The sequence below is a fragment of the Nonomuraea sp. MG754425 genome, from assembly GCF_021699195.1.
In the GTDB taxonomy this organism is placed as follows: Bacteria; Actinomycetota; Actinomycetes; order Streptosporangiales; family Streptosporangiaceae; genus Nonomuraea.
Genome location: NZ_SSXE01000070.1, coordinates 1 through 55,415, shown reverse-complemented (window position 1 = coordinate 55,415; position 55,415 = coordinate 1). Strand labels below are relative to the sequence as shown.

General features: G+C 73.4%; 57 protein-coding genes (1 of these 57 running past the window's edge). 23 read left to right on the top strand and 34 right to left on the bottom strand.

The features are described 5' to 3' along the window. Nucleotides 1-253 carry the 3' end of a DeoR/GlpR family DNA-binding transcription regulator gene (locus tag FAF44_RS24200; protein WP_237105526.1) on the top strand. 506 nt of this gene lie to the left of the window's left edge, so 253 of the gene's 759 nt are visible here — the last part of the coding sequence; its start codon lies off the left edge, out of view; it ends in the stop codon at nt 251-253. Nucleotides 254-263: 10 nt separating this feature from the next. Then, nucleotides 264-1,604 carry a 6-phospho-beta-glucosidase gene (locus tag FAF44_RS24195; protein ID WP_237105525.1) on the top strand — a complete coding sequence of 447 codons (1,341 nt, stop codon included), beginning with the start codon at nt 264-266 and terminating at the stop codon, nt 1,602-1,604. 22 nt (nt 1,605-1,626) lie between these two features. Here the strand turns inward: FAF44_RS24195 and FAF44_RS24190 are convergent, their stop codons facing one another. Further along, a complete protein-coding gene (locus FAF44_RS24190) occupies nt 1,627-2,391 on the bottom strand; it encodes an SDR family oxidoreductase (protein WP_237105524.1) in 765 nt (254 codons plus the stop codon). Further along, nucleotides 2,388-2,891, bottom strand: a complete 504-nt coding sequence (locus tag FAF44_RS24185) for a MarR family winged helix-turn-helix transcriptional regulator (protein ID WP_237105523.1) — start codon at nt 2,889-2,891, stop codon at nt 2,388-2,390. The genes FAF44_RS24190 and FAF44_RS24185 overlap by 4 nt, the downstream gene beginning before the upstream one ends. A gap of 62 nt (nt 2,892-2,953) precedes the next feature. Between FAF44_RS24185 and FAF44_RS24180 the strand changes: the two genes are divergently transcribed. Continuing rightward, entirely contained in the window at nt 2,954-4,009 is a 1,056-nt protein-coding gene (locus FAF44_RS24180) for a hypothetical protein (RefSeq protein ID WP_237105522.1), read from the top strand. A gap of 203 nt (nt 4,010-4,212) precedes the next feature. Here the strand turns inward: FAF44_RS24180 and FAF44_RS24175 are convergent, their stop codons facing one another. After that, the gene (locus FAF44_RS24175; RefSeq protein ID WP_237105521.1) at nt 4,213-4,638 is read right to left on the bottom strand and encodes a type II toxin-antitoxin system PemK/MazF family toxin; all 426 of its coding nucleotides are present in this window, start codon (nt 4,636-4,638) and stop codon (nt 4,213-4,215) included. 99 nt (nt 4,639-4,737) lie between these two features. On the opposite strand from FAF44_RS24175, the gene FAF44_RS24170 reads away from it, so the two are divergent. Beyond that, on the top strand, nt 4,738-5,520 hold the full coding sequence (locus FAF44_RS24170) for an acyl-CoA thioesterase domain-containing protein (RefSeq protein ID WP_237105520.1): 783 nt from the start codon (nt 4,738-4,740) through the stop codon (nt 5,518-5,520). A gap of 10 nt (nt 5,521-5,530) precedes the next feature. Here the strand turns inward: FAF44_RS24170 and gndA are convergent, their stop codons facing one another. Together gndA and FAF44_RS24160 are read right to left on the bottom strand one after the other, a co-directional pair. Next, complete coding sequence (gene gndA, locus FAF44_RS24165) at nt 5,531-6,955, bottom strand: NADP-dependent phosphogluconate dehydrogenase (RefSeq protein WP_237105519.1); 1,425 nt, start codon at nt 6,953-6,955, stop codon at nt 5,531-5,533. 62 nt (nt 6,956-7,017) lie between these two features. Beyond that, nucleotides 7,018-7,710, bottom strand: a complete 693-nt coding sequence (locus FAF44_RS24160) for an HAD family hydrolase (protein ID WP_237105518.1) — start codon at nt 7,708-7,710, stop codon at nt 7,018-7,020. 23 nt (nt 7,711-7,733) lie between these two features. Here FAF44_RS24160 and FAF44_RS24155 point away from each other — a divergent pair, with 23 nt between their 5' ends. After that, nucleotides 7,734-8,375, top strand: a complete 642-nt coding sequence (locus FAF44_RS24155; protein WP_237105517.1) for an NAD(P)H-binding protein — start codon at nt 7,734-7,736, stop codon at nt 8,373-8,375. Nucleotides 8,376-8,465: 90 nt separating this feature from the next. After that, nucleotides 8,466-10,961: an ATP-dependent Clp protease ATP-binding subunit gene (locus tag FAF44_RS24150; RefSeq protein WP_237105516.1), complete on the top strand. Its 2,496-nt coding sequence runs from the start codon at nt 8,466-8,468 to the stop codon at nt 10,959-10,961. A gap of 212 nt (nt 10,962-11,173) precedes the next feature. Here the strand turns inward: FAF44_RS24150 and FAF44_RS24145 are convergent, their stop codons facing one another. From FAF44_RS24145 to FAF44_RS24105, 9 genes are read right to left on the bottom strand one after another with little or no spacing between them, the layout of a single operon-like run. Further along, a complete protein-coding gene (locus tag FAF44_RS24145; RefSeq protein ID WP_237105531.1) occupies nt 11,174-11,482 on the bottom strand; it encodes a putative PEP-binding protein in 309 nt (102 codons plus the stop codon). Then, entirely contained in the window at nt 11,395-12,675 is a 1,281-nt protein-coding gene (locus FAF44_RS24140; RefSeq protein ID WP_237105515.1) for a putative PEP-binding protein, read from the bottom strand. The genes FAF44_RS24145 and FAF44_RS24140 overlap by 88 nt, the downstream gene beginning before the upstream one ends. Further along, nucleotides 12,668-12,949, bottom strand: a complete 282-nt coding sequence (locus FAF44_RS24135) for an HPr family phosphocarrier protein (RefSeq protein ID WP_237105514.1) — start codon at nt 12,947-12,949, stop codon at nt 12,668-12,670. The genes FAF44_RS24140 and FAF44_RS24135 overlap by 8 nt, the downstream gene beginning before the upstream one ends. Before the next feature lie 12 nt (nt 12,950-12,961). Continuing rightward, entirely contained in the window at nt 12,962-13,966 is a 1,005-nt protein-coding gene (locus FAF44_RS24130) for a zinc-dependent dehydrogenase (protein WP_237105513.1), read from the bottom strand. Beyond that, nucleotides 13,963-14,391 (bottom strand): PTS sugar transporter subunit IIA, encoded by a 429-nt coding sequence (locus tag FAF44_RS24125; RefSeq protein WP_237105512.1) that lies wholly within the window; start codon nt 14,389-14,391, stop codon nt 13,963-13,965. Before FAF44_RS24125 ends, FAF44_RS24130 begins: the two co-directional genes overlap by 4 nt. Continuing rightward, entirely contained in the window at nt 14,384-14,692 is a 309-nt protein-coding gene (locus tag FAF44_RS24120; RefSeq protein ID WP_237105511.1) for a PTS lactose transporter subunit IIB, read from the bottom strand. The genes FAF44_RS24125 and FAF44_RS24120 overlap by 8 nt, the downstream gene beginning before the upstream one ends. Before the next feature lie 4 nt (nt 14,693-14,696). Beyond that, nucleotides 14,697-15,797 carry a PTS mannitol transporter subunit IICB gene (mtlA, locus tag FAF44_RS24115; protein WP_237105510.1) on the bottom strand — a complete coding sequence of 367 codons (1,101 nt, stop codon included), beginning with the start codon at nt 15,795-15,797 and terminating at the stop codon, nt 14,697-14,699. Between the two features lie 41 nt (nt 15,798-15,838). After that, the gene (pfkB, locus tag FAF44_RS24110) at nt 15,839-16,801 is read right to left on the bottom strand and encodes a 1-phosphofructokinase (RefSeq protein ID WP_237105509.1); all 963 of its coding nucleotides are present in this window, start codon (nt 16,799-16,801) and stop codon (nt 15,839-15,841) included. Continuing rightward, on the bottom strand, nt 16,798-17,559 hold the full coding sequence (locus FAF44_RS24105) for a DeoR/GlpR family DNA-binding transcription regulator (RefSeq protein ID WP_237105508.1): 762 nt from the start codon (nt 17,557-17,559) through the stop codon (nt 16,798-16,800). The genes pfkB and FAF44_RS24105 overlap by 4 nt, the downstream gene beginning before the upstream one ends. Nucleotides 17,560-17,661: 102 nt before the next feature. On the opposite strand from FAF44_RS24105, the gene FAF44_RS24100 reads away from it, so the two are divergent. After that, on the top strand, nt 17,662-18,528 hold the full coding sequence (locus tag FAF44_RS24100) for a hypothetical protein (protein WP_237105507.1): 867 nt from the start codon (nt 17,662-17,664) through the stop codon (nt 18,526-18,528). A 73-nt stretch (nt 18,529-18,601) separates the two neighbouring features. Here the strand turns inward: FAF44_RS24100 and FAF44_RS24095 are convergent, their stop codons facing one another. Continuing rightward, on the bottom strand, nt 18,602-18,946 hold the full coding sequence (locus tag FAF44_RS24095) for an MmcQ/YjbR family DNA-binding protein (RefSeq protein ID WP_237105506.1): 345 nt from the start codon (nt 18,944-18,946) through the stop codon (nt 18,602-18,604). A gap of 13 nt (nt 18,947-18,959) precedes the next feature. Then, nucleotides 18,960-19,376, bottom strand: coding sequence for a CBS domain-containing protein (locus tag FAF44_RS24090; RefSeq protein ID WP_237105505.1), 417 nt, complete (start codon nt 19,374-19,376; stop codon nt 18,960-18,962). Between the two features lie 175 nt (nt 19,377-19,551). Here FAF44_RS24090 and FAF44_RS24085 point away from each other — a divergent pair, with 175 nt between their 5' ends. Continuing rightward, on the top strand, nt 19,552-19,974 hold the full coding sequence (locus tag FAF44_RS24085; RefSeq protein WP_237105504.1) for a PPOX class F420-dependent oxidoreductase: 423 nt from the start codon (nt 19,552-19,554) through the stop codon (nt 19,972-19,974). Between the two features lie 3 nt (nt 19,975-19,977). On the opposite strand, the gene FAF44_RS24080 is transcribed toward FAF44_RS24085, so the two are convergent. From FAF44_RS24080 to def, 3 genes are read right to left on the bottom strand one after another with little or no spacing between them, the layout of a single operon-like run. Further along, complete coding sequence (locus tag FAF44_RS24080; RefSeq protein ID WP_237105503.1) at nt 19,978-21,381, bottom strand: aminotransferase class V-fold PLP-dependent enzyme; 1,404 nt, start codon at nt 21,379-21,381, stop codon at nt 19,978-19,980. Next, the gene (locus tag FAF44_RS24075; RefSeq protein WP_237105502.1) at nt 21,374-21,994 is read right to left on the bottom strand and encodes a helix-turn-helix domain-containing protein; all 621 of its coding nucleotides are present in this window, start codon (nt 21,992-21,994) and stop codon (nt 21,374-21,376) included. The genes FAF44_RS24080 and FAF44_RS24075 overlap by 8 nt, the downstream gene beginning before the upstream one ends. Before the next feature lie 7 nt (nt 21,995-22,001). Next, entirely contained in the window at nt 22,002-22,535 is a 534-nt protein-coding gene (gene def, locus FAF44_RS24070; RefSeq protein ID WP_237105501.1) for a peptide deformylase, read from the bottom strand. Nucleotides 22,536-22,680: 145 nt separating this feature from the next. On the opposite strand from def, the gene FAF44_RS24065 reads away from it, so the two are divergent. Then, nucleotides 22,681-23,493: a methyltransferase domain-containing protein gene (locus FAF44_RS24065; protein WP_237105500.1), complete on the top strand. Its 813-nt coding sequence runs from the start codon at nt 22,681-22,683 to the stop codon at nt 23,491-23,493. A gap of 24 nt (nt 23,494-23,517) precedes the next feature. On the opposite strand, the gene FAF44_RS24060 is transcribed toward FAF44_RS24065, so the two are convergent. From FAF44_RS24060 to FAF44_RS24050, 3 genes are all read right to left on the bottom strand, one after another. Beyond that, nucleotides 23,518-24,033 (bottom strand): hypothetical protein, encoded by a 516-nt coding sequence (locus FAF44_RS24060; protein ID WP_237105499.1) that lies wholly within the window; start codon nt 24,031-24,033, stop codon nt 23,518-23,520. A gap of 58 nt (nt 24,034-24,091) precedes the next feature. Next, nucleotides 24,092-25,018 carry a hypothetical protein gene (locus FAF44_RS24055; RefSeq protein ID WP_237105498.1) on the bottom strand — a complete coding sequence of 309 codons (927 nt, stop codon included), beginning with the start codon at nt 25,016-25,018 and terminating at the stop codon, nt 24,092-24,094. Between the two features lie 116 nt (nt 25,019-25,134). Beyond that, nucleotides 25,135-25,785, bottom strand: a complete 651-nt coding sequence (locus FAF44_RS24050) for a nucleotidyltransferase domain-containing protein (protein ID WP_237105497.1) — start codon at nt 25,783-25,785, stop codon at nt 25,135-25,137. 45 nt (nt 25,786-25,830) lie between these two features. Between FAF44_RS24050 and FAF44_RS24045 the strand changes: the two genes are divergently transcribed. The 5 genes from FAF44_RS24045 (at nt 25,831) to FAF44_RS24025 (ending at nt 33,642) form a co-directional block, all read left to right on the top strand. Further along, nucleotides 25,831-27,696: a propionyl-CoA synthetase gene (locus tag FAF44_RS24045; protein ID WP_237105496.1), complete on the top strand. Its 1,866-nt coding sequence runs from the start codon at nt 25,831-25,833 to the stop codon at nt 27,694-27,696. Nucleotides 27,697-27,794: 98 nt separating this feature from the next. Next, complete coding sequence (locus FAF44_RS24040; RefSeq protein ID WP_237105495.1) at nt 27,795-30,626, top strand: NACHT domain-containing NTPase; 2,832 nt, start codon at nt 27,795-27,797, stop codon at nt 30,624-30,626. A gap of 280 nt (nt 30,627-30,906) precedes the next feature. Next, nucleotides 30,907-31,794: a hypothetical protein gene (locus FAF44_RS24035; protein WP_237105494.1), complete on the top strand. Its 888-nt coding sequence runs from the start codon at nt 30,907-30,909 to the stop codon at nt 31,792-31,794. A 33-nt stretch (nt 31,795-31,827) separates the two neighbouring features. Next, nucleotides 31,828-32,736, top strand: a complete 909-nt coding sequence (locus FAF44_RS24030) for a hypothetical protein (RefSeq protein ID WP_237105493.1) — start codon at nt 31,828-31,830, stop codon at nt 32,734-32,736. A gap of 21 nt (nt 32,737-32,757) precedes the next feature. Continuing rightward, entirely contained in the window at nt 32,758-33,642 is an 885-nt protein-coding gene (locus tag FAF44_RS24025; RefSeq protein ID WP_237105492.1) for a hypothetical protein, read from the top strand. 51 nt (nt 33,643-33,693) lie between these two features. Here the strand turns inward: FAF44_RS24025 and FAF44_RS24020 are convergent, their stop codons facing one another. Beyond that, a complete protein-coding gene (locus FAF44_RS24020; protein WP_237105491.1) occupies nt 33,694-34,824 on the bottom strand; it encodes a glycosyltransferase in 1,131 nt (376 codons plus the stop codon). 4 nt (nt 34,825-34,828) lie between these two features. Further along, nucleotides 34,829-35,761, bottom strand: a complete 933-nt coding sequence (locus FAF44_RS24015; protein WP_308193366.1) for a formylglycine-generating enzyme family protein — start codon at nt 35,759-35,761, stop codon at nt 34,829-34,831. Nucleotides 35,762-35,797: 36 nt separating this feature from the next. Between FAF44_RS24015 and FAF44_RS24010 the strand changes: the two genes are divergently transcribed. From FAF44_RS24010 to FAF44_RS24000, 3 genes are all read left to right on the top strand, one after another. Then, the gene (locus FAF44_RS24010) at nt 35,798-37,030 is read left to right on the top strand and encodes a cytochrome P450 (protein WP_237105490.1); all 1,233 of its coding nucleotides are present in this window, start codon (nt 35,798-35,800) and stop codon (nt 37,028-37,030) included. Between the two features lie 9 nt (nt 37,031-37,039). Beyond that, nucleotides 37,040-37,993: a Ppx/GppA phosphatase family protein gene (locus FAF44_RS24005; RefSeq protein WP_237105489.1), complete on the top strand. Its 954-nt coding sequence runs from the start codon at nt 37,040-37,042 to the stop codon at nt 37,991-37,993. A gap of 77 nt (nt 37,994-38,070) precedes the next feature. Then, the gene (locus tag FAF44_RS24000) at nt 38,071-38,475 is read left to right on the top strand and encodes a hypothetical protein (protein ID WP_237105488.1); all 405 of its coding nucleotides are present in this window, start codon (nt 38,071-38,073) and stop codon (nt 38,473-38,475) included. Nucleotides 38,476-38,496: 21 nt separating this feature from the next. On the opposite strand, the gene FAF44_RS23995 is transcribed toward FAF44_RS24000, so the two are convergent. Both FAF44_RS23995 and FAF44_RS23990 read right to left on the bottom strand, forming a co-directional pair. Continuing rightward, complete coding sequence (locus FAF44_RS23995) at nt 38,497-38,931, bottom strand: ATP-binding protein (RefSeq protein ID WP_237105487.1); 435 nt, start codon at nt 38,929-38,931, stop codon at nt 38,497-38,499. An 89-nt stretch (nt 38,932-39,020) separates the two neighbouring features. After that, on the bottom strand, nt 39,021-39,566 hold the full coding sequence (locus tag FAF44_RS23990; RefSeq protein ID WP_237105486.1) for a TetR/AcrR family transcriptional regulator: 546 nt from the start codon (nt 39,564-39,566) through the stop codon (nt 39,021-39,023). 98 nt (nt 39,567-39,664) lie between these two features. Between FAF44_RS23990 and FAF44_RS23985 the strand changes: the two genes are divergently transcribed. Then, nucleotides 39,665-41,242 (top strand): MDR family MFS transporter, encoded by a 1,578-nt coding sequence (locus FAF44_RS23985; RefSeq protein ID WP_237105485.1) that lies wholly within the window; start codon nt 39,665-39,667, stop codon nt 41,240-41,242. A gap of 45 nt (nt 41,243-41,287) precedes the next feature. Further along, the gene (locus FAF44_RS23980; RefSeq protein ID WP_237105484.1) at nt 41,288-42,217 is read left to right on the top strand and encodes a GNAT family N-acetyltransferase; all 930 of its coding nucleotides are present in this window, start codon (nt 41,288-41,290) and stop codon (nt 42,215-42,217) included. A gap of 46 nt (nt 42,218-42,263) precedes the next feature. Here the strand turns inward: FAF44_RS23980 and FAF44_RS23975 are convergent, their stop codons facing one another. From FAF44_RS23975 to FAF44_RS23940, 8 genes are all read right to left on the bottom strand, one after another. Next, nucleotides 42,264-43,565 (bottom strand): AAA family ATPase, encoded by a 1,302-nt coding sequence (locus FAF44_RS23975; protein ID WP_237105483.1) that lies wholly within the window; start codon nt 43,563-43,565, stop codon nt 42,264-42,266. Continuing rightward, on the bottom strand, nt 43,556-44,983 hold the full coding sequence (locus tag FAF44_RS23970) for a hypothetical protein (RefSeq protein ID WP_237105482.1): 1,428 nt from the start codon (nt 44,981-44,983) through the stop codon (nt 43,556-43,558). Before FAF44_RS23970 ends, FAF44_RS23975 begins: the two co-directional genes overlap by 10 nt. Nucleotides 44,984-45,073: 90 nt before the next feature. Further along, nucleotides 45,074-46,204: a hypothetical protein gene (locus FAF44_RS23965; protein ID WP_237105481.1), complete on the bottom strand. Its 1,131-nt coding sequence runs from the start codon at nt 46,202-46,204 to the stop codon at nt 45,074-45,076. Next, nucleotides 46,201-47,007: a hypothetical protein gene (locus FAF44_RS23960; RefSeq protein ID WP_237105480.1), complete on the bottom strand. Its 807-nt coding sequence runs from the start codon at nt 47,005-47,007 to the stop codon at nt 46,201-46,203. Before FAF44_RS23960 ends, FAF44_RS23965 begins: the two co-directional genes overlap by 4 nt. 112 nt (nt 47,008-47,119) lie before the next feature. After that, nucleotides 47,120-47,797, bottom strand: coding sequence for a bifunctional 2-polyprenyl-6-hydroxyphenol methylase/3-demethylubiquinol 3-O-methyltransferase UbiG (locus tag FAF44_RS23955; protein WP_237105479.1), 678 nt, complete (start codon nt 47,795-47,797; stop codon nt 47,120-47,122). A 39-nt stretch (nt 47,798-47,836) separates the two neighbouring features. Then, the gene (locus tag FAF44_RS23950; protein WP_237105478.1) at nt 47,837-48,298 is read right to left on the bottom strand and encodes an ATP-binding protein; all 462 of its coding nucleotides are present in this window, start codon (nt 48,296-48,298) and stop codon (nt 47,837-47,839) included. A 75-nt stretch (nt 48,299-48,373) separates the two neighbouring features. Beyond that, nucleotides 48,374-50,065, bottom strand: a complete 1,692-nt coding sequence (locus FAF44_RS23945) for an NAD-dependent malic enzyme (RefSeq protein WP_237105477.1) — start codon at nt 50,063-50,065, stop codon at nt 48,374-48,376. A gap of 48 nt (nt 50,066-50,113) precedes the next feature. Beyond that, the gene (locus FAF44_RS23940; RefSeq protein WP_237105476.1) at nt 50,114-51,250 is read right to left on the bottom strand and encodes an ROK family transcriptional regulator; all 1,137 of its coding nucleotides are present in this window, start codon (nt 51,248-51,250) and stop codon (nt 50,114-50,116) included. Nucleotides 51,251-51,456: 206 nt separating this feature from the next. On the opposite strand from FAF44_RS23940, the gene FAF44_RS23935 reads away from it, so the two are divergent. The 4 genes from FAF44_RS23935 to FAF44_RS23920 all read left to right on the top strand — a co-directional run. Then, nucleotides 51,457-52,776, top strand: coding sequence for a sugar ABC transporter substrate-binding protein (locus FAF44_RS23935; protein ID WP_237105475.1), 1,320 nt, complete (start codon nt 51,457-51,459; stop codon nt 52,774-52,776). Beyond that, nucleotides 52,773-53,687: a carbohydrate ABC transporter permease gene (locus FAF44_RS23930; protein WP_237105474.1), complete on the top strand. Its 915-nt coding sequence runs from the start codon at nt 52,773-52,775 to the stop codon at nt 53,685-53,687. Before FAF44_RS23935 ends, FAF44_RS23930 begins: the two co-directional genes overlap by 4 nt. Beyond that, on the top strand, nt 53,684-54,535 hold the full coding sequence (locus tag FAF44_RS23925) for a carbohydrate ABC transporter permease (protein ID WP_237105473.1): 852 nt from the start codon (nt 53,684-53,686) through the stop codon (nt 54,533-54,535). The genes FAF44_RS23930 and FAF44_RS23925 overlap by 4 nt, the downstream gene beginning before the upstream one ends. 48 nt (nt 54,536-54,583) lie before the next feature. After that, on the top strand, nt 54,584-55,415 hold an 832-nt coding region (locus FAF44_RS23920), incomplete at its 3' end, for a glycoside hydrolase family 36 N-terminal domain-containing protein (RefSeq protein ID WP_272894935.1).

The following is a 55,415-nucleotide window of genomic DNA, read 5'->3' as shown; positions in this document are numbered from 1 at the left end:
CCTCGGGGCCAGCGGGATCCGGCCGGACGGGCAACTCGTGGACACCACGCTGGCCGAGGTGCCGCTCAAGCGCGCCATGATGGCCGCGGCCGGGCAGGTGGTGCTGCTGGTGGACCGGCACAAGTTTCCCGGTACGGGCGCGCTGCGGGTGTGCGGGCCCGAGGAGATCGACGTGGTCGTCACGAACGACGGCGCCGACCAGGCCACGCTGCGCGCCTGCGCGGCGGCCGGCGCCGAGGTCCTGCTGACGTGAAGGGGTGCGGATGAGGCTGGCCGTTCTCGGGGGCGGAGGGTTCCGGGTCCCGCTGGTGTACGGGGCGCTGCTGCGCGACACCGCGAAACCGCGGGTGGAGGAGGTGGTGCTGTACGACGTCTCGCCCCAGCGGCTGGAGGTCGTCGCCCACGTGCTGCGCGGGCTGGCCGCAGGCTACGACGACCCGCCACGGGTCCGCACCACGACCGATCTCGACACCGCGCTGCGCGACGCCTCGTTCGTCTTCTCCGCCGTCCGGGTGGGCGGACTGGCCGGCCGCACCGCCGACGAGCGTGTGGCGCTGGAGCTGGGCCTGATCGGGCAGGAGACGACCGGGCCGGGGGGCGTCGCGTTCGGGCTGCGCACGGTGCCGGTCGCGGTGCGGGTGGCGGAGCGGATCGCCGCGCTCGCCCCGCGCGCGTGGGTCATCAACTTCACCAACCCCGCCGGGATGATCACCGAGGCCATGCGGCGCGTGCTCGGCGAGCGCGTGATCGGCATCTGCGACTCGCCGATCGGGCTGGTCCGGCGGGCCGCCGCCGCGCTCGGGCTGGACCCCGCCCGCGTGTCGCCCGGCTACGCGGGCCTCAACCACCTCGGCTGGCTGTACGGCCTGGAGCACGAGGGCCGCGACGTGCTGCCCCGGCTGCTCGCCGACGACGCGGCGCTGGCGCAGGTGGAGGAGGCGCGGCTGCTCGGCCCCGACTGGGTGCGCGGCCTGGGGGCGGTGCCCAACGAGTACCTGTACTACTACTACTTCACGCGGGAGGCCGTGGCCGCCGGCTCGGGGCGTACGCGCGGGGAGTCGCTGCTGGAACAGCAGGACCGTTTCTACGCCGGCGTGCGCGAGCGGCCAGGGGACGCGCTGGCGCAGTGGACGCGGGCGCGCCGGGAGCGGGACACGTCCTACATGGCGGAGGCGCGCGAGGTCACCGGCGCGGGCGACCGCTCCGCCGCCGATCTGGAGGCGGGCGGGTACGAGGGGATCGCGCTGGCCCTCATGGCCGCCATCGCCAGGGGCGAGCCCACCACCATGATCCTCAACGTCCGCAACGGCACCGCCCTGCCGGGCCTGCCCGCGGACGCCGTCGTGGAGGTGCCGTGCGCCGTGGACGCCTCCGGCGCGCGGCCCCTGGCCACCCGCGCCCTGCCCGGCGCCTTCCTGGGGCTGGCGCAGCAGGTCAAGGCGGTGGAGCAGACGGTCATCGAGGCGGCGCTGACGGGGTCGGAGCACCTGGCGGTCACGGCGTTCGCGCTGCACCCGCTGGTGGACTCGGTCTCCACGGCCCGCCGACTGCTCGACGGCTACCGCGCCCGCATCCCCGAACTGGCCGCCGTCTTCCCCGGCTGAGGCCGCCTGCCGGGGGAGGGGGTCAGGGCGTGAAGGGGTCGCGGTGGGTGAAGCGGGCGCTCGCGAAGCGCCAGGCGATCTTGCCCGGTGTCAGCCACCGCACCCGCGCCCCGTTGCGTGCCCGGCTGACCACGCGGTCGGCCAGCCACGGCGCCACCGTCTCGACCCGGTCGGCCAGGATCGACAACACCCGCGAGGCCCGCCGCCGCTCCTCCTCCGAGTACCCGTGGGTGAGCAGGTCGGTGACCACCATGCCGGGGCTGAGCAGCCCCACGCCCACCCCGTCGGGCACCTCCTTGGCCAGCGCGCCGGTGAGGTAGCCGACGGCCCGTTTCGTGGCCCCGTACACGCCGAGCCCCGGCACCGTCCGCCCGTCGGTGCCGAGCCCCTCCATGTTCCACACGTGGCCGCCGCCGCCCTGGGCCGCCATGGCGGCGATCGCGACCGCGCAGCCGTTGAGCACCCCGACGAGGTTGACGTCCACGACGTGGCGGGCCTGGCCGGCGGGCAGCCGCCAGGCGGGCTCGCGGGTGTGCGAGACGCCCGCGTTGTTGATCCACACGTCCACCCGGCCGTACGTGCCGGCGGCCCGCTCCCACAGGCTCTGGAGCTGGTCGCGATCGGTGACGTCGGCCACCTCCGCGACCAGGCCGGGAAGGTCGCCGGTCGCTCGCACCCGCTCGGGGTCGGTCCCGCACACCACCACCTGGTGCCCCCGCTCCACGAGGGCCCGGGCCAGGCCGAGCCCGAGGCCGCGGGTGCCTCCGGTGACCACGATCGTGCTCATGCGCCCTCCTCGGCGTCGCCTGCCTCAGGACCGTTCGTCTCGGCTCGGGCCGCCGCCGTGGCCTTGATGCCGCTGTCCAGGAACCGCCCGATGACCTGCCGCTCCTCGGGCGTGAACGCCGCGATCGCCGCCGACAGGTGCCGTCCCAGCGGGGCGAAGAAGCGGCGGGCCAGCCGGGCGGCCTGCTCGTTCAGCACGACCTCGATCTTGCGCCGGTCGGTGGCGCTGCGCCGCCGCTCGACGTGCCCGGCCTGCTCCAGCCGGTCGATCAGCGCGGTGGTGGCGGGCGGGCTCAGGTTGAGCGCCGCGCCCAGCCCGCCCGGCGTGAGCGGGGTTCCGGCGCGGCCGGCGTCGAGGATCGCGACGAGGGCGTTGAGGTCGGTGCGGTGCAGCCGGTGCAGCGCGGCGAACCGTTCGGCGAACCGGTCGCTCTCCACGTTCAGCGCCCGCATCATCACCATCAGCGCGAACGCGTCAGGGACGGCCGGGTTTGCGGTCATACCGCTCATCATTCCATAATCGAAACATTCCATGATGGAAAGACTTTCGATCGGAGCCTCCCATGACGGCGCTGAGAAACGTCAGCGCGGGCCGTGCCCTCCTCATCGGCGTGGCGGCCAGCGCTGCCATGACCGGGCTGATCTGGCTGCTCGGCGGGCGGCTGCAGGGCATCGAACTGCTGCCCGACCAGGGGGCGTCCTGGTACTACTGGAAACTCCCCGAGCCCACGTTCTGGACCAGGCTGACGGCCTGGGGCGGGTACGCGGCCCACCAGATCGCGTTCTGGTGGCTGATCTACCACGCCCAGACCAGGGTCCGCCGCTACACCAGCGGCCTGCACCCGGTCAACGTCGCCGCCCTGGCCGTCAACACCGCCTTCATCGCCCTGCACGTGCTGCAGACCCACCTGTTCTACGACGGGCTGGCGCAGGACGTCTCGATCTTCAGCTCACAGGGCTCGGTGGTCCTGCTGCTGGTGCTGGTGCTGCTCATGGAGAACCGGCGGCGCGGCCTGTTCCTGGGCAAGCCCGTCCCCCTCGGCCGGGCCGTGGTCGACTTCGCCCGCCGCTACCACGGCTACCTGTTCGCCTGGGCGGCGGTCTACACGTTCTGGTACCACCCCGCCGAGGCCACCTCGGGCCACCTGATCGGCTTCTTCTACATGTTCCTGCTGCTCCTGCAGGGCTCGCTCTTCCTCACCAGGGCGCACACCAACCGCTGGTGGACCTTCACGCTGGAGGCCACGGTCGCCGTGCACGGCACGCTGGTGGCCGTCATGACCTCCGGGCCCGACGGGGCGTGGCCGATGTTCCTGTTCGGGTTCCTGGGGGTGTTCGTCATCACCCAGATGCACGGGCTGGGCCTGCCGGCCGCCGTCCGGTGGGGACTGGCCGCCTGCTACGTGGCCGCCGCCATGATCGTGTACGGCCTGCGCGGCGACCTCGTCGGCGCGGCGAGTGAGTCGGTGCGGATCCCGGCCATCGAGTACCTCCTGGTCGGGGTGCTCGCCCTGCTCATCTGGCTGGGCCTGCGCATCGCCGCCCTGGTGCGCGGCAAGCCCGGACCCCCCGCCCCGGACACCCCACCGGCGACCCCGACGGGCGCCCGGCGATCATGAGCCCCCGCCTTCCCCGGCGAGCCGGGGAAGGCGGGATGAGCGGGTCCGGCTGGACGCGGCCGGGCTCGCGCACGGTCGCCACGGCGGCGTCCACCGCGTGCCGGGCCGGCCAGGCGGCGCCGGGCTCGCGCTCGCGCGCGAACGCCTCCGGCGCCTCGATCACGTACGGGCGGCCCGCGATGAGCGGGTCACGACAGGGGACGTCACACGCCCCAGCCGTGCGTCTTCATCAGCCGGGCCGCCACCCGGGCGAACCGCTCGGCGTCGAGCACCGCGCCCTCGCGCCTGATGTCGTCCTCGTCCAGCACGAACACCCGGTCCAGCCGCAGGTACGACACCCGGTCGTCGCGCCCCCAGGCGCCCAGCTCCAGCCAGTCGGGCCCGTCGTCGCCCTTGCTGGACAACATCATGGCCAGCAGCCTGCGGCCGGTGCGGCCGACGATCAGCAGCGGCCGGTCCTTGCCCCGGGACGGGTCCTCCTCGTACGGCACCCACGCCCAGACGATCTCCCCGGGGTCGCCCAGGCCGTCGAGGTCGGGGGAGTAGGCCAGGGAGACCGCGTCCCGGAGGGAATGGATCTCGCGTACCGCGCCCCGGTCCGGCCGGGGGTCCTCACCTTGATCGTGCATTCACCGGAGCATACGGACCCGTCCGAGCGCGGGCCAACCCCGGGCGGGGCCACCGCGTGCTCTCGGCTGCCGGCCGATCTCCGTCTAGAATCTCATTCTGTGACGTCAGCCTTCTTCACCCGCAAGAGGGACGAGCTCGTCCCCGCCCCGCACGCCCGCGGCCCCTGGTCGCCCGACATGCTGCACGGCCGCCTGCTCGGCGGGCTGGCGGCCCGAGCCCTGGAGGAGCGGCACGCCGAGCCCGGCCTGCGCTTCGCCCGGCTGACCGTCGACCTGTTCCGCAACAGCCCGCTGCTGCCCGTCACCGTCGAGACCACGCTCGTCAGGGACGGCCGCCGGATCCGGGTCGCCGACGCGGTGATCTCCACCGACCAGGGCGTGATCGCGCGGGCCGGCGCGGTCCTGCTCCGCGAGGGCGAGCAGCCCGGCGGCGAGCGCTCGCACGTCACGCCCGCCTGGGACGAGCCGCCGCCCTCCGGGCCGCCGGTGACGGGCGGCGGCGGCTGGCGTCCGCCGTTCGACCTGTGGTGGACCGCCCCCTCCGCCGCACCCTTTGCCGGGCCCGCCCGCGCCTGGCTGCGGGAAACCCACCCGCTGGTGGACGACGAGCCGCTGACGCCCCTCGTACGCGCCGCGCTGGCCGCCGACTTCGCCAGCCCGCTCGCCAACGCCCAGCCCGACGGGCTGCGCTTCATCAACGCCGACTACACCATGACGCTGGCCAGACTCCCCGAAGGGGAGCTGATCGGCCAGGAGTCGGCCGGGCACGCCAGCGCCGACGGCATCGCGACGGGCAAGGTGGCCATGCACGACACCGCCGGCCCCTTCGGGTTCTGCGTGGTGACCGCGATCGCCAACGCCGTGCCGCTGGGCAGGAGCTGAGGGCCCCGGGTCAGGCCGGGTGCTCGGCGCGGTCGCCGGACCAGTCGGTGTGGAAGGAGCCCTCCTTGTCCACCCGCCGGTAGGTGTGCGCGCCGAAGTAGTCGCGCAGCCCCTGCACCAGTGCCGCGGGAAGGCGGTCGCGGCGCAGCCCGTCGTAGTAGGCCAGCGCCGAGGAGAAGCCGGGCGTCGGCACGCCGATCTGGACCGCCGTGGTGACCACGCGCCGCCACGACTCCTGGGCGGTGTCCAGCGCGGCCGAGAACGCCGGGTCGGCCAGCAGCGTGGGCAGGTTCGGGTCGGCGTCGTAGGCGGCCCGGATGCGGTCGAGGAACTTGGCCCTGATGATGCAGCCGCCCCGCCAGATCGTGGCCATGGCCCCGAGGTCGAGGTCCCAGCCGTACTCCTTGGAGGCCGCCGCCATCTGGTCGAAGCCCTGGGCGTAGGCCACGATCTTGGACGCGTACAGCGCGTGCCGCACGTCGTCGACCAGCTCGCGCCCGCCGACCCCGGACAGCTCGGGACCGCGCAGCGACCGGGCCGCGGCCCGCTGCTCCGGGTGCCCCGACAGCGCCCGCGCGAACGTGGCCTCCGCGATGCCCGTCACCGGGACGCCCAGGTCGAGGGCGCTCTGCACGGTCCAGCGGCCGGTGCCCTTCTGCTCGGCCTGGTCCACCACGACGTCCACGAACGGCTTGCCGGTCTCGGCGTCCACCTGGTCGAGCACCTCGGCGGTGATCTCGATCAGGTACGAGTCGAGCTCCCCGCGGTTCCACTCCCTGAACACCTCGGCCAGCTCGGCCGGCGTCGCGCCCAGCGCCTGCCGCAGCAGGTCGTACGACTCGGCGATGAGCTGCATGTCGGAGTACTCGATGCCGTTGTGCACCATCTTCACGAAGTGCCCGGCGCCGTCGGGGCCCACGTGCACCGAACACGGCACCCCGTCCACCTTGGCCGAGATGTCCTGCAGGATCGGGCCGAGCGCCTCCCACGACTCCGTCGAGCCGCCCGGCATGATGCTCGGGCCGTTCAGCGCGCCCTCCTCGCCGCCGGAGATGCCGGTGCCGACGAAGTGCAGGCCGCGCTCGCGCAGCGCCGCCTCGCGCCGGCGGGTGTCCTCGAAGTGCGCGTTGCCCCCGTCGACGATCATGTCGCCCGGCTCCATCAGCTCGGCGAGCTGGTCGATCACCGCGTCGGTGCCGGCGCCCGCCTTCACCATGATGATCGCGCGCCGCGGGCGCTTGAGCGAGGCCACGAAACCGGCCAGCTCCTCGGACGGCACGAACGTGCCCTCCCCGCCGAACTCCTTCACCAACTGCTGGGTACGGCCGGACGAGCGGTTGTGCACGGCCACCGCGTACCCGTGCCTGGCCAGGTTGCGTGCCAGGTTGCGCCCCATGGTCGCCAGACCGGTGACGCCGATGTCTGCCAAGTCCATCTCAGCTCCTCTTCGGGGGATACGCATGATCAAGCTTGGGGGTTCGCAGGGATATTCCCACCTCAGTCACTCTGCCGGACACCCAGCTCGTCGAGCCGGTCCAGCATGTCCGCCGGGTCGGCGTACACCCTGAACGCGCCCGCCCGCTCCAGTTCGTCCCTGCCGTAACCGCCTGACAGCAGCCCGATGCCCAGGGCGCCGGCCCGGCGGGCGGCGAGCAGGTCCCAGACGCTGTCGCCCACCACCATGGCATGCGCCGGATCCACCCGGGCCAGCGCCGCACCGGCGAGGAACAGGTCGGGGTCGGGTTTGGCGCGGCGCACCAGGTCACGCGTGACCATCGGGGTGTCATCGGGCAGGCCCAGCATGGCCAGCGAGAGGCGGGCCGTGCGGGCGTACCCGCTGGTGCAGATCGCCCACGGCACGCCGCGCGAGGTCAGCTCGGCCAGCAGCTCCGGCGCGCCGGGCAGCGGCCTGACGGAGCCGGCCTGCTGCTCGTACCACTCCATGTGGGTGCTCTGCAGCTCGTCGATCTGCTCGCGGGTCAGCTTGAGGCCGGTCTCGCGCAGCAGCGCGCTGACGAACAGGCCGCCGCTCATGCCGATGCGCCGGTGGATGCGCCACACCGACAGGTCGATGCCCATCCCGGACAGCGCCTGCCGCCAGGCGATCACGTGCTGGTAGACGCTGTCGATCAGGGTGCCGTCCAGGTCGAACAGGAACGCGGGTGTGGGCGCCTCCGGGAAGTCGTGCATGCGTCCATGACACCATGGGCGACATGCGGATCATCATCGCGGGGGGACACGGGAAGATCGCGCTGCGGCTGGCCGCCCGGCTCGGGCAGGGGGCCGTCGGGCTGGTGCGCGATCCGGCGCACGTGGCCGACGTCGAGGCCGCCGGGGGCGAGGCCGTGCTGTGCGACCTGGAGAAGGCGGGCGTCGAGGAGGTCGCGCGGATCGTGGCGGGCGCCGACGCCGTCGTGTTCGCGGCCGGCGCGGGGCCCGGCAGCGGCGCGGCGCGCAAGGACACCGTGGACCGCGGCGCGTCCGTGCTGCTGGCCGACGCGGCCGAGCGGGCGGGCGTGCGGCGCTTCGTCCAGATCTCCTCCATGGGGGCGGGCCGGCCGCCCGCGCCCGGCCGCGACGAGGTGTGGGCCGCCTACATCACGGCCAAGACCGCGGCCGAGGAGGATCTGCGCGCCCGCGACCTCGACTGGACGATCCTGCGGCCCGGCCGCTTGACGGACGAGCCGGGCACCGGCCTGGTGCGGCTGGCCCCCTCGGTGCCGCCCGGCGCGGTGCCGCGCGACGACGTGGCCGCCGTCGTCGTGGCGCTGCTGGCGCACCCCGGCGGCGCGGGGCGGACGCTGGAGCTCGTCTCCGGTGACACGCCGGTCGCCGAGGCCGTCGCGACCGGGTGACGTGCGCCGCGCCCGAAGGCTTTGCCGAACGCTGGCAATGACATGCGGCATACGCGGCTAGATGTCCCGTGAGCACGAGGGGGACATGCTATGTCGGACATGCCGTTCAGGTCATTCTTTGGCGGGGACCCGTTCCGCGGGTTCGAGGAGCTCACGGGCCGCGTGTTCGGCGGCATGGAGGGCTGGCCGCCGTCCCGGCCGAGCGTCCAGCGGGTGGACGTCGGCAAGCTGCTCAGCGCCGAGGCCAGGGAGACGCTGAGCCGGGCGCTGGAGGCCGCCGGCCAGCGCGGCGCGGCCGACCTCGACGTGCTGGACCTCCTCGACGCGCTGATCGACACCGACTCCGCGCGGGCGCTGCTGAACACCTCCGGGGTGGACGCGGGACGGCTGCGCGACCGCATCGACGAAACCGCCGGGCCCGGCGAGTCCGCCGAACCGCCCACCACGCTCTCCCCGGCGGCCAAACGGGCCATCCTCGACGCCCAGCGCATCTCGCGCGCCCTGCAGTCGTCCTACATCGGCCCCGAGCACCTGCTGCTCGCGCTGGCCGCCAACCCCGACTCCGGCGCCGCCCGCCTCCTTCATGAGCAGGGCGTCTCGGCCAACGAACTGCAGCAGGCCCTCATGTCCGGCGCGGCCAGGGCCGGCGGCGGCGACGGCCGCCGGGCGAGCGGCACGCCCTCGCTCGACGAGTACGGCCGCGACCTCACCGAGGAGGCCATGCAGGGCCGCATCGACCCGGTCGTGGGCCGCGAGGACGAGATCGAGCAGTGCATCGAGGTGCTCTCGCGGCGCACCAAGAACAACCCGTGCCTGATCGGCGAGCCCGGCGTCGGCAAGACCGCGATCGTCGAGGGCATCGCCCAGCGCATCGTCAACGGCAGCGTCCCCGACACGCTCAAGGACCGCCGCGTCGTCGCGCTCGACCTGACCGGGATGGTGGCCGGCTCGAAGTACCGGGGCGAGTTCGAGGAGCGCATCAAGAAGGTGATCGACGAGGTGCGCGCGCACGCCGACGAGATCATCGTCTTCATCGACGAGGTGCACACGCTCGTCGGGGCCGGCTCCGCCGAGGGCGGCATGGACGCCGCCAACATCCTCAAGCCCGCCCTGGCCCGCGGCGAACTGCACGTCGTCGCCGCCACCACCATCGACGAGTACCGCAAGAACATCGAGAAGGACGCCGCGCTCGAACGCCGCTTCCAGCCCATCCTGGTCGCCGAGCCGACCGTGGAGCAGACGGTCGAGATCCTGGCCGGGCTGCGGGACGCCTACGAGGCGCACCACCAGGTCCGCATCACCGACGAGGCGCTCTCGGCCGCGGCCAACCTGTCGGACCGCTACATCTCCGACCGGTTCCTGCCCGACAAGGCCATCGACCTCATGGACCAGTCCTCGGCCCGCGTCCGGCTGCGCTCGCGCACGCCCGGCAGCGACGTCCGGGAGCTGGAGGAGCGCCTCGACGCGCTGCGCCGCGACAAGGACCAGGCCGTCTCCTCCGACGACTTCGACCGCGCCAAGGAGCTGGCCACGCAGATCGACAAGGTCCGCCCCGAGCTGGAGCGGGCCAGGCACGGGGCCGACACCGTGCCGCAGGTCATGGTGGAGGACATCGCCGAGGTCGTCTCCCGCCGCACCGGCATCCCCGTCACCCAGCTCACCGAGCAGGAGCGCGACCGCCTCATGCGCCTGGAGGAGCACCTGCACGAGCGCGTCATCGGCCAGGACGAGGCCGTCGTCGCCATCGCCGAGGCCGTGCGCCGGGCCAGGGCCGGCCTGGCGGACCCGAACCGCCCCATCGGCAGCTTCCTGTTCCTCGGCCCCACCGGCGTCGGCAAGACGGAGCTGGCCAGGGCGCTGGCGGCGGCCCTGTTCGGCGGCGAGGACCACATGGTGCGCATCGACATGAGCGAGTTCCAGGAGCGCCACACGGTCTCGCGGCTGATCGGCGCGCCGCCCGGATACATCGGGTACGAGGAGGCCGGCCAGCTCACCGAGGCCGTACGCCGCCGCCCGCACGGCGTGATCCTGCTCGACGAGATCGAGAAGGCCCACCCCGACGTCATGAACATCCTGCTGCAGATGCTCGACGACGGCCGCCTGACCGACGGCCAGGGCCGCACGGTCGACTTCACCAACACGATCGTCATCATGACCAGCAACATCGGCGCCCAGCTCATCCTGGAGGCCACCGGCGACGTCGAGGAGCAGCTCATGGACCTGCTGCGGCACTCGCTGCGCCCCGAACTGCTCAACCGCATCGACGAGACGATCGTCTTCAAGCGGCTGGAGCGCGAGCAACTACGCCAGATCGTGGACCTGCTGCTGGAGCGCACCCGGCAGCGGCTGCGCGGCCAGGACGTGTCGCTGGAGGTCGCCGACGACGCCAAGGACTGGCTGGCCCGGCGCGGCTACCAGCCCGAGTTCGGCGCCCGGCCGCTGCGCCGCACGGTGCAGCGGGAGCTGGACAACCGGCTGTCCACGATGCTGCTCACCGGCGAGGTCCGCGAGCACGGCAAGGTGTCGGTGGACGTGGAGGGCGACCGGCTCCGGCTGCGGGCACACAACCCGGAGCCGGCCGCCTGAGCGCCGCACCCGGCCGGACACAGGGGAGAGCCCGGCCGGGGAAGCGGCACGACGGGAAGTTCACCTCAGCGCCCGGATCTCCGTGACGCTCCGGATCTCCGTGAGGCTCGCGGCCCGGACCCCCGCACCCCGCGGAGCCGCTTCCGGGCCCGGATCGCCGTGAGGCCGGCGATCGCTTCGTGCTCTGGGCCTCCGCACCGCGCGGAGCCGCCTCATGGGTCGGTGTCCAGTGCGGTGTGGGCGCGTTCGCGGCATTCGGCCAGGGTGAGCCCCGCCAGCGCCTCCCGCACCGCCGGGACGCACACCGGCGCCATGGACAGGCTCGTCACGCCCAGCCCCACCAGCAGGGGCGCGAGCAGCGGATCGCCCGCCGCCTCGCCGCACACCCCGACCGGCTTGCCCGCCTCCAGGCCCGCCCGCGCGCAGCGGGCGATCAGCTCCAGCAGCGCCGGCCGGCGCGGGTCGAGGAGGTCGGCCAGGGCCGAGTGCTGGCGGTCGGCGGCGAAGGTGTACTGGGCCAGGTCGTTGGTGCCGATGCTGAGGAAGTCGCGGCGATCGCGCCGAGCTGGGTGTCCAGGACGTCCGGCAGCAGCCGGTCCACCCGCAGGCCGCGCACGCCCAGGGCCGGGTTCTGCTCCGCGGGCAGGCCGAGGAACGGCAGCGGCTTGTCGGTGCCGGCGTCGAGCGTGCGCACGATCACGTGCTCCGCCCGCGCGAACACCTCCGCGTACGCGGCGGCCTGCTCCTCGAACGACGGCGCCTGCCGGCGATCGAGGAACAGGAACTCCGTCCTGAACAGGCCCACCCCCTCGGAGGTCGCCTCCTCGGGGTCGGTCCCGCGCGCGTCCGCCGCCAGGTCCGCCGCCGAGCCGATGTTGAGCAGCAGCTTCACCGGATGCCCGTCGGCGGTCCGGCCCGGCCCCCTGCTCGCCCCGAGCCGGGCCCGCCGGGACCGCTCGGCCCCGGCGACCCCGGCGGCCTCCTCCTCGGTGAGACCGACCGCGACCTCGCCGGTGCCGCCGTCCACGCCGATCACCGTGCCGTCGTCCAGGTCCAGGACGCCCGCGCAGGCGACCACGGCGGGCAGGCCGCGGCCCCGGGCCAGGATCGCGGTGTGGCTGGTCGGGCCGCCGCGCTCGGTGACCAGCGCCAGCACCTCGGGGCCCAGACCCGCCGTGTCGGCCGGCGACAGGTCGGCGGCGACCAGCACGTACGGGTGGCCGGGCGCGGGCAGGCCGGGCATCGGCAGGCCGAGGGCGCAGGCCACGGCCCGGTTCCTGAGGTCGTCGAGGTCGGCGGCCCGCTCGGCCAGGTAGCCGCCGAGCGCCGCCAGGGCCTCGCGATGATGGGCGAAGGCGGCGTCGAGGGCGTGCGCGGCGTCGGCGCCCTCGCCGGTCAGCCGCTCGGTCTCCGCCAGCAGCAGCGGATCCTCGGCGATCATGGCCAGCGCCTCCAGGATGCCGGCCGCCTCGCCGCCGGCGGCCAGCGCGCGGCGATTCAGCTCGGCGGCGACCGCCTCCAGCGCCTTGGCCGCGCCGGCCGCCTCGGCCCGCGGGTCGGTGACCGCACGCGGCGGGGGCAGCCGCGGCGGCTCGGCCAGCCGGATCACCGGCCCGGCCGCCCGCCCCTGGCTGACCCCCAGCCCGGCGAGCCGCCCGGCGGAGCCGGTCCAGGGGCCGGTCCTGGGGCCCGTCCTGGGGTCGCCGTCAGGCATCGAGGGCCTCGTCGGCGTCCAGGTCGCGGGCCAGCAGCGCGGCCAGCGTGTCCAGCGCCTCCTCCGCCCCCGGGCCGTCGGCCTCCAGCGTGACCTCGGTGCCCCGGACGACACCCAGCGACAGCACGCCCAGCATGCTCCTGGCCGGCGCCGACCTCTCCCCGGCCCGGATCGTCACCGGGACCCCCGTCCGCACCGCCGCCTGCACGAACAACTTCGCGGGACGGGCGTGCAGCCCGCTGGCCGAGGCCACGGCCACGGTTCGCTGTGCCATTGCCATCACTCCTCAGGGTTCGATGGTGACCTTGATGGCCGCGCCCCGGGTGACCAGGTCGATCCCGTCCAGCACGCGCGGCAGCGGCAGCCGGTGGGTGATCAGGTCGGAGACGGTCACGGCGCCCTCGGCCACCAGCCGCAGCGCCTGCGCGTTGTGGGCGGGGCTGGAGCCGTTGGCGCCCACGATGGTCAGCTCCCGGTAGTGCACGAGGTTGGAGTCGAGCGCGATGACAGGGTCGTCCTTGGGCAGGCCGCCGAAGAAGCTGAGCCGCCCCTGCCGGGCCGCCATCCGCACGGCCTGCTCCTGCGCCGCGCCCGACGCCGCCGCCGTGATCACCACGTCGGCGCCCCGGCCGCCGGTCAGCTTCAGCACCTGCTCGACCGGGTCGGCGTCGATGGCCGCGTCCGGACGCACCAGTTCGGCGGCCATCGCCAGCCGCTCGGCGTTGACGTCCACCAGGAACACCCGGGACGCCCCGCGCGCCCGCGCCAGCCGCACGTGCAGGCAGCCGATCGGGCCCGCGCCCATCACCACCACGTCGTCGCCGGGCCCGACGCGCGCCAGCGTCTGGCCGTTGAGCACGCACGCCAGCGGCTCGGCCACCGACGCCTCCGCGTAGCCGACGCCGTCGGGGATGGCGTTGACGCCGTCCACGGCCAGCACCTTGGCGGGCACGATCAGGTACTCGGCGAAGCCGCCGTCGTAGTGGTAGCCCATCGACTCCTGGTTCGGGCACACCGTGCGGCGGCCCGCCGCGCAGTCGGCGCACCTCCCGCACGGGATCGCGGCGATCACCTGCACCCGGGCCCCGGTGCCGACCACCTCGCCGGCGATCTCGTGGCCCATCACGCGCGGCGGCACGATGTGGTGGTGGCCGAACTTGAGGATCTTGGCGTCGGTACCGCACGTCGAGCAGTTGCGCACCCGGATCTTCAGCTCGCCGGGACCGGCGACCGGCTCCGGCGCGTCCTCGATCCTGATGTCGCCGGGCGCGTGGAAACGCGCGACCTTCATACGGTGAGCTCCTTCATCACTTGGGAGACCTTGGTGGCCTCACGTAGCGCCCGCGCCCGTTCGGGGTCGAGCAGGATCTCGGCCAGCGCCGCCAGCAGCGGCACGTGACCGTCGTTCTTGGCGGCGATGCCGACGCACAGCGTGACGTGCTCGCCGTCCCAGTCGACGCCGGCGGGGAAGCGCACCACGCAGATCGCGTCCCGCAGCACGTCGTCCTTGGAGGCGTTGGTGCCGTGCGGGATGGCCACGCCCTCGCCGACGTAGGTGGAGATCGACCGCTCGCGCTCCAGCATCGCCTCGACGTACGGCTCGGCGACCGCGCCCACGTCGGCCAGCGCCCGCCCGCACCGGCGGATGGCCGCGGCGCGGTCGGCGGCGCTCTCGTGCAGCAGCACCGCGCGCGGGTCGAGCAGGCCGTCACGCATCGACGGTGCCGCCGTTCTTGATGGTGTTCACCAGCCGGGTCACCGCCGGGTCGCCGAGGAAGATCTGGAACGGCACCAGAACCTTACCCGGAGCGGCCGCCTTGGCACGGGCGGCCAGCCCGGCGTGGCACAGGACCACGTCGGCGTCGTCGGGGATGGAGTTGACCGGGGTGTGCTCCACGATCACGCCTGTGCCCTTGAGCTGCTTCTTGAGCTGGGAGGCGAGCATCACGCTGCTGCCCATGCCCGCGTCGCAGGCCACGATGATCTTGTGGATGTCCGTGCTGTCGATGCCTGCCATGTCGTCAGCTCTCCTTGACGGTTTCGGGGGTCTGTTCGGTCTCGGCGGGTTCGGCCTTCTCGCCCCTGCCGAAGCCCAGCAGCAGCGCGGCCACGACGAACGTCACGGCGGTCGCCACGAGGATGCCCAGGCCGGAGCCCAGCCAGCCGCCCTTCGGGGTGACCGCGACGTAGGCGAAGATGCTGCCCGGCGACGGCGTGGCGACCAGGCCGGCTCCGGTGATCATGAACGCGAACACCCCGGCCGCGCCGCCCGCCATGACGGCCAGGATGAGACGGGGCTTCATGAGGACGTACGGGAAGTAGATCTCGTGGATGCCGCCGAAGAAGTGGATGATCATCGCGGCGGGCGTGCTCGGCCGCATCGCGCGCGGGCCGAACATCAGGAACGCCAGCAGCAGGCCGAGCCCCGGACCCGGGTTCGACTCCAGCATGAACAGGATCGACTTGCCGGTCGCGGCGGCCTCGGTCACGCCCAGCGGGCTCAGCACGCCGTGGTTGATGGCGTTGTTCAGGAACAGCACCTTGGCCGGCTCGATCAGCAGGGACGCGATCGGCAGCAGGTTGCTGGTGATCAGCCACTCCACGGCGTGGCCCGCGGCGGTGGTGATCGCCTGCACGACCGGGCCGATGCCGTAGAAGCCGACGATGGCCATCGCGCCGCCCACGATGCCGGCGGAGAAGTTGTCGACCAGCATCTCGAAGCCGGTCTTGGTCCGCTCCTCCGTGAACTTGTCCACATATTTCAGGATCAGGGCGGTGAGCGGGCCGATGATCATGGCGCCCAGGAACATCGGCGCCTCCGTGCCCACCACGACGCCCATCACCGCGACCGCGCCGACCACCGCCCCGCGCTGCCCGTGCACCATCCGGCCGCCGGTGTAGGCGATGAGCACCGGGAGCAGCGTCCCGATGATCGGGCTGACCATCTTCGCCAGCGACTCGTTCGGCAGCCAGCCGGTCGGGATGAACAGCGCCGTGATCAGGCCCCAGGCGATGAACGCGCCGATGTTCGGCATGATCATGCCGGCCAGATGGCCGCCGATGCGCTGGATGGTGGCCTTGACTCCGGTCCCGGTGACCGGAGGTGTGTACGTGTCGGCCATTGGACGTGCTCCTTCGGGGGGTTGAGCAGCCACTTTGGTTGTCAGGGGACGGGGGACGCGGTGGACAGGGGCCGGCCGGGGTCGGGCGGCCCGATGACGACGGCCCCGGGGTCGATGTCGGCGGGGCCCGGCATGCGGCTGCCGGGCAGGCGTACGGCGGCGGCGCCCCAGGCCAGGGCCTGCCGCAGCGCCTCGGGGCCACGGCCACCGGCGGCCAGGAATCCGGCCAGCATGGCGTCGCCGGCCCCGACGGCGCTGCGCGGCTCGGTCACGGCGGCCTCGCCGTACCAGCAGCCGCCCTCCTCGACGAGCACGGCCCCGTCGGCGCCCAGGCTGGCCAGCACCGCGCGCGCACCGGCCGCCCGCAGCTTGCTCGCCGCCTCGCGGACGTCGCCCAGCCGCCGGATGGGCATGCCGGTGGCCGCCGACAGCTCCTCCAGGTTGGGCTTGACCAGCGCGGGCGCGGCCCCGAGCGCGCTGGAGAGCGCCGGGCCGCTGGTGTCGACGGCCATGAGGATGCCCGCGCCGGCGAACCTGCGGCACAACCGGGCGTAGACGTCGGCGGGCACCTCGGGCGGCAGGCTCCCCGAGGCCACCACCCAGTCCGCGCCCTGGCCGCCGGAGTGGGCCGCGGCCAGCACGGCCTCGGCGATCGTGTCCAGCTCCGCTGGGGACAGCGCGGTGCCGGGCTCGTTGACCTTGGTGATGGTGCCGTCGGGCTCGGCCAGCGTCACGTTCGACCGGGTCGGCCCCGTGACAGGGACGGTCACCATGTCCAGCCCCTCGGCGGCCAGCAGGCGGACGAGTTGCCTGCCCTCGTCCCCGCCGTACGGCACCACCGCGCGCCCGGTCACGGCGTTGGCCAGCAGCGCGCGCGAGACGTTGACGCCCTTGCCGCCCGGGTCGAGGTGGGCGGCGGCGGCGCGGATGACCGCGCCCCGGTCGAGGGCGGCGATCTCGATCGTGCGGTCGAGGCTGGGGTTCAGGGTCAGGGTGAGGATCACGCCCTGATCACCTCCGGGCCGGCCGCCGCCAGGTCGGCGGCCAGCGCCGGGTCCAGCCCGTTGTCACTGATCACCACGTCGATCTCGCCCAGCTCGGCGAACGTGGACAGGTAGGTGTCGCCGAACTTCGTGTGGTCGGCCAGCAGCACGCTGCGCTGGGCGGCCTTGACCATGGCCCGCTTGATCGCCGCCTCGGCCGGGTCCGGTGTGGTCAGGCCGCGGGCGGTCGAGCAGCCGTTGGCGGCCATGAACGCCACGTCCACGTTCAGGTAGGCCAGGGGACGCAGCGCCCAGTCGTCCACGGTGGCCAGCGTCTTGCCGCGGACCCGGCCGCCCAGCATGATCACGTGCAGGTTGGCGCGCGCGGCCAGCGCGGTGGCCAGCGGCGGCGAGTTCACCACGACGGTCAGCTCCCGGTCGGCGGGCAGCACCTGCACCAGGCGGCCCGTCGTGGTGCCCGCGTCGATGATCACGGACCCGTCCTCGGGCAGCTCGGCCAGCGCGGCCTTGGCGATGCGCTCCTTCTCGGCCGTCATGACCTCGTCGCGGGTGGACAGCGCGGGCTCGAAGCCCAGCCGCTCCACGGGGATCGCGCCCCCGTGCACGCGGCGCAGCACGCCCGCCCGCTCCAGCGACGTCAGGTCGCGGCGGATCGTCTCGGTGGTCACGTCGAGCTCGGCCGCCAGCGTCACCACGTCGACGCGGCCCGCGGCCCGCGCCCTCCGCAGGATCTCCTGCTGCCGCTCCTCGGCGTACATGATGTTGGTTCACCGCCGTTTCTGGTTGGTTTCTCCTGTGTTTATACCCGGTTTCGTTGGGCGGTCAAGGGTGGCCGGCCGGAATCTGGTAGTTATAGGCGGGTGCGAATCACGCCCCTGGCCCTCGTGCCCGCCGTCGTCGCCGCGCTCGCGACCCCCGCCCACGCCGCCGCGGCCGTCAAACCGCCCAGCGTCCCGGCCGGCACCACGGCCGCCTGGGTGGTGTTCGACCGGCAGGCCGGCAAGATCGTCGCCACGCGGAACGCGCACCGGAAGTACCGCTCGGCCTCCGTCGTCAAGATCCTCATCGCGATCGACTACCTGGAGGGGCGCAAGAGCGTGCCCGCCGCCGACGCCGGGCTGCTGAAGGTCATGCTGCGCTCCAGCGACGACGACGCCGCCACCGCCTTCTGGGAGCGGCTGGGCAAGGGGCAGATCGTCGTCAGGCAGGCACGGAAGCTGGGCCTGTCCGACACCACGCCGCCGCCCGCGTCCAAGCCCGGGTTCTGGGGGTACACCTCGCTGAGCGCGTACGACATCGTGCGCACCTACCGCTACCTGCTCGACCGGGCCGAGCCCAGGGTCCGCGACACCATCCTCGGCCACCTGCGGCGCTCCACGCCCTGCGGCACCGACGGCTTCGACCAGACCTTCGGCATCCCCGACGGGGTCGCCCGGCCGTGGGCGGTCAAGCAGGGCTGGTCGGGCTTCGGCAGCACGCCGCCGGTCAGGTGCGGCGGCGACGCCAGGGCCGTCGGCGCGCCCATCTCGTGGATCGCCCGGCGCGCCACCGGCTCGGGCGTGCCCGACTACGGCCGTCCGGTCCTGCACACCACCGGGCTGGCGGGGCAGGGCGAGCGTTACGTCATGGCCGTGCTGACCGCGCATCCGGCGGGCGGCACGTGGAACTCCTCGGTCAAACGCGTCACCACGCTCACCCGCGACCTCTACCGCGGGGTCACCCGCTGACCCGCCGGCCCGGGGCCGCGCGCGCCGCGTGGCCCCGGGCCCGGCCGCCACGGTGGGTCATGATCACGGTGGGTCATGATCCGCGGGCCTGCTCCAGCCGCACCTTCTTCGGCACGCACATCCGCCACGCCTCCAGCACCAGTTCCCGCGCCTCCTCGGCGTCGAGGGCCGCGGTGCGCGCCTCCACCCAGTTGAAGCGCAGCTCCGACTCCCTGGGCAGCAGGAACGTGGCGGGCTCGGCCGCCACCAGGTCCGCCCGCTCCTCCTTCGGGAACGCGAACCCCATCAGGCTCTCGTCACGCGAGAACGCCACGTAGACGATCTGGCCGACGCGGAACTTCACCCGGTCCCGGACGAGGTGCTCCGAGGAGCGCGGGAGCGTGCGCGCGAACTGCCGTACGTCATCGACGGTGACCACCCGCAAGACCGTACTACCGATTGCCCTCCGCGGCCGAGATGTCGGCGAGCGCCGAGTCCGGATCGCGTTCGACGGCCAGGTCGCCCAGGCTGACGACGCCGATCGCGCGGCCGTCCTCGACCACCGGCAGGCGGCGCACGGCGTGCTCGCGCATGAGCCGGACGGCCTGCTCGATGGTCGCCTCCGAGCCGACCACCTCGACGAACGGGCTGCACGCCGCGCGTACGGGCGTGTCGGGCCCGAGATCGGCGGCCACGACGCGCACCGCGATGTCGCGGTCGGTGACGATGCCCTTCAACCGGCCGTGCTCGTTGACGATGACCGCCCCCGTGTCGTGGTCGCGCATGAGCGTCGCCGCGACGGACACCGGTTCGTCGGCCTCCACCGTCGCCGGGTGGGGCGTCATGACCTCTGCCACGGTCTTCGCCATGGGATCCTCCTGTCGCTCACTCCACCGGCCCTCTACCCGGGCGAAGAGCCGATTCACGGCGACACGCCCCGTCCGCTCCCGCGCGGCCGCCGGGGGCCGGGATGACAGGATGACCAGGGTAAACGTGCCCCGGCTCGCCGCCGCGGGCCGATCTCCGACAGACGAGGGAAGCCACATGTCCAAGCCGCCCCTGCCGCCGGAAGCCGTCGAGATGTTGCGCCGCCCGAACCCCGCCGTCATGGCGACGCTGCGCGCCGACGGCACGCCGGTCTCCACGCCCACCTGGTACCTGTGGGAGGACGACGGGCGGGTGCTGATCAACTTCGACGAGGGCCGCGTCCGGCTCCAGCACCTGCGCCGCGACCCGCGCCTGAGCCTGACCGTCATGGACAGCGCCGACTGGTACACCCACGTCACGCTCATCGGGCGGGTGACCGAGCTGCGTCCCGACGACGGCCTGAAGGACATCGACCGCATCGCCCAGCACTACACGGGCGCGCGCTACCCCGACCGCGTCCGCGCCCGGTTCAGCGTCTGGATGGAGGTCGAGCGCTGGCACGGCTGGGGCGCGCTGAAGGACAGCGCCCAGCCCGGCTGAGCCCTACCGGGCCTTGGCCGCCAGGCGGATCTCCTCCAGCAGCACCACCAGGTCCTGCTCGGTCGTGTCCGGGTGCAGGAAGCAGGCGCGCAGGGCCGCCCGGCCGCCCAGCCGGGTGCCGGTGAGGAACGTGTTGCCGCGCGCCTGGACCGCGACCGGCAGGGCCTGGTTGAGCACCTCGGGGTCGGCCCCCTCCGGGACGTGGCGGAAGGCGGTGATCGAGGTCGCCACGGGCGCGAGCAGCTCGAAGTCGGGGGCCTGCTCGACCATCGCGCCCAGCGTGCGGGCCAGCCCGCCGGTGTGGTCCACCAGCCGCTTGACGCCCGACCGGCCCAGGTGCGACAGGGTCGCCCACGTCTTCAGCGCGCGGAACGGCCGGGTCTGCTCGGGCCCGTACTCGGCGAACCAGCCCAGGTCGCCCGCGTTCTCGTCCGTCAGGTACGACGGCACCAGGCTGAAGGCGGCCCGCGCCGCCGACGGGTCGCGCAGCAGCGCGCAGCCGCAGCCGACCGGCACGCCGAGCCACTTGTGCGGGTCCAGGGCCAGTGAGTCGGCCCGCTCCAGCCCCGCGTAGCGCGGCCCCGCCCCGTCGGCCAGGATGCCGAGCGCGCCGTAGGCCCCGTCCACGTGGAACCAGAGCCCGTACGCGCGGGCCACGTCGGCGATGTCGTCCAGCGGGTCCACCGCGCCGGAGTTCACGGTGCCCGCGCTGCCCGCCACGCAGAACGGGCGCAGGCCCGCGTCCAGGTCCTCGGCGATCATCGCGCGCAGCGCGCGCACGTCCATCCGGAACTGCGCGTCCACCGGGACCGTGCGCACGTTGCGCGCGCCGAGGCCGAGGAGCTGGGCCGCCTTGTGCAGGCAGCTATGGCCCTCCTCGGTGACGTACATGACCATGGGTGCGCGGCCCGACAGGCCCTCCTCGCGGGCGTCCCAGCCGTCGGCGAGCGCGGCCCGCTGGCGGGCGGTGGCCAGGCAGATCACGGTGGCGATGGACGCGCCGCTGGTCAGCAGCCCGCCGCCGGGCGGGTGCGGGAAGCCGACCAGGCCGGCCAGCCAGCGCACCACTGTGCGCTCCAGGTGCGGGCCGGCGTGGTCGCCGCCCGCGCAGCTCGGGTTGAGCGCCGCGGCCAGCGGCTCGACCAGGACGCCGGCCGGGTTCGGCGGGGAGTTCACCCAGCCGAAGAAGCGCGGGTGCCCGTTGCCCATCGGGTAGGGCAGCACGTGCGCCCGCGCGTCCTCCAGGAGGTCGTCCAGCGCGCGCCCGGTCTCGGGCAGGTCCTGGCCGGTGAGCCAGGACAGCTCGGCCTCCGGGACCGGCCGCCACACGGGCAGGTCGCCGACGCCCTCCAGGTGGTCGGCCATGATCCGGGCGGCCTTGGCCCCGGCCTCGCGCAGCTCATGCATCGGGGGACTCCCTCAGTGGTTCGTGGTGCCCGGCCGCGCCTACCTCCATCGCGAGGTAGAAGACGCAGCCGGTGTCGCCGTCGTTGGCGAAGGCGTGACGGCAGTCGCCGGGGTAGTACGCCGAGTCGCCGGCCGAAAGCTCGTACGGTCTGCCGTCGATGGTCAGCCGCAGGTCGCCGTGCTCGACGGCGAGGTACTCCCGCGAGCCCGGCGCGTGCGGCACGAACTCGCCCGCGTCCACGCCGGGTCCGATCGTGGTGCGCATGAACTCGAACTCGATGTCCCCCAGCACCGGTGACAGCACCCGCCGCTCCCAGCCGGACGGGTCGCGCAGCACCCGCTGCTCGGCGTGCCGCAGCACCCGCATCGCGCTGTGCCCCGGCTCGTCGAGCAGCCGGCCGATCGACGTGCCGAGCGCGGTGGACAGCCGGTCGAGCACGAGCACGGTCGGCGTCTTGGTGCCCCGCTCGACCTCGGAGACCATGCTCTTGCTGATGCCGCTCAGCTCGGCCAGCCGTTCGATGGACAGCCCGCGCGCCCGCCGCTCGCCACGGATCCGCCGGCCCAGCTCGGACATGGACAGCCCGCTGGAGAGGATCCCTTCGCCAGTCATTCCTCCACTATAGCGGTGCTTTGTCGGCTTTAGTGGATTCGTGGTAGGCCGCCAGCACCTGCTTGCGCCGCTTGGCCGGCAGCCGGTCGAGGTAGAGGTGGCCGTCGAGGTGGTCGGTCTCGTGCTGCAGGCAGCGGGCCAGCAGGCCGGTGCCCTCGACCCGGACGGGCGCGCCCGCGACGTCGAACCCGCGCACGGCGGCCCGGTCGGCACGGGGCAGCGGCGCGTACTGGCCGGGCACCGACAGGCAGCCCTCGTCGTCGGCGTCGAGCCGCCGCTCGCCGACGCCGGGCAGCTCCAGTTCGGGGTTGACGACGACGCCCTTGTGGTGCACGCCCTGCGCGTCGGGGCAGTCGTAGACGAACACCCGCAGCGGCACGCCGATCTGGTTGGCCGCCAGGCCCACGCCCTCGGCCGCGTACATGCTGGCGAACATGTCCGCCACCAGCGCCGCCAGCTCGGCGTCGAACCGGGTGACCGGCTCGCACGGCCGGTGCAGCACCGGATCGCCCACGCGCGTGATCGGCCGGACCTCTCCCACTGCCCACGCCCTTCCTGGAAGTCCCGACGATTCGCCGTCCAGTGTACGTACCGGTCGCAGTGTCTTGTCATGTGAGACGAACTCTCTTGAATGCTGAGACCGCGCTAGAGTGGGCGTCATCGCCGCAACGAGGGGGTTTCGCCCGATGGACGCCGTATACACGCATGGCCACCACGAGTCCGTGCTGCGCTCACACCGCTGGCGCACCGCCGCGAACTCGGCCGGCTACCTGCTGCCGCACCTCAAGCCGCACATGCTGGTGCTCGACGTCGGCAGCGGCCCCGGCACGATCACCGCCGACCTGGCGGAGCTCGTCCCCGACGGCCGGGTGATGGCCTCCGAGGTCACCGCGGACGCGCTCGACCTGGCCAGGGCCGAGGTGGCCGCCAGGGGGCTGCCGAACGTGGACTTCGCCGTGGCCGACGCGCACGCGCTGGACTTCCCCGACGACACCTTCTGCGTGGTGCACGCCCACCAGGTGCTGCAGCACGTCGGCGACCCGGTGCGGGCGCTGCGGGAGATGCGGCGGGTGACCAGACCGGGCGGATACGTGGCGGTGCGCGACAGCGACTACTCCGCCTTCACCTGGTTCCCGCGGCTGCCGGCGCTGGAGGAGTGGATGGCGCTCTACCAGCGGGTCGCGCGGAGCAACGGCGGCGAGCCGGACGCGGGGCGGCGGCTGCTGTCCTGGGCCCGCGGGGCGGGTTTCACGGACATCACCCCCACCTCCTCCACCTGGTGCTTCGCCACGCCCGAGGACCGGGCCTGGTGGGGCGGCATGTGGGCGGAGCGGGTGCTGCGCTCCGCGATGGCCGAGCAGGCCCTCGCCACCGGGGCCGCCACGGAGGCGGACCTGCGGCGCATGTCGGAGGGCTGGCTGGAGTGGGCGGAGGCCGGCGACGGGTGGCTGTCCCTCCTGCACGGCGAACTCCTCTGCCGGGTCACCGGCGACGCCTGACCCCCGCACGGAGGGCCGGGGCGGTCAGAGGCCGAGGGTGCGGGCGCGCTGCCACTGGGGGTCGCGGTAGAGGACCATGTCCGTGCCCACCATCTCGTCGGGGGCCGACAACATCGTGATCTCGCCCGCGGCCTGCAACTGCAGCAGCAGGTCGCGCACCCGGGGCCCGACGGGCAGCCGGCCCGCGGGCAGCCCCAGCCCGGTCCGCACCGTGTCGGCGACCTCCGACAGGCGGAACGGGCCGTCGAGGTTCGCCACGACCCCGCGGACGACGGTCATCGTGATCAGGTGCTCGGCCTCGGCGTGGGCGAGCTGCCAGGTGACCTGCTCCCGCCGCCCCCCGCTGCCGGCGCAGGACGGACAGGGCCGCCGCAGGCCGGGGACCAGGTCTTCTTCGGTGGAGCCGAGACAGGCCGAGCACAGCCCGTTCTCGGCGGCGTGCAGCTCGGCCGTCATCCGGCCCCCGAGGACGACGCCGCAGGCGCAGGCGAACGCGTCACCCAGGATGCCGGTCTGAGGGGAGATCGCATGCTCAGTCACCGAGCCGACTCTACCGGTGCCCCGACGCCGCCCGTCCCACCCCGGGGCCGGGCCGGGGTCAGCCCCGGAGGTCGGCCAGGCCGCGCAGCCGCCGCAGCGCCTTGCGGGCCGCCGCGACCACGCGCTCGTCGGGATGACGCTCGACGAGCACCCCCAGCACCCGCCCCGTCCACGGATGATCCCCGAACGCCAGGATCGCGATCGTGCCCGCCAGCTCCTCGGCCTGCATCCCCATGGCGATCGACTCGATCACCTCGCCGGTCTCGCCGCCGAACTCCAGCAGCGCCGCCGCCATGTCCACCAGCACCCAGGCGATCTCGTCGGGCGCGGGCTGCCGCTCGTCCCGGCCGGTCCTGGCCGCGATCACCGCGCCCAGCTTGGGCTCCTCCAGCAGCCGCGCCAGCGCCTGCCGCCCCTCCTCGCCGAACGCCGACGCCAGCAGCTCCACGCCGACCGCCCGGCTCAGCGGGCTGACGCCGGCCAGCACCGCGGCGATCTCGGCCGCCGCCGTGCGCTCGTCGCGGCCCTTCAGCCACCCGGCCAGCTCCTCGCCGCGCTCGCCCTCCGGGTAGGAGCGCAGCCCGTGCAGCAGCGCCGCCGCGTCCGCCTCCGCCAGCGACCCCATGACCGGGATGTCCTGCCCGGCGGTCTCGGCGATGATCTGCCGCGCCACCCACAACCCGAGCCAGCTCAGCGTGTACGGCTCCGCCTGCCGCACCAGCCCGAGCTTGGTCAGCGTCCCGGACGCCTCGCCCTTGAGCGGCTCCCTGGACAGGAACAGCCGGATCAGCTCCAGCAGCAGCCGCTCGTCGCGCGCCAGCCGGGTGCGGCAGGTCTCCGCCCAGAGGGCCAGCACCTCGGCGTCGTCGCCGTCCGGCTTCAGCTCGTCGGCCAGGGGAGCGGCGCGTACGGCGGCGGCCAGCGTGGCCGCGTCGGGCAGCCGGATCGGGGGCTGGAGGGGCAGCGTGTCGTCGTAGGAGGTCACCCGCCCATCCTGTCGCGATATTTCCGCCGGAGCGCCCGCCGACGGCGAAAAGCCGGAAGAAGCGAGTCTTTCGACCGTGCCCGGCCCGCCGCCGGCACCGGATCGGCACCGGGCCGTCAGCTCCGGGTGGGCAGGTTCTCCTCGCGTACCCCCACCAGGAACTCCTCCACCCGCTCCCGGTCCGGCCGTCCGGGCAGCGTGCCCGGCTCGGCGGCCAGTTCGGCCGACAGCGCCGCCCGCCAGGCGATCACCGCGTCCCAGGGCACCTCGCCCCGCCGGACGGCCAGCAGCCGCTCCCGGTGCGCCTCCATGCCGACGAGGGGTTCACCGTGCCGGACCAGGTGCAGGCCGCTGAGCAGCAGCCGGAGCATGTGCATGGCCTGCTTCCAGTTGGGCCGCTCCGGGTCGAGCCGGCGGAGCTGGCTCTCGGCGTACCCGGCGAACGAGTGCTGCGCCCGTTCGGACAGGAACGCCTCCCGCAGCTCGCGCAGCCGCCGTCCCGCGGGCGTGATCACCTCGACGATCGGGGACCACAGGCACTCCAGGACGGTGGGGTTCGCGTCGAGGGCGAGGGCGCAGAAGCGTTCGACCTCCCACGAGAACTGCTCGGGCAGCGGCCCGTCACGGTGCGTGGGCGGTTTGTCCAGCCGCCAGAACGCCCGGGTCGGCACCACGAACACGCCACGCCGGTCGGTGTCGGAGGCGTCGGTGTCCAGCCCGTACGCCCTCGATCCCACGACCACGGAAAGGATCAGTTCATCGCTCACCCCGATATCTTGCGCCATGGGGCCGCCTGCTGTTCTGATCGGAAAGTGAGCGCTTATGACGAGGTCTACCGGCGCAGTGTCGAGCAGCCCGAGCGGTTCTGGGGCGAGGCGGCCCGCGGGATCGACTGGGACGTGCCCCCGCCGGTCGTGTACGGCGAGGGCCGGTGGTTCCCCGGTGGACGGCTGAACACCTGCTACAACGCCCTGGACCGGCATGTGGCGGCGGGCCGCGGCGACCAGCCCGCGCTGATCCACGACAGCCCCGTCACCGGCGTGACCGGCGTGCGCACCTACGCCGGGCTGCTGGAGGAGGTGGCCAGGACCGCAGGTCTGCTGCGCGACCTCGGCGTGACGGCCGGCGACACCGTGGTGATCTACCTGCCCATGGTGCCCGAGGCGGTGGTGGCGATGCTGGCCTGCGCCCGGCTCGGGGCGGTGCACTCGGTGGTGTTCGGCGGGTTCGCGGCCAGGGAACTGGCGGTGCGGATCGACCACGCCAGGCCCAAGGTGGTGCTGTCGGCGTCGTGCGGGATCGAGCCGTCGCGCGTGGTGGCCTACCAGCCCCTGCTGGACGACGCGCTGGAGCAGGCCGTCCACCGCCCCGCCCGGTGCGTGATCCTGCAGCGGCCCCAGTGCGTGGCCGAGTTGCGCGAGGGCCGGGACCTCGACTGGGAGCAGGCCGTGCGCGCCGCCGATCCGGCCCCGTGCGTGAGCGTGGCCGCCACCGACCCGCTCTACGTCCTGTACACCTCCGGGACGACCGGCTCGCCCAAGGGCGTGCTGCGCGACAACGGCGGCCACGCGGTCGCGCTGCACTGGAGCATGTCCCACGTGTACGGCGCGGCGCCGGGCGAGGTCTTCTGGGCCGCCTCCGACGTGGGCTGGGTGGTCGGCCACTCCTACATCGTGTACGCGCCGCTGCTGGCGGGCTGCACCACCGTCCTGTACGAGGGCAAGCCGGTCGGCACCCCCGACCCGGGCGCGTTCTGGCGGGTGGTGGCCACGCACGGCGTGCGCACGCTGTTCACCGCTCCGACCGCGATCCGCGCCATCAAAAAAGACGACCCATCCGGCAATTTCGCGAAAAAGTGGGACCTGTCGGGGCTGCGGTATCTCTTCCTGGCCGGCGAACGGCTCGACCCCGACACCTACCACTGGGCCTCCGACCTGCTCGGCATCCCCGTCATCGACCACTGGTGGCAGACCGAGACGGGCTGGCCGGTCGCCGCCAACTGCGTCGGCATCGAGCCGCTGCCCGTCAAGCCGGGCTCCCCGACCAGGCCCGTGCCGGGCTGGGACGTGCACGTCCTCGACGCCGACGGCGCCGACTGCCCGCCCGGCACCGACGGCGCGGTCACCGTCAAGCTGCCCCTGCCGCCCGGCGCGCTGCCCACGCTCTTCCGCGACGAGCCCCGCTTCAGCCGCTCCTACCTGGAGCGCTACCCCGGCCACTACCTCACGGGCGACGGCGGCCACCTGGACGAGGACGGCTACCTCTACGTCATGGGCCGCATCGACGACGTGATCAACGTGGCCGGGCACCGGCTCTCGACCGGCTCCATGGAGGAGGTCCTCGCCGAGCACCCCGACGTGGCCGAGTGCGCCGTGATCGGCGTCGCCGACGAGCTGAAGGGCCAGCTCCCGATGGGCTTCGTGGTGCTGAAGGCGGGCGCGGAACGCGACCCGCAGGAGATCGAGCGGGAGCTGACCGCCCTGGTGCGCACGCGGATCGGCCCGGTGGCCGCCTTCCGCCGCGCCGTCGTGGTGCCCCGGCTGCCGAAGACCCGCTCGGGCAAGATCCTGCGCGCCACGATGCGGGACATCGCCGACGGCAACCCGTACGACGCCCCGTCCACGATCGAGGACCCAGGAGCGCTGGCCGACATCGCACAAGCCGTGAAAGGAACATGACGGACCGGTAACGTCTCGGGCCGTCCTGGCGCGGGAGCATGCGCCGATCGGGGCGCACAGCGCATGATTGGGACATCCCAATCCCCCGGGAGGAGGCCATGATCGAGACACCGAGCTACGCCGACGCCCTGCGGATTCTCGGCTGCAAGGACGGCCGGCTCGTCAAGGTGATCGGGCTCGCCGCGGAGGCGGAGCGCACCGGCTGGGCGCTGGCCGGCGGCACCCGCCTCACCACGAGCCTGCGCGACCTGCGTGAGGCCGTCATCGCCTACGGCGAGGAGGCCGTGCGCCGGATGCCGGAGCTCAAGGGCGCCGCCGACCGCTTCACCCGCACGCAGCGGCTGGCCGCCGCGCACGCCGCCGTCGTCGTGTCGGCCTGGTTCGAGGCGCTCGGCGAGGCCGGGCTGCCGTTCACGCTCGACCAGCTCGACCGCGGCGAGCTGATCTCCCGAGGCGTCCCGACGGCCGAGCGGTACGCGCGGCTGGTGGCCGGGCTGCTGCTGGAACGGCTGCCCACGCCCGAGCCGCACATCCCCTACCCCGAGACCCGCGCCGCCGTGGAACGTGCCTACCTGCGCATGTCCGAGGCCATGGCCGCCTATGTCGGCGGGCTGTCGGTCTGGGACGAACTGCCCGCCGACGACCGGCTCCAGCTCCCCCGCCTGCTGGCCGAGGGCCCGACCGAGCACGCGCTGCGCATCTACGACGAGGACTACCGGTCGCTGGCGCTCGACAGCCACGAGTTCGGGGTGCGCAGCCTGGTCACCGAGCGTCCGCAACCGGCCACGGCGCTGTCGCGGGTGGCCTGGCTGCTGGCCGAGCTGGCCCCGCCCCGGGCCGGCGACCGTCCCGTGATCCATCAGGTCAGGATGGCCGCCAACGCCCTCGACCAGCCGCTGCTGCTGGCCGGCAAGCTGCCCGAGGACGTCTACCTGCCGCTGCTCGGCGAGGGCTACCTGAGCCCGCGCTGCCGGGTGGCCGAGCTGGCCCCCGAGTCCTCGCCCGCGGAGCGGAGCTGGTGGGAGCGCCAGCGGCTGCTGGCCGACGCCGAGGCGTTCCTCGTCGGACACCTCACCTCGCTGCGCGCCACCCAGGCGCCGCTGCTCGTGGTGGGCGAGCCGGGCTCCGGCAAGACCAAGCTGACCGAGGTGCTGGCCGCGCGGCTGGCCCGGTCGGAGTTCCTGCCGTTCCGGGTGGAGCTGCGCGGCGTGCGGGCGCGGGCCGGCCTGCCGCGGCAGATCGAGCAGGCCGTCGGCGAGGTGCTGGGCGAGGAGGTGGCCTACGCCGACCTGGTGGCGGCCGGCAACGGCGCCATGCCGGTGATCCTGCTCGACGGGTTCGACGAACTGGTGCAGGGCGGGCAGAACCACTACGACTACCTGGAGCGGGTGCGCGCGTTCCAGGCGAGCGAGGCGGAGCTCGGCCGGCCCGTCGCGGTCATCGTGACCAGCCGTACGGTGGTGGCCGACCGCGTACGCTTCCCCGACGGGCTCCTGGCGCTGGAGCTCCAGCCCTTCGACGACGACCAGGTACGCCAGTGGCTGGACATCTGGGACCAGGCCAACCGCGCCCTGCTGGCCCGCCGCGACCTCAAGCCGCTGCCCGCCGCCGCGGCGCTCGTGCACGGCGAGATGGCCAGGCAGCCGCTGCTCCTGCTGCTGCTCGCGCTCTACGACGCCGGCGGCAACGCGCTGCAGCACGACCACGGCCCCCTGCAACGCGCCCGCCTGTACGAGGTCCTGCTGCGCGACTACACCGAACGCGAGACCGGCGGCGCCCACCGCGTGGCCATCGACCAGGAGCTGGTCATGCTCGGCGCGGTCGCGCTGTCCATGCTGGCCCGCGGCAGCCAGGTCATCACCGGCGAGCAGCTCGACCGCGACCTGCCCGCCCTGTGCCACGGCGGCGAGGAGGACCCCGACGACGAGGACGAGCGCGTCGACTGGGCCCGCAAGGCCACCGAGCGGTTCTTCTTCGTGAGCCGGAAGGGTCACGCGTTCCTGCACTCCACCTTCGGCGAGTTCCTGGTGGCCTGGCTGACCATGTACGCGCTGCGCGACCTCGACCGGCGCCGCCGCCTGGCGGGCGACGAGCCGCTCGCCGTGGTCCAGGCCGTGGACGACGACCTGCTGTACGCGGTCACGTCCCACTCGTGCGTGGCCGAGCGCGGCCCGACCGTCGGGTTCGTCCTGGAACTGCTCGCCCAGGTGCCCTCGGCGGTGCGGGCCCGCTGCGTGGACCTGCTGGCCGGGCTGTTACGGCAATCCCTGCACGACCGGCCGCGCCGCCACTTCACCGGCTTCCGCCCGGTGCGGCACACCACGACCCGCCGCCTGGCCGCCTACTCGGCCAACCTCACCCTCCTCGTCGTCGCCGCCTCCGAGGAGCCGGTCGCGGTCTCGTCCATCCTGCCGGGGCCCGACCATCTGGAACGCTGGTCGGCGCTGACCCACCTGTGGAAGGGGCAGCTCGGCCAGGACGGCTGGTCCGGGCTGGTCACCGCCCTGTCCGCGCACCGCGTCGTGGTGGACGGCAAGGAGGACGTCGTGCTCGGCGGCGGGGCCGAGCCCAGCGGCATGGGCGACGTGGTGGTGGCCGTGGCCACCGGGCACGCGCCCCGCCACCGCAAGCTGCTCGACCTGCTGCTGCGGGCGCTGGGGGAGGGGGAGGCGCTGCCGTTCCGCGAGCGGGTGCGCATCCTGGAGGAGCTGCTGCGCACGGTGGCCGTCCGCTCGCCCGCGATGCACCAGGCGCTGGGCGCGATGTGGCACGAGGACGGCGCCGACCGGGCCGCGCTGCGACCGCTGCTGCGCCTGATGCTCGCCGACCCGGCCGACCGGATGGCGACGTGGGAGCAGCTCGTCAAGGCCGGCATCCCGGAGACGGCGCTGTGGGAGATCCACCACAACGCCCTGCACCGGGGCGACTGAGCCCCCCGGATCCGGCCGGCGGGTATGACCGCGGTGGCTACGATCATGTTCCGCGTCCGCCGCCCCCGGCGCACCCGCCGCCGCGCGTGACGAGGGCCGGGCCGGGCCGCCGCGGTGCTGGTGGCGGTCGTTGCCGGGCGTCCTGGTCCGGCGACCGCCGCCGTGCGGAGCGGCCGGCGGATGCCTGCCCTGACCTTTTCGGAGGCTGACACCCCGGCGGAATACTACGTAATATCCACACATCACGAGCGTTGGGGGCGCCAGGGTGCCAGGACAGAACGTGGGTGTGGTAGTCGATCCGGCCGTGCCACGCGAGGTGGCCGGGCTGTTACGCGCGAACGCACCCCTGCTGTCCCGGGTCAGGGCCGGATGGGTGCCCCCCGCGTCCGGGCCGCCGGAGCGCCGCCGCAGCCCGTCCAGCGCGCTGCTGCTGGCGGCCACCCCCGTCGTGGTCGCGCTCATGGCCGTCCTGCTCGCCTCCTCGGCGCCGGCCGCCGGGTTCGTGCTGCTCGGCACGTACGTCTTCGTCGTCCTGGTGAAGATCGCGTCCATGAACGAGATCCCCGAGGACGACCGGCCGCAGGAGCGCGGCGTCTACGAGCAGGCCCGCTGGTACGACGGCCGTTTCCTGCTCCCCGAGGACTTCGACGACGACGCCAGGATCGTCCTGGCCAGGGCGCAGCGCGCGATCGGGTCGGTGCTGCGCTCGCACGTCAACGCCGAGGGCCTGCTCGACGACGCCCGCAACGCGGTGATGCTGCCCACGCAGGAGTGGGAGATCGCCCGGCTGCTGGCCAAGCTGTCGGCGCTGCGCCTGGAGCACCGCGAGCTGCTCGCCAGGGGCATCGCGCCCGAGGTGGCCGCGGTGATCGAGCCGCTCGAACGGGCCCTGGTCAACAGCGAGGCCGCCGTGGTGGCCCGCGTCGAGGTGCTGGAACGTTACGCCGGCCACGTGGCCGACGCCGAGCGCGCCTACCACGCCCGCGGCCAGATCGAGGAGCTGCGCGCCCGCCTGCCCCGCTACGAGGAACTGCTCGCCGAGTCGGGTGCCGACCGCCTGGCGGGGGCCGAGATCGAGCGGCTGGCCGAGGACGCCGACGTCCTGGAGCGCACCCTGCGGCGCAGCGTTGCCTCCGCCCATGAGGCGTTCCGGTACCTGGAAAGCTGACACTCGGACAGAACGTTACATAGGATCAACAATGTGCCCGGACGCCATGCGAAGGTGATCGTCGATCCGGAGCTGCCCGGCGACGTCGCGGCGCTGCTGCGTGACCATCGTAAGGTCCTGCTGCGCGTCGAGTCGGGCTGGGTGCCCGCGCGCCGGCGGCACTCGCCCGCCGCGAGCGCCGTGGCCAGGCCGGCGGCCGGCGTGACGGCCCTGGTGGCGGCGGTGTACGGGCTGACGCTGTTCGTCGCGGAGCGCTACACGCCCTTCGTGGTGATCATGACGGGCTCGGCGCTGCTGATGGTCGCCGTGCTGCTGCGGCCCCGGCCCGACGCCGAGGTGGAGCGGCGGCGCGCCCTGGAGCACGAGGTGTACGAGACGGCCCGCCGCAACGACGGCCGCTACGTCCTCAGGGACCGGCTCGACGACCCTGCCAGGGCGCTCATGGGCCGCGCCCAGAATGCCATCGACCAGGTGATGGACTCCAGCGTGCACACCGAGGGCCTGCTCGACGACGCCCGCAACGCGGTGATGCTGCCCGCGCAGGAGTGGGAGATCGCCCGGCTGCTGGCCAAGCTGTCGCAACTGCGCGCCGAGCACCAGGAGGTGATCTCCGAGGGCGTCACCCCCGAGGTGGCGGCGGTGGCCGAGCCGCTCGCCCACGCCCTCGACAGCAGCCAGCGGGCGGTGCTGGTCCGCGTCGAGGCCCTGGAGCGCTACGCGGGCCACGTGGCCGACGCCGAGCGTGCCTACCGCGCCAGGAACCAGATCGAACGGCTCAGCGCCAAGCTGCCCCGCTACGAGGAACTGCTCGCGGAGTCCGGCGCGGACCGCGCCGCCGTGCCGGAGCTGAGCCGGTTGTCGGACGACGCCGACCGTCTTGAACAGGCGTTACGCGACAGCGTCAGTTCGGCGCACGAAGCTTTTCGTCATCTGAGTAGCTGATTTCCCTTAGGATCCGGATTCGTGGCGGATGTGGTGGTAGACCCCGGAGTGCCGCCGGAGGACGCCCAGTTGCTGCGCGCGAGCCGTCAGGTGCTGATCAAGATGCGCCAGGGCTGGGCTCCCCCGCAGCCGCGGACCCTCTCCGGCAGGCAGTACCGCATGATCGCGGGCTTCGGCGGGGCGGCCTTCTTCGGCCTGATGATGGGCTTCGGCACCGGGGCGCGCGGCCTCGGCCTGCTGCTGCTCGTGCTGTTCGGCATCCCCCTGATGATCGTGCTGTTCGCGCGCAACGACCGCACCTGGGACGACGAGGACGACGACGAACGGGAAGCCTACGAGCACCTGCGCTGGTACGAGGGCCGCTACGTGCTCACCGAGGACCTCGACGAGTCCTCCGCCCGGCTGCTGGCCCGCGCCCAGCACGCCATCGAGACCGTCACCGGCTCCCGCGTCAACGCCGAGGGCCTGCTCGACGACGTCCGCAACGCGGTGATGCTGCCCGCGCAGGAGTGGGAGATCGCCCGGCTGCTGGCCAAACTGTCGGCGCTGCGCACCAAGCACCGGCAGACCGTCTCGCAAGGGCTCACGCCCGAGGTGGAGGCCGTGGCCGCGCCGCTGGCCCGGGCGCTCGACAGCAGCGAGGAGGCCGTGGTGGCCCGCGTCGAGGCGCTGGAGCGCTACGCCGCCAACGTCACCGACGCCGAGCGCGCCTACGTGGCCCACCACCAGATCGAGGAACTGCGCGGCCGGGTGCACCAGTACGAGGAACTGGTGGCCGAGACGGGGGCCGACGCGTCCGCCGTGCCGGAGTTGGAGCGCCTGGCCGCCGACGCCGACCTGCTGGAGCAGGCGCTGCGGCGCAGCGTGACCTCCGCGCGGGAAGCCTTCCGCCACCTGGAGCCCTGACCCCGGCCGGACGGGAGCGACGCCGCCGCCCGCGTCCGGCCCGCGGGGACGTCAGGGGTGGTGGGCAGCCTGCAGCAGCACGTCGCACAGGGCGTCGGCCGCGTCGAGACGGCCCAGCCCGGCCGCCGCCTGCCCCATCGACTGCCGCAGACCCGGATCGGCCAGCAGCGGCATCAGCTCGGCCAGCAGCAGCTCGGCCGTGGGCCGCGGCTCCAGCAGCGCCCGCGCCGCGCCCGCGGCCACCAGGTAGCCGGCGTTCTTGCGCTGCTCGTCGCCGCCGGTCGGGATGAGCGGGATCAGCACCGACGGCTTGCCGATGGCGGTCAGCTCCGACACCGTGCCCGCCCCGCTGCGCGAGATCACCACGTCGGCCGCCGCGAACAGGTCGGCCAGCTCCGCGCCGACGTACGGCACCGGGTGGTAGCGGTCGGCCAGCTCGGGCGGCAGCGGCACGGCCCGCATCTGGTCGATCCAGGCCGGCCCGCACTGGTGCACGATCTGCGCGTGCGGCAGCAGCCGCGGCAGCACCTCCGCGATCAGCGTGTTGATCTGCTTGCTGCCCTGCGCGCCGCCGGTCACGTAGATCAGCGGCACCTCGAACGTCAGCCCGAACAGGTCGTAGGCCGCCGCCCGGTTGCCCTGCAGCAGCTCCGGCCTGATCGGGTTGCCCGTCACCACGGCCTTCGAGCGGGCCGAGGCGGGCAGGTGCTCCAGTGACGACTCGTGCGACAGCGCGATCCTCGTGGCCAGCCTGGACAGGATGCGGTTGGCCAGCCCCACCACGGTCGTCTGCTCGTGCATCACCAGCGGCCGGCGGATCAGCTTGGCCGCCACCCCGATGGGCACCGCCACGTAACCTCCCGTGGACAGCACCACGTCGGGCAGGTAGCGGGCCGCGTGCCCGACCGCCTGGAACACCCCGACCGGGATGCGGAACACGTCGGCGATGTTGGTGCCCAGTTCCTTGAGGTTGGGACGGCGGCGCAGCTTGCCCGTGGTGATCGCCTTGAACGGGATGCCGTGCTCGGCCGTGATCCGCGCCTCCAGGCCGCCCGCCGTGCCGACCCAGAGCACGTCGTGCGGCACCTGACGTCGCTGGACGGCCGACAGGGTCGTCAGAGCCGGGTAGGTGTGACCACCGGTGCCGCCGCCGGTGATCAACAGTCGCAGGGTACGTGACATGCGATCAGATTAGGGCCGCACAGCGGAAGCCGGTGTGCCCGGTCGAAGAGTCGGGTGTGTTCGAGGTGCGCGCCGCCACCCGGTAACGGTTGCAGTAGGAGTCGTGGCACAGGTACGAGCCGCCCCGGATCACCTTGGCCTCGCCCTGCTCCGGCCCGGCCGGGTTGCCGGCGAACGGCTCCCACCGCGTGCCCCACCAGTCGGCGGTCCACTCCCACACGTTGCCCGCGACGTTGTAGAGCCCGTAGCCGTTCGGCTGGAACGACTTGACCGGCATCGTCCCCTTGCTCGGCGCGCTCGGGAAGTGGCCCTGCCAGATGTTGCACCGCTGCCGCCCCTTGGGCGCCAGCTCGTCGCCCCACGGGTAGCGCCGGCGCTCCAGCCCGCCCCTGGCGGCCATCTCCCACTCCGCCTCGGTGGGCAGGCGCTTGCCCGCCCAGGCGGCGTACGCGGTGGCGTCGTTCCAGGACACGTGCACGACGGGGTGGTTCTGCCGGTCGCCGGCCGTCGAGCCGGGGCCCTCGGGCGCGCGCCACGTGGCCCCCTCGACGCCGGCCCACCAGGGCGCGCCCGGCACGGTGGCCTCCATCACCCCGGCCGCGGCGAACTGGCGGAAGACGAACGACCAGCCGATCCGCTCGGCCTCGGTGACGTACCCGGTCTCCTTGACGAACGTGGCGAACTGCGCGTTCGTCACGCACGTGGGGTCGATCAGGAACGCGTCGACCCGCACCTCGCGCACCGGGCCCTCGGCGTCCTCGGGGCGGCCGTCGGGGTCGTCGCCGCCCATGAGGAACGTCCCGCCGGGAATGCGCACCATCCCGCGCGGCGCGCCCGCCGGAGCGGGGCGGCGTGCGGTGATCTCGACGGCCGACTCGACCGGCCCGGCGGCGGAGTCGCGGCTCGGGCCACAACAAGCGCTCAAAGATCCCCCCAAAGTGTCACGACACCAAGGAAGGGTAGTCCCTGAAACATGCCCACGATCACGCGGCCGGTCCGGGTGACGCCTGCCGAGGCGCTGGCCGTGGCCACCACGATCGCCCTGCCGGCCCTCGCGCGGGGCGTCGTCGCGCCCCGGCCGGGCATGGTGCGCCTGGCCGAGCTGACCGGCGCCGAACGCCACGCGATCGGGCTGCTGGGCCGCCTGCGCGCCGCCTACGACGGCCGGCCGCTGCTGGTCCCGTTCGGGGGCCGCAGCGTGATGGTGCCGCTCGACCCGGGCGACGTGCGCGCGGTGCTGACCGACCGCGCCTTCAGCCCGGCCTCCAGGGTCAAGCGCGGCGCGCTGGCCCACTTCCAGCCCGACGGGGTGCTCATCACGCGTGAGCCGGATCTGCGCGAGCGGCGGCGCGAGCTGAACGAGCGGGTGCTGTCGGCGGATTTCGCCCCGTACGCGCGGGTCGCCGAGGAGGAGGCGGCCACGCTGCCCCGCACCGGCGTGCTGACCTGGCCGCGCTTCCACGCCGCCCACTGGCGGATCGTCCGGCGTGTCGTGCTCGGCGACGGCGCCCGCGACGACGTGACCCTCACCGGCCAGCTCGACCGGCTGCTCGGCGACGCCAACTGGTCGGGCCTGCGCGGGCAGCGCACCGATGTGCGCGGGGCCTTCCAGCGGCGGCTGCACCGGCACCTGGCGCGGGCCGAGCCCGGCAGCCTGGCCGCGGTGCTCGCCCGCACCCCCGCCGACGCCGCCGTGCACGCCGAGGGACAGGTGCCGCACTGGCTGTACTCCTACGACGCCGGAGCCACAGTCTCCTTCCGCGCCCTGGCGCTGCTGACCTCCCGTCCGGGGCCGATCGACCCCGGGCACCTGCGCGCCGCCCTGCTGGAGTCGGCCCGGCTCTGGCCGACCATGCCCGCCATCCTCCGCGAGGTCACCGGGCCCACGCCGTACGAGGTGCCGCAGGGCACGGTGGTGGTGATCTACGCCCCGTACGTGAACCGCGCGGAGGCCGGCGACTCCTACCGCCCCGAGCTGTGGCTCGACGACGAGGAGGGCTCGGGGGAACGCTGGACGGGGGTGCCCTTCAGCGCCGGGTTCGCCGGCTGCGCGGGGGCCAAGCTGATGTTGTCCACCTCGGTCACGCTGCTGGAGGCCCTGCTGCGTGAGCGCTCAGTCACACCGTCCGTCACGTTGGAGGATCCCGTGCCCGCCTCGCTCGACCACTTCAGACTCCGTTTCGCCGTAAAAGCCGCAGACCGGTAGCGTTTTCCCATGCGACTCGGCGTGCTGGACATCGGTTCGAACACCGTCCATTTACTCGTCGTCGACGCCCACCGCGGCGCGCGGCCCATGCCTGCCTACTCCCACAAGGTCACGCTTCGCCTCACCGAGCACCTCGACCAGCACCAGAACCTGGGAAAGGAAGCCGTCGAGCGGCTCGGCAACTTCGTCGAGGAGGCCGTGCACCTCGCCGAGGACAAGGGCGTGGAGGACCTGCTGGCCTTCGCGACCTCCGCCGTGCGCGAGGCGGCCAACGGCGAGCAGGTGCTCGCCGAGATCGACGAGCGCTGCGGGGTGCACATCGAGGTCCTGTCCGGCCGTGACGAGGCCAGGCTGACCTTCCTGGCGGTCCGCCGCTGGTTCGGCTGGTCGTCCGGGCGGCTGCTGGCCTTCGACATAGGGGGCGGCTCGCTGGAGATCGCCGCGGGGGTGGACGAGGAGCCCGACGCGGCCGTGTCGCTGCCGCTGGGCGCGGGCCGGCTGACCCGCGACTGGTTCACCGCCGACCCGCCGCCGCCCGAGGAGGTGCGCAGGCTGCGCAAGCACGTGCGCGCCGAGATCGCCCGCACGGTCGGCGGCGTCGTCAGGTACGGCGAGGCCAACCGCGCGGTGGCCACGTCGAAGACGTTCAAGCAGCTCGCCAGGATCGCCGGGGCGGCGCCGTCCAGCGAGGGCCCGTACGTCTCGCGCTCGCTGTCGCGCCAGAGCATGGCCGACTGGGCCGTCAAGCTCACCTCCATGAACTCCGCCGAGCGGGCCCAGCTCTCCGGGGTGTCGGAGGAGCGGGCGGCGCAGCTCGCGGCCGGGGCGCTGGTCGCGGACGCGGCCATGGACCTGTTCGAGGTGGACCGCCTCGACGTGTGCCCGTGGGCGCTGCGCGAGGGGGTCATACTGCGCCGGCTCGACGTCCTGCCGGGGCGGCTCGACCAGCTCAACGGCAGCTAAGACCAATAACCCGGGGTAACGTCGATATATCCCCAACAGTTTGCATAAAGTGCTGGTGGGCGGGCATTTTCCGCCAAATGATGACCGTGCTTGGCACGATCGGATCCGTGCTGGTCGTGCTCCTTCTCATCGTCATGGCGGTGCTGCTCGTCTCCGTGGTCGCGATGCTCACGCTGCTGGTGCTGGCCGCCTCGCTGACCCGCCGGCCGAAGGCGTGGCGGAGGCCGGCGACACCGCGCGACCCCCAGCCCCAGCCCCAGTCCTCGTCTCAGCCGCAGCCCCCGTCTCAGCCACGGTCAGGTGGGGCGGAGCCGCCCGGGGGAGCGCCCCGGATCCACCGCCGGTTAGAGCTCGTCGGCGTCCGGCCGAGGCGTGTCGAGCCCCGGGGCGAGGTCAGGGGTGACGTGCGGGGCGGTGCGCGGGTGGACGTCCGCGGCGCCCGCGCCCGCCGGCGGCCGGCGGAGCGCCGCACCAGGGCCTGACGGCCCCGGTGCGGGCCGGGCTTAGGTGGCCATGAGATGTCGCCCGGCCGCGCCCGGCGCGTACCGCAGGCGCTTTTCCAGGCAGACCACCGCGCCGCGGTCCTGCCGGTTGGTGAAGCGGATGTCGTCGGCGAGCGCCCGCATGATCTGCAGCCCGCGCCCGTGCTCGGAGGTCGGGTCGGGTTCGGCCGCCACCTTGCGCGGGTCGAAACCGTCGCCCGTGTCGACCACCTTGATCACGCACAGGTGGTCGTGCACGGACGCGCTGACCATGTAGTCGTCGCTGGGGGCGGCGTGCCGGATCACGTTGGAGCACGCCTCGGTGAGCATGAGCTCGATGTCATCCCTGACCTGCGGCTCGACGCCGAGCGATCGCAGCGTGCCGTCGAGCATCTGCCTGATCACCGGGACACTCGCCGCATCCCTGGGCAGCCGGAGCGCCACAGTTGCCTCCACTGTGCCTCCTCCCGTCTGGACGCGTGGCTGCATCCTGCCCGCGAAAGCGCGTCCCAATCGTCACTTCCGGACCGGGCGGCCCGGGATCCCTACCGTTCCAGCAGCCGGTAGGCCACCTCCAGGCACGCCTTGTGGACGTCCTCCTCGGTGAGCTCGCCCTCCTTCATCAGCCACTTGCCGGCGTGCAGGGCGAACAGCGCGAGCGCGTGGCTGACACGCTCGGACGGCGTGGCCTCCGGCTCGCTGAGCTCCGAGGTGAGCTCCATCATGCGCTCGCGGATCTTGACCAGCGTCGGGTGCTCGCGCAGCGCCGTCTGGTTGCGCTCCAGGAACCTGGCGATGCCGAGGTGCCGGGTCGCGCGGATGCTGTCGGCGTAGCGCTCGACCAGCTCGCGGCGTGTCTCGGGTGTTTTGGGGCGGCTCCTGAGCCAGGCGAGCAGCTCGTCGAGCTCGGTCAGCCGCTTCTCGACCAGGCTCGCCACGATGTCGTCCTTGGTCTTGAAGTGGTAGTAAAGAGCGGCTTTCGTCACCCCGAGCTCCTCGGCGATCTCCCGGAGCGACGTCGCCTCGTACCCCTGCTCGGTGAACAGCCTCAGCGCGATCTCCTGAATTCGGGTTCGCGTGTCTTCCCGCACTTCGCACCTTTTCTACTTGACGGCCGACAAGTAAGTATTTAGCTTATCTTACGCTTGCCGGTCGGCAAGTAAGCCCCATCGACAAGGGGGGTCAAACGATGGCGGATGCCGTTGGCCGGCGCCGCGAGGTCATGGTCGTCCTTCCCGGCCTGATGCTCGCGATGATCCTGGCCATGCTGGACAACATGATCGTGGGCACGGCCATGCCCCGCATCGTGGGGGAGCTCGGTGGCCTGACATACCTGTCCTGGGTCGTGACGGCCTACGTCCTGGGCACGACCGTCTCCACCCCGCTCTGGGGCAAGATCGGGGACCTGTACGGGCGCAAGACCATCTTCATCGTCTCCATCGTCGTCTTCATGGCCGGCTCCATGCTGTGCGGCATGGCCGGCTCCGCGATCTTAGGCGGCGCCGAGCGCGGCATGGCCGAGCTCATCGCCTTCCGCGCCGTGCAGGGCCTGGGCGCGGGCGGCCTGATCGTGAACGTCCTGGCGATCATCGGCGATCTGGTGCCGCCCCGCGAACGCGGCCAGTACCAGGGCCTGATGGCCGGCGCGATGTCCCTGGCGCTGCTCGCCGGGCCGCTGGCCGGCGGCTTCATCACCGACCACCTCGACTGGCGCTGGGCCTTCTACGTGAACCTGCCGATCGGCGCGGTCGCGCTCGTGCTGATCGTGATGAACCTGCGCCTGCCCCCGGTCGCCAGGACCGAGGTGCGCATCGACTGGGCCGGCGCGATCCTGCTGTCGATCGGCATCACCGCGCTGGTGCTCGTCACCACCTGGGGCGGCAACCAGTACGCCTGGGCCTCCTGGCCGATCCTCGGCCTGGCCGCGCTCGCCCTGCTCACGCTCACCGCGTTCGTCCTGGTCGAGCGGCGGGCCGCCGAGCCGATCATGCCGCTGCAGCTCTTCCGCAACCGCAACTTCACCCTCATCTCCGTCATCGGCTTCCTGCTCGGCTTCGCCATGTTCGGCGCGATCAACTTCCTGCCGCTCTACCAGCAGACCGTGCAGGGCGTCACGGCCACCGGCTCGGGCCTGCTGATGCTGCCGATGATGGGCGCCGCCATGGTCGTGTCCGTCCTCGTGGGCCGGGCCATCACCGTCACCGGCAGGTACAAGATCTACCCCGTGCTCGGCGGCGTCGGCATGACGGCCGGCATGTGGCTGCTGTCCACCATGGACGTCGCCACGCCGGCCTGGCGGACCGGCCTCTACATCGCGGTGCTCGGCCTCGGCATGGGCTTCCTCATGCAGACCACCATGCTCATCGCCCAGAACAGCGTCGAGCAGAAGGACCTCGGCGTCGCCAGCAGCGCCAGCACGTTCTTCCGCTCCATCGGCGGCTCGTTCGGCGTCTCCCTGTTCGGCGCGGTCTTCAACAGCCACCTGCTGGCCGAGCTGAGCGCCCGGTTCGGCGAACGGGCGGCGGCGGGCATGGCCGGCGACGGCGCCCGGATGGACCCCGCGGCCGTCGCCCGGCTGCCCGCCCAGGCCCGCGCCGGGCTGCTGGAGTCGCTGGCGATCTCGATCTCCGGGGTGTTCTGGTGGGCTGTGGCGTTCGCGGTCGTCGTGCCGGTGGTGGCCGCGTTCGTCAAGGAGATCCCGCTGCGCGGGACCGCCGCGCCCGGCCCGGGACCGGGGGACAGGGCCGTCAGCTCGACCGCCGGCTGAGAAAAGGGGAGGCGACCGGCGGGCGCGTTCCCTGACAATCTGCCCATGCACACCATCAGCCCGCCCCGCCCCGACGACGCCGCGGCCATCCACGAACTCGTCGCGGCCTACGACACGGCCGTCATCGGCGGCCCCGACTCCACCCTCCAGGACATCGCCGACGAACTGGCCGAGCCGGGCCTCGACCTCGGCACCGACTGCTGGCTGGCCCGCGCTCCCGAAGGCCGGCTCGACGGCTGGGCCTGGGCCTTCCGCACCGGCGACAGCGACCTCGTCGAGGTGGAGGTCATCGTCCGGCCCGGCGTGACGGGGCTGGACGAGCGGCTCTGGCCGGCCGTGCTGGCCCGCGCCGCCGAACTGGGCGGGGAACGCGGCCACGACGCCGTCACCCTGCACCTCGGCATCCACCGCGCCGACGCGGCCAAACGGGCGCGGGCGGCGGAGCTGGGCTTCGCGCCGGCCACCAGCTTCCACCGCATGCGCGTCGATCACGACGGGCCCGTCCCGCCGCCCGCCCCGCTCCCGGGGCTCACGCTGCGCACGGGGGAGAGCGAGGAGGTGCGGCGCGAGGCGTACCGCGTGCACCAGGAGGGGTTCGCCGAGCACTTCGGATTCGTCCGGGTGAGCTACGAGCAGTGGCACGCGCGCAGGCAGGCGTCGAGCGCGACCGACTGGAGCCAGCTCGTCTTGGCCCACCTGGACGGGCGGCCCGCCGGGCTGGTCATCGGCAGCGACCAGTTCCTGCCGGACGAGGGCTGCGGCTATGTGGCGACGCTGGCTGTGCTACCGGCCTGCCGGGGCAGGGGGCTGGGCCGGTTCCTGCTGCGGCACGCCTTCGCCGCCGACGCCGCGCGCGGGCGCAAGGGCACGATCCTGCACGTGGACTCCAACAACACCACCCCGGCGCTCGGGCTCTACGAGTCGGCGGGCATGCGCCAGGTGCTGGCCGTCGACATCTGGGAGCGCCGCCTCTGAGCCCGGCATCTGGGTGCCCGCCTCTGAGCCCGGCCCGGTGCGGCTCCTAGACGCGGTGCCCGGCCAGGTGCTCCAGCACCGACTGGTTGGCCTCCCAGCCGTCGGGGAACTTCACCGGCACCCCGAGCTGCACCGGCTCCGCCGACGGATGCGCGTCCAGCAGCTCCGCGATGCCCGCCCTGGCCACCACCACGCACGCGTGCCGATGCCGCGAGGCCAGCACGCACAACCGTCCCGACTCCAGGTGGAAGGCCGTGGCGTCCCTGCGCCCCGACAGCGGGTGCAGCACGATCGTCACGTCGTACTCCCGGCCCTGCAGCCGGTTGGCCGTGTCCACGGTGATCCCGGACGGCAGCCCCGCCGCGCGGATGGCGGCCACCTGGTCCCGGTGCGCGGCCCCGACCGCGATCCGGTCCGCCGTGACCGGCCGCTCGCCCTGCTCGGAGCCGGCCACCGCGCCGCGTTGCAGCAGCCGCCCGGCCAGCCGCGCCACCGCCTCCACGGCCTCGCCGTCGGTGCGTACGGTGTGCCGGTTCGGCAGCTCCAGCAGCGCCCACCCCGACCTCGCCGCCTCCTCCAGCGCCCGATCGTGCACGGTGCCCATGCCGCCGGTGGACAGCTCCAGCCACCGATCGCCGTGATCGGTGCCCGAGCGGAACCCGGTGAACGGGTAGAACGCCCGCGACACCACCGGCGCCGCCGAGGCGGGCAGCCGCCACGAGACCGGCAGCCGGTGCACCGGCAGGTCCGGATTGTGCCGCAGCAGCACCGACACCGCGCTCTGCAGCGGATCCCACGACAGGCCCGACCAGCGGTCGCCGTCGACGATCGAGAACGGGTCGAGTTGCCCCGGATCCCCCACGAACAGCGCCCGCTCGAACAGCCCCGCGATCCGCAGCAGCTTGTCCGAGCGCATCTGGTACGCCTCGTCCACGATCGCCCACGGCCACACCCGGTCGCCGATCCACGCCCACTTGTCGGCCGTGGCGATGACGATGTCCGGGTCGCCCAGGTCCTGGATGCGGGTGCCGACCCGGACGCCGGGCAGCTCCAGCATGCGCAGCGGCGGCACGTACCCGCCGGCCGACAGCCGGCCCACCGTCAGGTGCGGGTGCTTGTCGCAGATCCGGGTCACCAGGTCGTCGACCTGCTCGTTGGTCTGCGCCACGATCATGAGCGGCTCGCCGGTGGCCGCGATGTGCGCCGCCGCGCGCACCACCAGCGTGGACTTGCCCGCCCCCGGCGGGGAGTCGACCACCACGCCGCGGTGCCTGGGCAGGTCGGCCAAAACGTTCCTGATGACCTGCTCCGGCCTCATGGTCTGCTCCGGGCCGTCGGTCACGACCATTCCTCTCGGGCGTCCTCGTCGTCGGGCACGTACTCCAGGGGCGGGCCGCCGTGCGTCCAGGGGGTGGCCTCGGGCTCGGGCAGGGCGGGCGAGCCCTGGAAGTCGTCGGTCAGCGAGGTGTAGCAGACCCGCTCGCCGACCTCCGGCACCGCGCCGGGGGCCGCGGTCTTCCCTCGCCCCATGCCCTTGGTGATCTTGAGGGTGGCCAGGCCCTGCCCGGCCTCGACCAGCTCGGCGCCCTGGCCGCGGCGCTGCGGGGTGCCGAGCGAGGCGCCCGGCGGCAGGAGCACGGGATCGTCGGTCTTGATCACCACCAGCGGCCGGAGCTTGCGCGAGCGGCCCTCGCCCTCGGTGTTGTCCGGCACCGTCTCGACCACCTCGCCCGCGAACGCCTCGCCGGTCAGCCGGTACTCGGCCATCACCAGCGGGTCGTCGTAGGCGCGCTGCACGTCGTAGGCGGCCTGGGCACGCTCCATCCGGGCCAGCTTCGCCGCGGCGCCCACCGCGCCGTCGCGCCGCGCCTGCGGCGGCGCTCCCTCCGCGATGTGCACCGCCATGGCGCTGAACGAGCCGCGGTCCTGCTCCCAGCGCTGCGCCACGCTCGTACCCTCCGGCAGCGCGGCCAGCAGGTCGATCGCCTGCCACATCAGCCGCCACGTCGGCTCCAGTTGGGTGCGCAGCGCCTCGGTGACCCGCTCGGCCGACTCGCTGTCCATCGCCGGGGCGAGCACCTCGGCGTCGAAGCCCGGATCGGTGGCCGGGCCCGCGGGCGGCCAGATCAGCGGGTCCTCGGCCGCGTCGCTCGGGCCGTCGGTGATCCAGCCGAGCAGCGCGGCCAGGTTGGCGTCCTCCAGCGAGCTCTGCCCGCTGGCCCAGTGCCGGCCCAGCTCCTCGGTGGCGGCCAGCATCAGCGACGAGCCCGGGTAGGCCGCCCGCTCCCCGAGGTAGGTCAGCCACCTGCCGAGCAGCGGCACCACCTCGGGCACCGGGTAGGGCCCGTCGGCGCTGCGGAAGCGGGTGGAGCGGCCCAGCAGCCGGCTGAAGGCCACCCCCGCCTGGTTCGGGACGATGAGCTGCGGCGCGTCGATCGCCCGCTCGTACGGGTCGGTGTTCCTGCGCTCCACCGTCTCGGTGTCGTTCATGAAGCCCTCGATGTAGGGCAGCAGCATCCCGGCCACCTCGGCGGCCCAGGCGAAGCGCAGGTCGCGGTTGCGCGGCTGGGTCACCGCGAGCAGCCGGGGCCGCTCGCGGTCGGAGCCGAGCATCGCGGCCAGGGGCGCGGCGGCCTCGCCCGACAGCTTGAGCGGGATGAACACCATGGGACGCGCGGACAGGTGGCAGTGCCTGACGGTCGCGACAGGCTGCGCGATGCCCTCGTCGAGGGCGCGCAGCCGGGCGAGCGAGGTCAGCAGGCTCATGTCGGGTGTCTCCGCGGCGTCGGCGGTCTCATGTCGGGCGTCTCCGCGGTGGGCGGGCGGTGGTCGTCGGGGCCGGTGCGCTCGCCGGGGTCAATTCAGGCACTCCCTGCGCAGGCGTTCGGCGTTGCGGAGCAGCCGGGCGATCTCCTCCTGCCCCTCGGCCGGGTCGCGGGACCCGTCGGCCAGGCCCAGCGCCTCGCCCACCGAGGCGACCCCGCCCAGCTCGTCGCGCACCTGGCGGCCGAGCAGGTCGGAGGCGCCCTCCTGGCGGGCCTCGTCGCGGCAGAAGAAGCACAGGTCGCACGTGGACAGGCAGTCGGGCGCGTAGCGGGCGGTGGTCCGGCGCAGCGCGTCGGCCAGCTCGGCCACCGGCCTGGTGGGCCGGCCGTCGTCGCCGGGCCGCAGGTCGAAGGTGACCTCCTCGGGCAGCCCGTCGAGCAGCCGGTCGAGGGTGGTCATCCGGGTGAGCTGACGGCGCAGCACGGCGAGCTGCTTGCGGACGTCGACCAGGGTCGCGACCGGCCGGTTGGCGAAGTTCTCCGGGCAGACCAGGACCACCTCGTGGGAGACCTTCAGCGGGTCGTGGCCCAGCTCCTCCAGCAGGCGGCGCAGCGCCAGCACGTACACGGCCGCCTGCCGGGCCGCCGCGGCCACGGCCGCGGGTTCGGCCTGCCCGTCGATCACCGCGAACGACTTGATCTCCACGATGTGGAAGCGCCCGCCGAGCTGGAAGGCGACGACGTCCGGCTCCAGGTACGCGACGTGGCCGGCGATCTCCAGGCTGAGCAGCGGGTGGTCGTACAGGGTGCCGGAGTCGTGGCCCTCGCCCGCGGCCCGGTCGATCAGTGCCCGGGTGTGGGCGTGGCGCAGGTGGGCGCCGACGTTCTCCACGTCGTGGTAGGACACCTCGGCGACGGGCAGCCCGAGCAGTTCGCGCAGCATGCGCAGCAGCTCCGCGCAGCCGTCGGCCTTGACCAGCGCCTCGAACGTGTTGCCGCGCGTGATCGCGAACGGCGACTGCCCGAAGGGCGCGGCGAACCCGAGGTGCCGCGCGGCGGCGTCCTTGTCGATGCCCGCGCCGTCCATCAGGGCCCGGCGGGTGCAGCCGGGGTTGGCGGCCAGGGCCGCGATGGCGCGGGCGTCGTGCGGCTGCTGCGGCGTGCTGCCGCGCAGCGCCTCCAGCCGGTGCCCGTGGTCGCCCTGGCGCTTCAAGCCGCTCACTTCGCGTTCTCCTTCTTGATCGTGCTCAGCGTAGCGGCGCCGAACAGCCGCGCGGTGTCACCGAGCTGCGCGCCGGCGCGTTCTGCCAGCTCGGCGCGGTCCCGCGTGTCGCGATCCGCGTGCACGCGCAGCTCGGCGCGGGCCGCCCCGGCCACCCGGGCGGGGTCCGGCGGGCCCAGCGTGCCGTCGGTGGCGCCGGGGATGTTCCTGGCCATCCTGACCAGTAAGCGCAGCGCCCGCTCGTCGCCGGAGTCCGGCCCGGCCGTTTCCCCGGCCATGTGCTCGGCGACGGCGAGGGCGCAGGTCAGGAAGTCGACGCGGGGGCTGAGCGGGCCGACCATGCGCCGCTCCATCGGCCAGGCGCTGAGCGTGAGCAGGCCGCGGGCGGGGGACAGGCGGTCGGTGAGCGCGGCGCACAGATAGTACGGGCGCCCGAAGGGCGAGGACCGGAACGAGCGTTCCTCGTCCCTGCGCAGGCTGGTGAGCTGGCTGCTGCGGATCGTGCCGCCGAAGAACGCGTCGCTGACGGCCACGATCAGCCGGGGCTGGGCCGCGGCCCCGAGCAGCCGCAGCCCCTGGTGCACCTGCTCGCGCACGGTGACCAGGCCCGCCCTCGGCTGCCGCGGCTGCTCCTCGGCCCGCTGGGGCCGGCCGCTGACCAGGGCGTCCCAGGCGCGCTCGGCGCTGCGCAGTTCGGCGCGCAGGACGCGGGCGGTGGCGCCGTCCCGGACGCGCATCGCCTTGCGCACCCCGGCCCGCAGCTCGTCGATCCGCCGTTCGAGATCGTCCAGCCGGTCACTCATGGCGCGACTGTACCAGCAGTCCCAGTATTCTCCAGTATTTCCGAAAGAATTGGATCTACATCGTAAAGGCGGCGGCCGGGCCGTTCACGCTGGGCCGTTCACGCCGGGCCGTTCACGCTGGGACGGCCACCACCCACGTGCGGTCCTCGGTGAGGAAGCGGTCCAGCCGCAGCCCCTCGGCCTCGAGGGCGGCGGCGAGGTCGCCGTCGGTGAGCCGCTTGGAGGAGAACGACTGCGTCCACACCTGGGCGTCGCCGTACGTGTAGCGCATCGTCGCGTCGAAGACGCCCGGCGAGACCTCCTCGACGGCCGCCATCGAGATCGACACGTCGCCGTCCGTGCGCCCCATGCCCACGTGCCAGCGGTCGTGCGCCTCGGCGGGCATCCACTGGATCAGCACCGCCCCGTGCCGATCGACGTGCCGCGCGCAGGCGGCCAGCAGCGCGTGCCGGGAGCGCTCGTCGGTCGTGTTGACGAGCTGGGAGGCCAGCATGACGGTGTCGAAGCGCTCGTCGAGCCGCAGGTCCTGGACGCGGGCCAGCACCGTGCGGGCGCCGCGCACTCTGGCGATCATCTCGGGTGACTCGTCCACGGCGACCACCGCGAAACCGAGTTCGACGAGCGGGTGCGTGACCCGGCCGACGCCCGCGCCGAGTTCCAGCACGGAGCCGCCGGGCGGGGTCACCTGGGCCACGAGTTCGGGCTCGCCGCCGGGGCTGAGCCGGCTGTAGAAGTCGACCGGGGAACCGTCGGGGGTGATGGGGCCGGGGCCTGTTCCTGTGGTGGGCATGATTCGAACCTAGCCCGCGGCGGCGGCGCGGGCGATGGGTCAGCGGGCCGCCGCTTCCCTCGGCCGCCCCCCGTGCTCCAGGGGCGCGCCGGGCTCGCGGCGGGCCGCCGTCGGGCTGCGGGCGCGTACGCGCAGGCTCAGCAGCGAGCCCTGCCCGGTCCGTTCGAGGACGACCTCGTCGCACAGGTACTGGATCACCCAGAGGCCGTAGCCGCTGGTGGTGGCGCGGGCCAGGTCGGCCGCCGCGAGGTGCTCGCGGGTCAGCCGCCCGCCGGCGTCGAGGACGTCCACCACGACGAGGCCGTCCGCCGAGCGCGCGGTGACCGTGCCGGCCTGGCCGCCGTGGTCGAGGACGTTGGTGACCGCCTCGTTGACGGCCAGGACCAGGTCCTCCAGCCGCCGCTCGGCGAGACCGCTGTGGCGGCCGTGCAGGCGTACCAGTCTTCTGATCCGGCCGAGGTCGGCCGTGATGGGACAACGCAGTTCGAACTCGTCAACCATGATCGTCTCGCCCGCGAGGGCCGGGAGGAAAGCGCGGGTCCGGTATCGGCCTACCCGTCAGGAGATCGGCAAACGTCAGCGTCGCGGGCGGGTTCCGTCCGGGGCGGGGCGGTAGCGCGGCTGCCACATCGCGTCCTGCACCCGCTGGACCGGATCGTCGAGCCGCACCCCGGCCAGCCCCTCCTCGGCCGCCTGCCGGGCGACCGCGACGGCGACGGTGGCCGACACCACGCGCAGGTTCTCCACCGGGGGCAGCAGCGCGGCTCCCGGCGCGGAGACGTCCACCAGCCCCGCCACCGCCTCGGCCGCGGCCCGCAGCATGCCGTCGCTGACCCGCCGCGCCCGCGACACGACCACGCCCAGGCCCACCCCTGGATACAGCAGCGCGTTGTTGGCCTGGCCGATCACGTGCCGCACCCCGCCGTGCGCGACCGGCTCGACCGGCACGCCGGTGGCGACCAGGGCCCGGCCGCCGGTCCAGCGCAGCACGTCTTCGGGCCGCGCCTCCATGCGGTCGGTCGGGTTGGAGATGGGCAGGACGATCGGCCGCCGCACCCCCATCGACCGCACGATGTCCTCCGTGAACGCCCCCCGCACCGTCGAGGCCCCCAGCAGGACGGTCGGCCGCACGCGGGCGACCACCTCGGCCAGCCCGATGCCGCCGCGCTCGTCCCGCGCCCAGCCGGCCACCTCGGCGGCCGGGCGGGCGTAGGGGCGCTGGAAGTCGCGCAGCTCCCGGACGTCCTCGGTCAGCAGGCCCGGCCGGTCCACCGCCCAGACGCGGCGGGTGGCCTCCTCCTCGGTCCGGCCGTCGCGCCGCATCGCGTCCCTGAGCTGGTCGGCCACGCCGATCCCGGCCGTGCCCGCGCCGAACACGACGACGCGCTGGTCCCGCATCGGCTCGCCGGTGACGCGGATCGCGCCCAGCACGGCCGCCAGCACGATCGCGCCGGTGCCCTGCATGTCGTCGTTGAACGTGGGCACCTGGCCGGTGTAGCGCTCCAGGATGCGGCGGGCGTTCGACGGGCCGAAGTCCTCCCAGTGCAGCAGCGCGTGCGGGAACAGGCGGGAGGCCGTCGAGACGTACGCCTCGATGAAGGCGTCGTAGCGCTCGCCGCGGACCCGCGAGTGCCGCTCGCCCACGTAGAACGGGTCGTTGAGCAGCGCCTCGTTGTCGGTGCCGACGTCCAGCGCCACGGGGATGACCCGGGCAGGGTCGATCCCGGCCGCCGCCGTGTAGACGGTCAGCTTGCCGGCCGCGATGCCCGCCCCGCCGCCCAGCCCCCAGTCGCCGATGCCGAGGATCTGCTCGGCGTCGGAGGCCACGATGAGGTCCACCTCGTCGCCGCCCAGGCCGAAGTTGCGCAGGGCCCGCTCGATGCCGCCGGGGTCGTCGATCGACAGGTACACGCCCCGGGGGCGGCGGTACTCGCGGCTGTAGGTCTCGATCACCTGGGCGATCGTGGGGTCGTACACGACGGGGAGCATCTCGCGCAGGTGGTCGCCCAGCAGCCGGTAGAAGAGCACCTCGTTGCGGTCCTGGAGCTCCGACAGGAAGATGTTCCTGGCCAGGTCGGTCGGCTGGCGGCCGTACTGCATGTACGCGCGGGCGGCCTGCTCGTCCAGGCTCTCGACCACCGGCGGGATCAGCCCGTCCAGTCCCAGGCTGGCCCGTTCCGCCGCGCTGAACGCGGTGTCCTTGTTCAGCAGCGGGTCTTCGAGCACGGCGGGGGCGTGCCGGCCCGGCGCAGGTTCGTGGTGGCCCATGCGGTGCTCGCTGCCCGGAGCCAGGCAACGGTAACGTCATGCCGCCGCTCAGTCGCTGCCGGTGACGAAGCTCTGGATGGCGACGACGGCGCCGCCGCGGGCCCACTCGCGGAAGTCGTCCGCCTCGACCACCACGTCCACCGAGCCGGGCAGGTCGCGACGGCGGGCGGCCAGGGCCCGGCCGAGGTCGTCGGCGGCGATGCGGGCCAGCTCCACGCCCTCGCCCGCCAGCACCACGGTCTTGACCATGGAGATCGTCGCGACCAGCGCGATGAGCTCGCCCAGGGCGTGCGCGGCCTCGCGGACCAGGGTGCGGCACACCTTGTCGCCGGCCGCGGCCAGCCGCATGACCTCGTCATAGCCGACCTCCCGGCGCAACGCCAGCCCGGCGGCGCCCGCGATCGACCCGCTCGACAGGTACGCCGCCGCGCACCCGCGGTGCCCCTCCGGGCACAGCGGCCCGCCGGGGTGCAGCACCAGGTGCGCGAACATGCCCAGGTCGGCCTCCGACGCGGTCACCAGGTGGTCGTGCACGATGAGCGCGTACCCGATGCCCGCCCCGATCGTGACCAGCGCGAAGTCGCGCAGCCCCCGTCCGGGCCCGAACCAGTGGTGCTGGTGCGCCAGCGCGGCCACGTCGTTCTGCACCACGCACGGCACGCCGAGCGCCCGCTCCATCAGCGGCTTCAGCTCCACCTGCTCCCAGCCCAGGAACGGGGCGTCCACCAGCGGCTCGCCGCCCACTCCTGCCGAGGCGCGGTTGTTGCCGCCGAGCGTGACGCCGGCGGCGACCGGGGGGCCGCCGGTCAACTCGTCCAGCAGGCCGCGCGCCTGCCGGCACACGGCGTCGGGGCTGTGGTCGGCGATCGGCTCGTCGCGGGCGGCGATCACCTCGGCCCGCAGGTCGGTGACGACGGCGTGCACGCGGTCGCCGGTCAGCTTGAGCCCCAGGAACCGGTGCTCGGCGGCGGCCACGTCCAGCGGCCGGGTCGGGCGGCCGTTGACCGGGTCGTGCACCACCTCGCCCTCGACGAGGAGACCGGCGTCGATGAGGGGTTTGGTCAGCCGGGTCAGGCTGCCGGTGGACAGGTGCAGCGTCCTGGCCAGCGCGGTCCTGGACTGCGGGCCGTGGATGATCAGCTCCTTGACGATGGAGCGTGCGGCGTCGGGCAAGGCGTCCCACATGCCGCCCCATCTTCGGGGCCCCACCACCATCAGCGCCAGCCTCCCTCTCTTGGTTTTGCAGCAAAGCTAACATGACGGCTCTGTGACACGCGGCTCACATAACACCCTCGTCATTTATGCACAAGTAGTGACATGCACCTCACTTGTTCTCTAGGTTGGCTTCTCTGCAAAGCCAACTCTGGGCCTTTGCGTGAAAGGAGACGCGGATGCGTATCAGAGGGGTCTCCGGATCGGCCGCGGCGCTCTGCCTGGCCGTCCTCCTGGCCGCCTGTTCGTCCGGCACGAGCGGGAGCGGCGGGACCACGGCGACGCAGGCGGCGCAGACCGGGCCGGTCACGCTGGACTTCTGGTGCTGGAGCGCGGGCCAGAAGGAGAAGGTCGCGGCGTTCAACAAGGCCCACCCGGACATCCAGGTCAGGCACACCGACGCCGGCGGCGGCACGGACACCGCGACCAAGCTGGTCACGGCCGGCCGGGCGGGCAACGCCCCCGACGCGGCGTGCCTGGAGTACCAGACGATCCCCGCGATGATCGTGGCCGGGGCGCTGGCCGACATCTCGGCCCACACCGCCGACGTCAAGGACGCCTTCACCCCCGAGGTCTGGTCGCTGACCAGCTTCGACGGAGCCGTGTACGGCGTGCCGCAGGACGTCGGCCCGATGGTCATGGTCTACAACCGCAAGCGCTTCGACGAGCTGAAGATCGAAGTGCCGAAGACCTGGCAGGACTTCGCCACGGTGGCCGCCGCCGTGCGCGCCAAGGACCCTGACACCTACCTGGCCACGTTCGCCCCCGCCGAGTTCGGCAACTTCGCCGGGCTGGCCCAGCAGGCCGGCGCCACCTGGTGGAAGGTCCAGGACCAGACCTGGACGGTGGGCATCGCCGACGCCGCCTCCACCGAGGTCGCCGCCTACTGGCAGGGCCTCGTCGACAAGGACCTCGTCAAGGTCCAGCCGCTGCTCACCCCCGAATGGAACAACCAGCTCAACAAGGGCCGCATCCTGAGCTGGCCGAGCGCCCTGTGGGCCACCGGCGTGCTGTACGGCGTCGCCGAGAAGCAGGCCGGCGACTGGGCCATCGCGCCGCTGCCGCAGTGGACCGAGGGCGACGACCGGGTGGCCTTCCAGGGCGGCAGCGCCATCGCCGTCACCAAGAACTCCAAGCATCTGCAGGCCGCCGCCACCTTCGCCAAATGGATGAACACCGACAAGGCCGCCTACGAGCTCCAGATCGCCGCCGGCGAGTACCCCGCCTCGCTGGCCGGCCAGCAGGCCACCACCGCCAGCGAGCCGCCCAAGCTGGCCGGCGGGCAGAAGGACTACTGGGAGGTCGCCGCCAAGGCCGCGCAGCGCACGATCCCGCACATAAGCTGGGGCCCGAACGTCAGCACCGCCCAGAGCGCCTTCCAGGACGCGATGGCCGCCGCCGTCCGCGACAAGACCCCGCTGACCCAGGCGCTGCAGAAGACGCAGCAGGTCGTCGTGGACGACATGACGTCCACGGGGTTCAAGGTCGCCGCCCCATGACGGAGCCGATCGGCGCCCGCCGCGGTTCGCGGGCGCCGTACCTGTTCGTGGCGCCCGCGGTGGTGCTGTTCGTGGCCTTCCTCGCGGTGCCCATCGGGTACGCCGTCTACCTCAGCGTCCGCGGCCTGCGGCTGACCGGCGCCGGCATCTTCGGCACCCGGCAGGAGGTCTTCGTCGGGCTCGACAACTACGCCAGGACGCTGACCGACCCCGAGTTCTGGGCCGGCTTCGGCCGGCTCGCGCTCTACGGGCTGATCGGCGTGCCGCTGACGCTCGGTCTGGCGCTGCTGTTCGCGCTGCTGCTCGACTACGCGGGCGCGCGGGGCCGCCGCTTCTCGCGTACGGCGATCTTCCTGCCGTACGCGATCCCCGGCGTGACGGCCTCGCTCCTGTGGGGCTTCATGTACCTGCCTTCGACCAGCCCCTTCAGCTACCTCACCCGCGAGCTGGGCCTCGGCGAGATCCCCTTCCTCACCGGGGACGGCATCTACCCGGCGCTGGCCAACGTCGCGGTGTGGGGCGGCGTCGGCTTCAACATGATCATTATCTTCACGTCGCTGCGCGGCATCCCGTCCGAGCTGTCGGACGCCGCCCGCATCGACGGCGCCTCCGAGTGGCGCATCGCCTGGCACGTGAAGATCCCGCTGGTGGCCCCCGCGCTCGTGCTCACCGGCCTGTTCGCGCTCATCGGCACCCTCCAGGTGTACGGCGAGCCGACCACGCTCGCGCCCATGACCACGGAGATCTCGCAGACGTGGGTGCCGCTGATGCACATCTACCGCGACGCCTTCATCCGCGACGACCTGCCGCTCGCCTCGGCGGCCTCGGTCATCCTGGCCGTGGGCACCCTCATCGTGTCGGTCGTGCTGCTCAAGGTCACGCAGAAGCGCGCGTTCGGCGGTATGTCATGAAAAATCATGTCCTGCCGCACCAGCGGACCAAGATCCTGCCCACGATCGTCCTGCTCGTCGGGGCGCTCTACTGCCTCGTGCCGGTCGCCTGGGTGATCGTCGCCTCGACCAAGTCGAGCGCCGAGCTGTTCTCCACCTTCACCTTCGCCCCCGGCACCGGCCTGCTGGACAACCTGCGCGACCTGTTCGCCTTCGGCGACGGCCGGTTCCTGGTGTGGGCCGGCAACAGCGCGCTGTACGCCGTCGCCGGCTCCGCCGCCTCCACCCTGATCTCGACGCTCGCCGGCTACGCCATGGCCAAGTACGACTTCCGCGGGCGCACCGTGCTGTTCTACGCCATCCTCGCCGGCGTGCTCGTGCCCGGCATGACGCTGGCGATCCCGCAGTACCTGATCATGTCGGAGACGAACCTGGTCGGCGGCTACTGGTCGGTCCTGCTGCCCACCCTCATCTCGCCGTTCGGCATCTACCTGGCCCGCGTGTACGCGCTGTCCTCCGTGCCGGACGCCACGCTGGAGGCGGCCAGGATCGACGGGGCCGGCGAGTACCGCATCTTCGGCTCCATCGGGCTGCCCATGATGCTCCCCGGCATGGTGACGATCTTCATGCTGCACTTCGTGGGCACGTGGAACAACTTCCTGCTGCCGTACATCATGCTGTCGGACGAGTCGAAGTTCCCCATCACCGTGGGCCTGTACACGCTGCTGGCCAAGGGCTCCTCCGAGCCCGCGCTCTACAGCCTGGCCGTCGTCGGCGCCGCCGTGTCGGTGATCCCGCTCATCGCGCTGCTGCTGTTCCTGCAGCGGTTCTGGCGGCTCGACCTGCTCAGCGGCGGCCTCAAGGGCTGAGCGCCCCCTCGAAAGCACCCGAAGAGAAAGCCTCTGCCGAGAAACACCATGCACCTGCACCATTTCCGCGCCGCCGGCGTGTCCATCCTGCTCGAATGCCCCTCCGACGCCCTTCCCGCGATCCTGCACTGGGGCCCGGACCTGGGCGCGCTCGACGCAGAAGCCCTCGGGCACCTGGCCGCCGAGCTGCGGCCCAGGGCCGACCAGACCGTCGAGGGGCCGATCCGCACGGCGCTCGTGCCGGAGTCGCGTACCGGCTGGGCGGGGTTGCCCGGCCTGTCCGGACACCACCAGGGCGAGCACTGGTCGCCCGCCTTCACCGGCGTCACCTGCGACCAGCGGACCGGCGAGGGCGGAGACCAGGCGCTCGCGGTCTCCGCCACCGATCCGCACACCCGCCTCGACCTCGGCCTCACCGTCGAACTCGGGCCGTCCGGGCTGCTGCGGGCCCGCGCGGAGCTGCGCAACCGCCACGACCTGCCCTACACCCTCGACGCGCTGCACCTCGTCCTGCCCGTGCCCGGCGACCCCGCCGACCTGCTCGACCAGGCCGGCCGCTGGTCCAAGGAGCGCATCCCGCAACGCCGCCCCCTCACCGTCGGCACCCACCTGCGCGAGAACCGCCGCGGACGCACCGGCGCCGACGCCGCCACCGTCCTGTTCGCCGCCACCGCCGACCTCGGCTTCCGCCGCGGCGAGGCATGGGGGCTGCACGTCGGCTTCAGCGGCAACCACCGTCACTACGCCGAACGCACCGCCACCGGCCGCACCATGCTCGGCGGCGGCGAACTGCTGCTGCCCGGCGAGATCATCCTGGCCACCGGCGAGACGTACGAGAGCCCCTGGGTCTACGCCACCTACGGCCGCGGCCTCGACGAGG

Bases quoted from the DNA above. Each gene is read 5' to 3' on its own strand.
- FAF44_RS24195 (WP_237105525.1), top strand. From the start codon at position 264: ATGAGGCTGGCCGTTCTCGGGGGCGGAGGGTTCCGGGTCCCGCTGGTG.
- FAF44_RS24190 (WP_237105524.1), bottom strand. From the start codon at position 2,391: ATGAGCACGATCGTGGTCACCGGAGGCACCCGCGGCCTCGGGCTCGGC.
- FAF44_RS24185 (WP_237105523.1), bottom strand. From the start codon at position 2,891: ATGACCGCAAACCCGGCCGTCCCTGACGCGTTCGCGCTGATGGTGATG.
- FAF44_RS24180 (WP_237105522.1), top strand. From the start codon at position 2,954: ATGACGGCGCTGAGAAACGTCAGCGCGGGCCGTGCCCTCCTCATCGGC.
- FAF44_RS24175 (WP_237105521.1), bottom strand. From the start codon at position 4,638: ATGCACGATCAAGGTGAGGACCCCCGGCCGGACCGGGGCGCGGTACGC.
- gndA (WP_237105519.1), bottom strand. From the start codon at position 6,955: ATGGACTTGGCAGACATCGGCGTCACCGGTCTGGCGACCATGGGGCGC.
- FAF44_RS24160 (WP_237105518.1), bottom strand. From the start codon at position 7,710: ATGCACGACTTCCCGGAGGCGCCCACACCCGCGTTCCTGTTCGACCTG.
- FAF44_RS24155 (WP_237105517.1), top strand. From the start codon at position 7,734: ATGCGGATCATCATCGCGGGGGGACACGGGAAGATCGCGCTGCGGCTG.
- FAF44_RS24150 (WP_237105516.1), top strand. From the start codon at position 8,466: ATGTCGGACATGCCGTTCAGGTCATTCTTTGGCGGGGACCCGTTCCGC.
- FAF44_RS24140 (WP_237105515.1), bottom strand. From the start codon at position 12,675: ATGCCTGACGGCGACCCCAGGACGGGCCCCAGGACCGGCCCCTGGACC.
- FAF44_RS24135 (WP_237105514.1), bottom strand. From the start codon at position 12,949: ATGGCACAGCGAACCGTGGCCGTGGCCTCGGCCAGCGGGCTGCACGCC.
- FAF44_RS24130 (WP_237105513.1), bottom strand. From the start codon at position 13,966: ATGAAGGTCGCGCGTTTCCACGCGCCCGGCGACATCAGGATCGAGGAC.
- FAF44_RS24125 (WP_237105512.1), bottom strand. From the start codon at position 14,391: ATGCGTGACGGCCTGCTCGACCCGCGCGCGGTGCTGCTGCACGAGAGC.
- FAF44_RS24120 (WP_237105511.1), bottom strand. From the start codon at position 14,692: ATGGCAGGCATCGACAGCACGGACATCCACAAGATCATCGTGGCCTGC.
- mtlA (WP_237105510.1), bottom strand. From the start codon at position 15,797: ATGGCCGACACGTACACACCTCCGGTCACCGGGACCGGAGTCAAGGCC.
- FAF44_RS24105 (WP_237105508.1), bottom strand. From the start codon at position 17,559: ATGTACGCCGAGGAGCGGCAGCAGGAGATCCTGCGGAGGGCGCGGGCC.
- FAF44_RS24090 (WP_237105505.1), bottom strand. From the start codon at position 19,376: ATGGCGAAGACCGTGGCAGAGGTCATGACGCCCCACCCGGCGACGGTG.
- FAF44_RS24085 (WP_237105504.1), top strand. From the start codon at position 19,552: ATGTCCAAGCCGCCCCTGCCGCCGGAAGCCGTCGAGATGTTGCGCCGC.
- FAF44_RS24080 (WP_237105503.1), bottom strand. From the start codon at position 21,381: ATGCATGAGCTGCGCGAGGCCGGGGCCAAGGCCGCCCGGATCATGGCC.
- FAF44_RS24075 (WP_237105502.1), bottom strand. From the start codon at position 21,994: ATGACTGGCGAAGGGATCCTCTCCAGCGGGCTGTCCATGTCCGAGCTG.
- FAF44_RS24065 (WP_237105500.1), top strand. From the start codon at position 22,681: ATGGACGCCGTATACACGCATGGCCACCACGAGTCCGTGCTGCGCTCA.
- FAF44_RS24040 (WP_237105495.1), top strand. From the start codon at position 27,795: ATGATCGAGACACCGAGCTACGCCGACGCCCTGCGGATTCTCGGCTGC.
- FAF44_RS24020 (WP_237105491.1), bottom strand. From the start codon at position 34,824: ATGTCACGTACCCTGCGACTGTTGATCACCGGCGGCGGCACCGGTGGT.
- FAF44_RS24010 (WP_237105490.1), top strand. From the start codon at position 35,798: ATGCCCACGATCACGCGGCCGGTCCGGGTGACGCCTGCCGAGGCGCTG.
- FAF44_RS24005 (WP_237105489.1), top strand. From the start codon at position 37,040: ATGCGACTCGGCGTGCTGGACATCGGTTCGAACACCGTCCATTTACTC.
- FAF44_RS24000 (WP_237105488.1), top strand. From the start codon at position 38,071: ATGATGACCGTGCTTGGCACGATCGGATCCGTGCTGGTCGTGCTCCTT.
- FAF44_RS23985 (WP_237105485.1), top strand. From the start codon at position 39,665: ATGGCGGATGCCGTTGGCCGGCGCCGCGAGGTCATGGTCGTCCTTCCC.
- FAF44_RS23980 (WP_237105484.1), top strand. From the start codon at position 41,288: ATGCACACCATCAGCCCGCCCCGCCCCGACGACGCCGCGGCCATCCAC.
- FAF44_RS23975 (WP_237105483.1), bottom strand. From the start codon at position 43,565: ATGGTCGTGACCGACGGCCCGGAGCAGACCATGAGGCCGGAGCAGGTC.
- FAF44_RS23970 (WP_237105482.1), bottom strand. From the start codon at position 44,983: ATGAGCCTGCTGACCTCGCTCGCCCGGCTGCGCGCCCTCGACGAGGGC.
- FAF44_RS23960 (WP_237105480.1), bottom strand. From the start codon at position 47,007: ATGAGTGACCGGCTGGACGATCTCGAACGGCGGATCGACGAGCTGCGG.
- FAF44_RS23955 (WP_237105479.1), bottom strand. From the start codon at position 47,797: ATGCCCACCACAGGAACAGGCCCCGGCCCCATCACCCCCGACGGTTCC.
- FAF44_RS23950 (WP_237105478.1), bottom strand. From the start codon at position 48,298: ATGGTTGACGAGTTCGAACTGCGTTGTCCCATCACGGCCGACCTCGGC.
- FAF44_RS23945 (WP_237105477.1), bottom strand. From the start codon at position 50,065: ATGGGCCACCACGAACCTGCGCCGGGCCGGCACGCCCCCGCCGTGCTC.
- FAF44_RS23940 (WP_237105476.1), bottom strand. From the start codon at position 51,250: ATGTGGGACGCCTTGCCCGACGCCGCACGCTCCATCGTCAAGGAGCTG.
- FAF44_RS23935 (WP_237105475.1), top strand. From the start codon at position 51,457: ATGCGTATCAGAGGGGTCTCCGGATCGGCCGCGGCGCTCTGCCTGGCC.
- FAF44_RS23930 (WP_237105474.1), top strand. From the start codon at position 52,773: ATGACGGAGCCGATCGGCGCCCGCCGCGGTTCGCGGGCGCCGTACCTG.
- FAF44_RS23925 (WP_237105473.1), top strand. From the start codon at position 53,684: ATGAAAAATCATGTCCTGCCGCACCAGCGGACCAAGATCCTGCCCACG.